This window comes from Streptomyces sp. ISL-10, from assembly GCF_018614575.1.
Classification (GTDB): domain Bacteria; phylum Actinomycetota; class Actinomycetes; order Streptomycetales; family Streptomycetaceae; genus Streptomyces.
On sequence record NZ_JAGGOJ010000043.1, the window covers coordinates 1 to 54,977 of the forward strand.

54 protein-coding genes, 2 pseudogenes and 1 riboswitch are annotated in these 54,977 nt (G+C 72.6%); of the genes and pseudogenes, 27 read left to right on the forward strand and 29 right to left on the reverse strand.

The genetic code is table 11. The features are described from left to right. Together J7E88_RS33105 and J7E88_RS33110 are read right to left on the reverse strand one after the other, a co-directional pair. Positions 1-189: pseudogene (locus J7E88_RS33105) on the reverse strand (DNA primase); the annotation flags it as partial. 322 nt (positions 190-511) lie between these two features. Further along, positions 512-1,456, reverse strand: coding sequence for a nucleoside hydrolase (locus J7E88_RS33110; RefSeq protein WP_215187166.1), 945 nt, complete (start codon positions 1,454-1,456; stop codon positions 512-514). Between the two features lie 207 nt (positions 1,457-1,663). Here J7E88_RS33110 and J7E88_RS33115 point away from each other — a divergent pair, with 207 nt between their 5' ends. Beyond that, entirely contained in the window at positions 1,664-2,389 is a 726-nt protein-coding gene (locus J7E88_RS33115; RefSeq protein WP_215187167.1) for a 1-acyl-sn-glycerol-3-phosphate acyltransferase, read from the forward strand. Positions 2,390-2,584: 195 nt separating this feature from the next. On the opposite strand, the gene J7E88_RS33120 is transcribed toward J7E88_RS33115, so the two are convergent. The 8 genes from J7E88_RS33120 to J7E88_RS33155 form a co-directional block, all read right to left on the reverse strand. After that, positions 2,585-4,162 (reverse strand): alpha/beta hydrolase, encoded by a 1,578-nt coding sequence (locus J7E88_RS33120; protein WP_215187168.1) that lies wholly within the window; start codon positions 4,160-4,162, stop codon positions 2,585-2,587. 122 nt (positions 4,163-4,284) lie between these two features. Continuing rightward, complete coding sequence (locus J7E88_RS33125) at positions 4,285-5,034, reverse strand: urease accessory protein UreD (RefSeq protein ID WP_215187169.1); 750 nt, start codon at positions 5,032-5,034, stop codon at positions 4,285-4,287. A gap of 9 nt (positions 5,035-5,043) precedes the next feature. After that, entirely contained in the window at positions 5,044-5,727 is a 684-nt protein-coding gene (gene ureG, locus J7E88_RS33130) for an urease accessory protein UreG (RefSeq protein WP_215187170.1), read from the reverse strand. Positions 5,728-5,753: 26 nt separating this feature from the next. Beyond that, positions 5,754-6,416 (reverse strand): urease accessory protein UreF, encoded by a 663-nt coding sequence (locus J7E88_RS33135; protein ID WP_215187171.1) that lies wholly within the window; start codon positions 6,414-6,416, stop codon positions 5,754-5,756. Positions 6,417-6,516: 100 nt separating this feature from the next. Continuing rightward, a complete protein-coding gene (locus J7E88_RS33140) occupies positions 6,517-8,238 on the reverse strand; it encodes an urease subunit alpha (RefSeq protein WP_215187172.1) in 1,722 nt (573 codons plus the stop codon). Beyond that, positions 8,231-8,542 (reverse strand): urease subunit beta, encoded by a 312-nt coding sequence (locus tag J7E88_RS33145; protein ID WP_215187173.1) that lies wholly within the window; start codon positions 8,540-8,542, stop codon positions 8,231-8,233. Before J7E88_RS33145 ends, J7E88_RS33140 begins: the two co-directional genes overlap by 8 nt. Before the next feature lie 10 nt (positions 8,543-8,552). Next, positions 8,553-8,855 (reverse strand): urease subunit gamma, encoded by a 303-nt coding sequence (locus J7E88_RS33150; protein ID WP_215187174.1) that lies wholly within the window; start codon positions 8,853-8,855, stop codon positions 8,553-8,555. A 127-nt stretch (positions 8,856-8,982) separates the two neighbouring features. Further along, positions 8,983-9,603, reverse strand: coding sequence for a TetR/AcrR family transcriptional regulator (locus tag J7E88_RS33155; protein WP_215187175.1), 621 nt, complete (start codon positions 9,601-9,603; stop codon positions 8,983-8,985). A 105-nt stretch (positions 9,604-9,708) separates the two neighbouring features. Here J7E88_RS33155 and J7E88_RS33160 point away from each other — a divergent pair, with 105 nt between their 5' ends. Continuing rightward, on the forward strand, positions 9,709-10,668 hold the full coding sequence (locus J7E88_RS33160; RefSeq protein WP_215187176.1) for an ABC transporter permease: 960 nt from the start codon (positions 9,709-9,711) through the stop codon (positions 10,666-10,668). A gap of 303 nt (positions 10,669-10,971) precedes the next feature. Here the strand turns inward: J7E88_RS33160 and J7E88_RS36590 are convergent. Both J7E88_RS36590 and J7E88_RS33165 read right to left on the reverse strand, forming a co-directional pair. After that, positions 10,972-11,120: pseudogene (locus J7E88_RS36590) on the reverse strand (deferrochelatase/peroxidase EfeB); the annotation flags it as partial. 181 nt (positions 11,121-11,301) lie between these two features. Continuing rightward, positions 11,302-11,589: a type II toxin-antitoxin system Phd/YefM family antitoxin gene (locus J7E88_RS33165; protein WP_215187177.1), complete on the reverse strand. Its 288-nt coding sequence runs from the start codon at positions 11,587-11,589 to the stop codon at positions 11,302-11,304. Between the two features lie 78 nt (positions 11,590-11,667). On the opposite strand from J7E88_RS33165, the gene J7E88_RS33170 reads away from it, so the two are divergent. From J7E88_RS33170 to J7E88_RS33180, 3 genes are all read left to right on the forward strand, one after another. Beyond that, the gene (locus J7E88_RS33170; RefSeq protein ID WP_215187178.1) at positions 11,668-12,303 is read left to right on the forward strand and encodes an ATP-dependent Clp protease proteolytic subunit; all 636 of its coding nucleotides are present in this window, start codon (positions 11,668-11,670) and stop codon (positions 12,301-12,303) included. 7 nt (positions 12,304-12,310) lie between these two features. Next, positions 12,311-12,619 carry a hypothetical protein gene (locus J7E88_RS33175; protein ID WP_215187179.1) on the forward strand — a complete coding sequence of 103 codons (309 nt, stop codon included), beginning with the start codon at positions 12,311-12,313 and terminating at the stop codon, positions 12,617-12,619. Between the two features lie 314 nt (positions 12,620-12,933). Further along, positions 12,934-13,119, forward strand: a riboswitch (cyclic di-AMP (ydaO/yuaA leader). A 3-nt stretch (positions 13,120-13,122) separates the two neighbouring features. Continuing rightward, positions 13,123-13,599, forward strand: coding sequence for a C40 family peptidase (locus tag J7E88_RS33180; protein WP_215187180.1), 477 nt, complete (start codon positions 13,123-13,125; stop codon positions 13,597-13,599). 87 nt (positions 13,600-13,686) lie between these two features. On the opposite strand, the gene J7E88_RS33185 is transcribed toward J7E88_RS33180, so the two are convergent. Next, positions 13,687-14,319, reverse strand: coding sequence for a LysE family translocator (locus J7E88_RS33185; protein ID WP_215187181.1), 633 nt, complete (start codon positions 14,317-14,319; stop codon positions 13,687-13,689). A gap of 106 nt (positions 14,320-14,425) precedes the next feature. On the opposite strand from J7E88_RS33185, the gene J7E88_RS33190 reads away from it, so the two are divergent. Continuing rightward, positions 14,426-15,361: a LysR family transcriptional regulator gene (locus tag J7E88_RS33190; RefSeq protein WP_215187182.1), complete on the forward strand. Its 936-nt coding sequence runs from the start codon at positions 14,426-14,428 to the stop codon at positions 15,359-15,361. Positions 15,362-15,526: 165 nt separating this feature from the next. Here J7E88_RS33190 and J7E88_RS33195 read toward each other — a convergent pair whose 3' ends face one another. After that, a complete protein-coding gene (locus tag J7E88_RS33195) occupies positions 15,527-15,958 on the reverse strand; it encodes an ATP-binding protein (protein ID WP_215187183.1) in 432 nt (143 codons plus the stop codon). A gap of 218 nt (positions 15,959-16,176) precedes the next feature. Next, positions 16,177-17,331: an 8-amino-7-oxononanoate synthase gene (locus tag J7E88_RS33200; protein WP_215187184.1), complete on the reverse strand. Its 1,155-nt coding sequence runs from the start codon at positions 17,329-17,331 to the stop codon at positions 16,177-16,179. Between the two features lie 146 nt (positions 17,332-17,477). Here J7E88_RS33200 and bioB point away from each other — a divergent pair, with 146 nt between their 5' ends. From bioB to J7E88_RS33225, 5 genes are all read left to right on the forward strand, one after another. Further along, a complete protein-coding gene (gene bioB / locus J7E88_RS33205) occupies positions 17,478-18,647 on the forward strand; it encodes a biotin synthase BioB (protein ID WP_215187185.1) in 1,170 nt (389 codons plus the stop codon). Further along, positions 18,640-19,929 (forward strand): adenosylmethionine--8-amino-7-oxononanoate transaminase, encoded by a 1,290-nt coding sequence (locus J7E88_RS33210; RefSeq protein ID WP_215187186.1) that lies wholly within the window; start codon positions 18,640-18,642, stop codon positions 19,927-19,929. Before bioB ends, J7E88_RS33210 begins: the two co-directional genes overlap by 8 nt. A gap of 451 nt (positions 19,930-20,380) precedes the next feature. After that, on the forward strand, positions 20,381-21,094 hold the full coding sequence (gene bioD / locus J7E88_RS33215) for a dethiobiotin synthase (protein WP_215187187.1): 714 nt from the start codon (positions 20,381-20,383) through the stop codon (positions 21,092-21,094). A gap of 5 nt (positions 21,095-21,099) precedes the next feature. Further along, complete coding sequence (locus J7E88_RS33220) at positions 21,100-21,453, forward strand: VOC family protein (RefSeq protein WP_215187188.1); 354 nt, start codon at positions 21,100-21,102, stop codon at positions 21,451-21,453. Positions 21,454-21,513: 60 nt separating this feature from the next. Beyond that, complete coding sequence (locus tag J7E88_RS33225; protein WP_215187189.1) at positions 21,514-22,188, forward strand: class I SAM-dependent methyltransferase; 675 nt, start codon at positions 21,514-21,516, stop codon at positions 22,186-22,188. Positions 22,189-22,255: 67 nt separating this feature from the next. On the opposite strand, the gene J7E88_RS33230 is transcribed toward J7E88_RS33225, so the two are convergent. Continuing rightward, the gene (locus J7E88_RS33230; protein ID WP_215187190.1) at positions 22,256-22,627 is read right to left on the reverse strand and encodes a fic family toxin-antitoxin system, toxin component; all 372 of its coding nucleotides are present in this window, start codon (positions 22,625-22,627) and stop codon (positions 22,256-22,258) included. Beyond that, positions 22,624-22,839 (reverse strand): antitoxin, encoded by a 216-nt coding sequence (locus J7E88_RS33235; RefSeq protein WP_215187191.1) that lies wholly within the window; start codon positions 22,837-22,839, stop codon positions 22,624-22,626. The genes J7E88_RS33230 and J7E88_RS33235 overlap by 4 nt, the downstream gene beginning before the upstream one ends. Before the next feature lie 120 nt (positions 22,840-22,959). Here J7E88_RS33235 and J7E88_RS33240 point away from each other — a divergent pair, with 120 nt between their 5' ends. From J7E88_RS33240 to J7E88_RS33250, 3 genes are all read left to right on the forward strand, one after another. After that, positions 22,960-23,382 carry a GNAT family N-acetyltransferase gene (locus tag J7E88_RS33240; protein WP_215187192.1) on the forward strand — a complete coding sequence of 141 codons (423 nt, stop codon included), beginning with the start codon at positions 22,960-22,962 and terminating at the stop codon, positions 23,380-23,382. Between the two features lie 199 nt (positions 23,383-23,581). Beyond that, complete coding sequence (locus J7E88_RS33245; protein ID WP_215187193.1) at positions 23,582-24,925, forward strand: hemolysin family protein; 1,344 nt, start codon at positions 23,582-23,584, stop codon at positions 24,923-24,925. After that, entirely contained in the window at positions 24,922-25,935 is a 1,014-nt protein-coding gene (locus J7E88_RS33250; RefSeq protein ID WP_215187194.1) for a hemolysin family protein, read from the forward strand. The genes J7E88_RS33245 and J7E88_RS33250 overlap by 4 nt, the downstream gene beginning before the upstream one ends. A gap of 311 nt (positions 25,936-26,246) precedes the next feature. Here J7E88_RS33250 and J7E88_RS33255 read toward each other — a convergent pair whose 3' ends face one another. After that, on the reverse strand, positions 26,247-27,254 hold the full coding sequence (locus J7E88_RS33255) for a maleylpyruvate isomerase family mycothiol-dependent enzyme (protein ID WP_215187195.1): 1,008 nt from the start codon (positions 27,252-27,254) through the stop codon (positions 26,247-26,249). Between the two features lie 60 nt (positions 27,255-27,314). Between J7E88_RS33255 and J7E88_RS33260 the strand changes: the two genes are divergently transcribed. The 3 genes from J7E88_RS33260 to mug all read left to right on the forward strand — a co-directional run bounded on the left by J7E88_RS33260 (position 27,315) and on the right by mug (position 30,296). After that, positions 27,315-28,094, forward strand: a complete 780-nt coding sequence (locus J7E88_RS33260) for an SGNH/GDSL hydrolase family protein (RefSeq protein WP_215187196.1) — start codon at positions 27,315-27,317, stop codon at positions 28,092-28,094. A 202-nt stretch (positions 28,095-28,296) separates the two neighbouring features. Continuing rightward, positions 28,297-29,739: an adenylosuccinate lyase gene (gene purB / locus J7E88_RS33265; protein WP_215187197.1), complete on the forward strand. Its 1,443-nt coding sequence runs from the start codon at positions 28,297-28,299 to the stop codon at positions 29,737-29,739. Continuing rightward, entirely contained in the window at positions 29,736-30,296 is a 561-nt protein-coding gene (gene mug / locus J7E88_RS33270; RefSeq protein ID WP_215187244.1) for a G/U mismatch-specific DNA glycosylase, read from the forward strand. The genes purB and mug overlap by 4 nt, the downstream gene beginning before the upstream one ends. Before the next feature lie 249 nt (positions 30,297-30,545). Here mug and J7E88_RS33275 read toward each other — a convergent pair whose 3' ends face one another. Then, complete coding sequence (locus tag J7E88_RS33275) at positions 30,546-30,980, reverse strand: hypothetical protein (protein ID WP_215187198.1); 435 nt, start codon at positions 30,978-30,980, stop codon at positions 30,546-30,548. A 197-nt stretch (positions 30,981-31,177) separates the two neighbouring features. Here J7E88_RS33275 and J7E88_RS33280 point away from each other — a divergent pair, with 197 nt between their 5' ends. After that, on the forward strand, positions 31,178-32,335 hold the full coding sequence (locus J7E88_RS33280) for an ROK family transcriptional regulator (RefSeq protein WP_215187199.1): 1,158 nt from the start codon (positions 31,178-31,180) through the stop codon (positions 32,333-32,335). Positions 32,336-32,372: 37 nt separating this feature from the next. On the opposite strand, the gene J7E88_RS33285 is transcribed toward J7E88_RS33280, so the two are convergent. Both J7E88_RS33285 and J7E88_RS33290 read right to left on the reverse strand, forming a co-directional pair. Further along, positions 32,373-33,140, reverse strand: coding sequence for a GntR family transcriptional regulator (locus tag J7E88_RS33285; RefSeq protein ID WP_215187200.1), 768 nt, complete (start codon positions 33,138-33,140; stop codon positions 32,373-32,375). Positions 33,141-33,389: 249 nt separating this feature from the next. Continuing rightward, positions 33,390-34,283 carry an RNA polymerase sigma-70 factor gene (locus tag J7E88_RS33290; protein ID WP_215187201.1) on the reverse strand — a complete coding sequence of 298 codons (894 nt, stop codon included), beginning with the start codon at positions 34,281-34,283 and terminating at the stop codon, positions 33,390-33,392. A 227-nt stretch (positions 34,284-34,510) separates the two neighbouring features. Between J7E88_RS33290 and J7E88_RS33295 the strand changes: the two genes are divergently transcribed. From J7E88_RS33295 to J7E88_RS33310, 4 genes are all read left to right on the forward strand, one after another. Beyond that, on the forward strand, positions 34,511-35,341 hold the full coding sequence (locus J7E88_RS33295; protein ID WP_215187202.1) for an alpha/beta fold hydrolase: 831 nt from the start codon (positions 34,511-34,513) through the stop codon (positions 35,339-35,341). Positions 35,342-35,501: 160 nt separating this feature from the next. Further along, on the forward strand, positions 35,502-36,725 hold the full coding sequence (locus tag J7E88_RS33300) for an SWIM zinc finger family protein (protein WP_251023578.1): 1,224 nt from the start codon (positions 35,502-35,504) through the stop codon (positions 36,723-36,725). Next, positions 36,722-39,445, forward strand: coding sequence for a DUF6493 family protein (locus J7E88_RS33305; RefSeq protein WP_215187203.1), 2,724 nt, complete (start codon positions 36,722-36,724; stop codon positions 39,443-39,445). Before J7E88_RS33300 ends, J7E88_RS33305 begins: the two co-directional genes overlap by 4 nt. Before the next feature lie 76 nt (positions 39,446-39,521). Beyond that, positions 39,522-40,904 carry a GNAT family N-acetyltransferase gene (locus J7E88_RS33310; RefSeq protein ID WP_215187204.1) on the forward strand — a complete coding sequence of 461 codons (1,383 nt, stop codon included), beginning with the start codon at positions 39,522-39,524 and terminating at the stop codon, positions 40,902-40,904. 73 nt (positions 40,905-40,977) lie between these two features. Here J7E88_RS33310 and J7E88_RS33315 read toward each other — a convergent pair whose 3' ends face one another. Further along, positions 40,978-42,180, reverse strand: a complete 1,203-nt coding sequence (locus J7E88_RS33315) for a PLP-dependent aspartate aminotransferase family protein (RefSeq protein ID WP_215187205.1) — start codon at positions 42,178-42,180, stop codon at positions 40,978-40,980. A 60-nt stretch (positions 42,181-42,240) separates the two neighbouring features. On the opposite strand from J7E88_RS33315, the gene J7E88_RS33320 reads away from it, so the two are divergent. Both J7E88_RS33320 and J7E88_RS33325 read left to right on the forward strand, forming a co-directional pair. Next, positions 42,241-42,741: an Lrp/AsnC family transcriptional regulator gene (locus J7E88_RS33320; protein WP_215187206.1), complete on the forward strand. Its 501-nt coding sequence runs from the start codon at positions 42,241-42,243 to the stop codon at positions 42,739-42,741. 38 nt (positions 42,742-42,779) lie between these two features. Then, entirely contained in the window at positions 42,780-44,462 is a 1,683-nt protein-coding gene (locus J7E88_RS33325) for a DUF885 domain-containing protein (protein ID WP_215187207.1), read from the forward strand. 301 nt (positions 44,463-44,763) lie between these two features. On the opposite strand, the gene J7E88_RS33330 is transcribed toward J7E88_RS33325, so the two are convergent. Beyond that, positions 44,764-45,264, reverse strand: coding sequence for a rhodanese-like domain-containing protein (locus tag J7E88_RS33330; protein ID WP_215187208.1), 501 nt, complete (start codon positions 45,262-45,264; stop codon positions 44,764-44,766). Between the two features lie 94 nt (positions 45,265-45,358). On the opposite strand from J7E88_RS33330, the gene J7E88_RS33335 reads away from it, so the two are divergent. Then, positions 45,359-45,805, forward strand: a complete 447-nt coding sequence (locus tag J7E88_RS33335; RefSeq protein ID WP_215187209.1) for an Lrp/AsnC family transcriptional regulator — start codon at positions 45,359-45,361, stop codon at positions 45,803-45,805. Between the two features lie 20 nt (positions 45,806-45,825). Here J7E88_RS33335 and J7E88_RS33340 read toward each other — a convergent pair whose 3' ends face one another. Genes J7E88_RS33340 through J7E88_RS33350 form a run of 3 tightly spaced genes read right to left on the reverse strand, consistent with a single transcriptional unit; the run spans position 45,826 to position 51,023 of the window. After that, positions 45,826-49,191, reverse strand: a complete 3,366-nt coding sequence (locus J7E88_RS33340; RefSeq protein ID WP_215187210.1) for an AAA family ATPase — start codon at positions 49,189-49,191, stop codon at positions 45,826-45,828. Then, positions 49,188-50,354: an exonuclease SbcCD subunit D gene (locus tag J7E88_RS33345; protein WP_215187211.1), complete on the reverse strand. Its 1,167-nt coding sequence runs from the start codon at positions 50,352-50,354 to the stop codon at positions 49,188-49,190. The genes J7E88_RS33340 and J7E88_RS33345 overlap by 4 nt, the downstream gene beginning before the upstream one ends. Positions 50,355-50,396: 42 nt before the next feature. Next, positions 50,397-51,023: a YigZ family protein gene (locus J7E88_RS33350; protein WP_215187212.1), complete on the reverse strand. Its 627-nt coding sequence runs from the start codon at positions 51,021-51,023 to the stop codon at positions 50,397-50,399. A gap of 150 nt (positions 51,024-51,173) precedes the next feature. Between J7E88_RS33350 and J7E88_RS33355 the strand changes: the two genes are divergently transcribed. Further along, on the forward strand, positions 51,174-51,581 hold the full coding sequence (locus J7E88_RS33355; RefSeq protein ID WP_215187213.1) for a CoA-binding protein: 408 nt from the start codon (positions 51,174-51,176) through the stop codon (positions 51,579-51,581). A 57-nt stretch (positions 51,582-51,638) separates the two neighbouring features. On the opposite strand, the gene J7E88_RS33360 is transcribed toward J7E88_RS33355, so the two are convergent. Together J7E88_RS33360 and J7E88_RS33365 are read right to left on the reverse strand one after the other, a co-directional pair. After that, the gene (locus J7E88_RS33360) at positions 51,639-52,193 is read right to left on the reverse strand and encodes a YbaK/EbsC family protein (protein WP_215187214.1); all 555 of its coding nucleotides are present in this window, start codon (positions 52,191-52,193) and stop codon (positions 51,639-51,641) included. Between the two features lie 124 nt (positions 52,194-52,317). Next, entirely contained in the window at positions 52,318-52,890 is a 573-nt protein-coding gene (locus J7E88_RS33365) for a helix-turn-helix domain-containing protein (protein ID WP_215187215.1), read from the reverse strand. 92 nt (positions 52,891-52,982) lie between these two features. Here J7E88_RS33365 and J7E88_RS33370 point away from each other — a divergent pair, with 92 nt between their 5' ends. Beyond that, the gene (locus J7E88_RS33370; RefSeq protein WP_215187216.1) at positions 52,983-53,849 is read left to right on the forward strand and encodes a DMT family transporter; all 867 of its coding nucleotides are present in this window, start codon (positions 52,983-52,985) and stop codon (positions 53,847-53,849) included. 106 nt (positions 53,850-53,955) lie between these two features. On the opposite strand, the gene J7E88_RS33375 is transcribed toward J7E88_RS33370, so the two are convergent. Continuing rightward, positions 53,956-54,714: an acyltransferase gene (locus J7E88_RS33375; RefSeq protein ID WP_215187217.1), complete on the reverse strand. Its 759-nt coding sequence runs from the start codon at positions 54,712-54,714 to the stop codon at positions 53,956-53,958. Positions 54,715-54,977 lie beyond the last annotated feature (263 nt).

Here is a 54,977-nt window from a genome sequence, read left to right on the forward strand (position 1 = left end):
GTAGTCGTCCTTCTTGTCCGACGAGTAGTCGTCCTTCTTGTCGCTGTAGTCGTCCTTCTTGTCACTGCTCGACGAGGAGTGCTCGTCCTTGCTCCAGTCGTCGGCCGTCATCACCGCGTAGGCCGGTCCGGAGATGCTGAGGGCGGCCGTGGCGACGGCCGAGGCGAGCAGAATGCGGGCAGAGCGCATGGTGAGCCTTTCCTTCCGCCGCGACTGCGAGGGCCGACACGTCACCGGCCCGTCTGGATCGCAGTGGCGACGTGATCAACCGTCAGCCCAATCGCGAGCGCTCACCACCGGAGAGCACGGCATGCGGGCGACATCATGGGCCCGATGAGTGACGTCGGCTCGATTTTCACCCGGGGGGCCGCACGCCACGGGTGGTCCAGGTTTGACCTCCCGTCACGGCGGTCCGGCCGGTCGCCGGGCTGCTGTGCCCCCCGCCCGGACGGGCGGCCGACGGCAGCGTTCACGTCGCGCCGGGCGGGCTGGCTGGCTGCAGCGCCTGCGTTCACCTCACGCGCCGCCCCAGCGTGTCCACCGCGGCGATCACCCGGTCCCAGAACCTGGCGGCGTCCAGGGCCACCGCCACCCGCGCGTTCACGGGCCGGCCGGTGTATCCGTGCAGGTCCACCACGGTCGCCCCGCGGGTGTACCGCCCGCTCAGCTCGACGGCGACATGGGCGTCCACGCAGCGCACGGTCTCCGGGTCGATGACGCGGGCCACGGCCACGGGATCGTGCACCGGTGGGGCGGTGAAGCCCCACAGCTGCCGGTACGTGGATGCGAAGTAGGTCAGCAACTCGGCGCAGATCCGGGAGAGTTCGGTGCCGAGAGCCTCCAGGCGGGCCAGCACCTCGGGCGTGGCGAGCGCCTGGTGGGTGACATTGAGCCCGCACATGGTGACCGGCACACCGCTGCCGAGGACGATGTCCGCGGCCTCGGGGTCGACGTACACGTTGAACTCCGCTGCAGGGGTTCTGTTGCCGCGTTCGGTGGAGCCGCCCATGAACACGATCTCCCGGATGTGCGCCGCGGCGTCCGGGTACCGCGTGAGCAGCAGTGCCACGTTGGTGAGCGGTCCGGTGGGGACGAGGGTGACCGGTTCCGGATGCTCGGCCAGGATGCGGTGCATGAGCTCCACGGCGTGCTCCGGGACGATGTCCACGGCCGGGTCCGGGAACCGCGGACCGTCGAGTCCCGATTCGCCGTGCACGTCGTCAGCGACCGTCAGCGGCCGCACCAGCGGCCTGGCGCAGCCCGCCGCGACGGGAACGCCGGTGATGCCCGCGACGGTGCAGACCCTGCGGGCGTTGAGCGTCGTCTTCTCGAGGGTCTGGTTGCCGGCGACGGTGGTGATCGCGAGGAGCTCGACCGCCGGATCCCCTGCGGCGAGCATGACAGCGACGGCATCGTCGTGCCCGGGGTCGCAGTCGATGATGACGGGGACGGGCACGGCTCTCCTCGGCTTCCGGGGACGTGAAAATCCAGTCTCCTCCCGCCCTGCCGCGCTTCCCACTCTCCGGCGGCCGGGAGTTCCGCGCGGCGCGCACGCGTGGTTACGGGTGAACGGACATGCATTTACACTGACCGTCACCGAAATGTGCCATGACCTGGCAGAACGTTGCCCCGGAGACCGTCCGGGCAGTTGGGAGCGCCCCCGGTGTTCTATTACGTGCTCAAATACGTCCTTCTGGGGCCGCTGCTGCGGCTGCTGTTCCGCCCCAGGATCGAGGGACTGGAGCACATTCCCGCCGAGGGTGCGGCGATCGTCGCAGGCAACCATCTGTCGTTCTCCGACCACTTCCTGATGCCGGCGATCCTCAACCGGCGCATCACCTTCCTGGCGAAGGCGGAGTACTTCACCGGGCCTGGCGTCAGGGGCCGGCTGACCGCCGCGTTCTTCCGCAGCGCCGGGCAGATCCCGGTGGACCGCTCCGGCAAGGAGGCCGGGCAGGCGGCCATCCGGGAGGGGCTCGGGGTGCTGAACAAGGGCGAGTTGCTGGGCATCTACCCGGAGGGAACCCGTTCGCACGACGGCCGGCTCTACAAGGGCAAGGTCGGTGTCGCGGTGATGGCGCTCAGGGCCGGTGTGCCGGTGGTGCCGTGCGCGATGGTGGGCACGTTCGAGATCCAGCCGCCCGGACAGGTGCTGCCGAAGATCAAGCGGGTCACGGTCCGCTTCGGCGAGCCGCTGGACTTCTCGCGGTACGCGGGGATGGAGAACGAGAAGGCGGCGATCCGCGCGGTCACGGACGAGATCATGTACGCCATCCTGGAACTGTCGGGACAGGAGTACGTGGACCGGTACGCGGCGGAGGTCAAGGCGGAGCAGCAGGAGCTGGAGCAGCAGCGGCCGAAGAGGTTCCCGCCGCGGCGGAACTGCTAGTCCCCTCCCGGCAGGCTGTGCCCTGTCACGCCGCCTGTCCTCCCTCAGCCTTCGGCATGGCAGGTGCCCCAGCACCGGGAGACGCTCCGTGACGGGCAGACATCGCCGGTCGCGGCAGTGGGAAGCCGTCGGCCGCACCGGGCGCGGAAAAAGGGCGGCCGGTGTCCGGCCGCCCCTCTTCGTACGCCTGTGTCCTTACGGCTTCGGCGAGGCGTGCGGCGCGCACGTCACGTCGCGGCTGTCCAACGTGCCGCTGAGCAGATAGGCGTCGACGCGGTCGTTGACGCACGGGTTGGCCAGACCGGTCACACCGTGCGATCCGGCGTCCTTCTCGATGATCAGGCGCGAGCCCTTGAGCCGCCTGTGCAGCTCGACGGCGCCCTCGAACGGGGTCGCGGCGTCACGGGTGGCCTGCACGATGAGCACCGGCGGCAGGCCCTTGCGGGTGCGCACCTCGAGGGGGGTCTGCTGCTTGGTGGACCAGGTCGCGCACGGCAGGTTCATCCAGGCGTTGGCCCACGTCATGAAGGGGTGGTCGCGGTGGAGCCGGGTGTTGTCGCGGTCCCACCTCTTCCAGCTGGTGGGCCACTTGGCGTCCGCGCACTCGACGGCGGTGTAGACCGCGTTGCCGTTCTCGGAGCGGATGTTGCCCGCGGTGTCCGACAGATCGGGCGCGGCGGCGTCGACCAGCACCTGGGTGTCACCGGCAAGGTACTTGCTCCAGGTCCGGGCGACGGGCACCCAGGAGGAGTCGTAGTACGGCGCGCTCTGGAAGAAGCCGATGAGTTCGGCCGGACCGACGACCCCGCCGATCGGGCTCTCCTTCGCGGCGGCCCGCAGCTTCACCCACTGGGCCTCGACCTTCTCGGGGGTGTCGCCGATGTGGAAGGTGGCGTCGTTCTTCGCGACCCAGTTCTTCCAGTCGTCCCAGCGCATCTGGAACGCGACGTCCTGGTCCAGGTTCGCCTGGTACCAGATCTTCTCCCGCGAGGGATTGACGACGCTGTCGACGATCATCCGGCGGATGTGGCCGGGGAACAGCGTCGCGTACACCGCGCCGAGGTAGGTGCCGTAGGAGACGCCCAGGTAGTTGAGCTTCTCCTCGCCGAGTGCGGCCCGGATGACGTCCAGGTCGCGTGCGGTGTTGGGCGTGGTCATGTGCGGCAGCATCCAGCCGCTGCGCTCCGCGCAGCCGTCCGCGTACTCGGCGGCGAGCTTGCGCTGGGCGCGCTTGTCGGCCTCGCTGTCGGGCACCGGGTCGAGCTTCGGCGCCTTGACGAACTCCTGTGGGTCGACACAGGAGATGGGCGTGGAGTGGCCGACGCCGCGCGGGTCGAAGCCGACGAAGTCGTACGCCTTCGCGGTCTTGGCCCACAGCGGGTTCTTGCCGGTGACCCGGACCGGGAAGCGCATGCCCGAACCGCCGGGGCCGCCCGGGTTGTAGATGAGGGCGCCCTGGCGCTCGTCCTTGGCGCCGGTGTTGCCGATGCGGTCGACGGCGAGCTTGATCTGCTTGCCGTCGGGCCGGCTGTAGTCCAGCGGGACGGTCACCCAGCCGCACTGGATGGGCTTGGCGAGCCCCCAGTCCTCCGGGCAGTCCGCCCAGTCGATGCCCTGCTTGGCCGCCCGCTCCGCGGCGATGCGTGCGCCACGGGCCTCGGACCAGCCCTGGTCACGGCTGTCGGCGCTGGCGATCGGTGTCGCGATCGCACCCGCGATGAGTGTGCCCGCTATCAGAGTGCCGGCCGAGCCGAGCACTGCTGTGCGTATCACGTGGAGCCTCCCCCTGCTGCTTGCTGTCGTCAGGTCCCGGGGATCCTTTCGTCAACGGGGCAGCGGCGAACAGCCCGTACCGTTGTTCTTTACCGAACCAATAACCGGTGACCGGCTTCCGCTCAGCGGTGCAGGTCCGGCGCGGCCGCGGCCAGCCCTTCGTCGAGCAGTCGGCGCAGGGCACGGGCATCCGAGGCAACGGCCGTGACCAGGACGGCAGTTCCGGCCAGCGGGGTGAGGACGGCGGTCGGGCCGAGCGGCCGCGGTGCCAGCGGCCTGTCCGCGTACGCCGGGTCCACGACGAGGAGTTGGCCGACGGCCCGGTGCCCGGCGAGCACGGCGGGGCCGTCCCAGCCGCCCGGCGCGCCGGGTCCGCAGGCCAGTTCCGTGTCGAGCAGGGGGCGTCCCGCACGGCGCACGGTGAGGCGGGTCATGAGAGTGCCCGGCTGTTCGCCATGGCGGCCGAGAATCTGCTCCTCGCGCAGCACCAAGCGTGCGCCGGGGGCGAGTTCGGCGCGGGTGCGCAGGTGCAGGAGGCTGCCCCGGGCGGCGACAAGCTGCTCGGGCAGCCAGTGCAGTACGGCGTCCTCCCCCACCGTCAGGGTGACGTCGTAGCGGGCGTGCTCCGCGGTGGGCCCGGGCAGCGCGATCGTCGCGGCGGCCGAGTCCACGGTGAGCCGGGCCCCTTCGCACACCTCTGCCTCGATCGCGAGCCGGTCGCCGCCGAGCGGCGCGCTCATCGCGCCGACGACAGTGACCTTGTGGCCCGGTCCTGTCGGACGGGTGCGGCGCAGGGCGAGCGGCCCGTCGCTGACGAGGACGGGCAGACCGGTCCGGTCGGCGACGATCCGGGCCGTGGCCTCGATGCTCATCCGGCGCGCTCAGGCGGTCCAGGCGGCGAGCTGCGCCCGTACCCAGTCGGCGACCGGGCGGACGCCGTCGGCCTCGCGCAACGAGGTGAAGACGACCGGGAGTTCGCCGCGCTGCTGCTCGGCGTCGCGGGCCATGCGGGCGAGGTCGGAGCCGACGTACGGCGCGAGGTCGGTCTTGTTGACGACGAGCAGGTCGGCCGTGGTGACTCCGGGCCCGCCCTTGCGCGGGATGTCGTCACCCCCGGCGACGTCGATCACAAAGATCTGGGCGTCGACGAGTCCCTTGGAGAAGGTGGCGGTGAGGTTGTCGCCGCCGGACTCGACGAGGACGAGGTCGAGCGGGCCGACGCCGTCCTCCAGGTCCTCCACGGCTTCGAGGTTGGCGGAGATGTCGTCACGGATCGCGGTGTGCGGGCAGGCGCCGGTCTCGACGGCCTGGATGCGTTCGGGCGGCAGCACGGCGTTGCGCAGCAGGAACTCCGCGTCCTCCCGGGTGTAGATGTCGTTGGTGACGACCGCGATGGAGAACTGGTCGCGCAGGGCGGTGCACAGCGCGGCGACGGTGGCCGTCTTGCCGGAGCCGACGGGGCCGCCGAGCCCGATGCGCAGGGCGCGCCGTGCGCCGTCGGGGCGCATGGCGTCGGCGCCGACGGCAGAGGCGCCGGCTTCGTCGTGGCGGTGGTCGAGGTGCATGGGGCGCGGCTCCTTGGTGCGGGGTTCTAGGACGCGAAGAGGCGTACGGGCCAGGCCGCGTGCTGCTCGGCGGTGATGTCGAGGAGCGGGGCCGACGCGGCCGGGAGGGCGTCCATTCCTTCCCGGGCGGCGCCGGTGGCGCGTTCGGCGACGGCGTCCATCTCGGGCGCGAGGCGGGCGAGCACCGCCGTGGCCTGGAACGGATCGAGGCTGAGCAGCCGTACGGCGGCGGTGGCCGGGCCGCTGACGGTCTCGTAGACGACGCAGTGTGCGGCGTCGTCCGGTCCGAGCCCTGCCGCGCGGGCGGCGGTGCCGAGCACGATCGGCTGATGCGTTCCCCGGGGGAACACGGCTGCCAGCGCGTCGAGTTCGGGGCCTGGCCAGGCGGCGCGTGCGGCGCGCATCATCTGCCGTCCGAGCTTGCGCGCGGCGGCCCGCAGGGCGGGCGAGGGCGTGCGCGCGTCGGCGGCGCGGTCGAGTTCGGCGGGGTCGTGGCCGAGAGCGGCGGCGGCTGCGAGCGCGGCGGAGGTGAGGCCGGTGGTGTGCAGCCGGCCCCGGCAGAAGTGTTCGAGGTCCTGTGCGTCCCGGATCCGCCCCTCCCTTACGGCCGGCTCGGCGCCTCCCGAGTGCGCGTGCCCGCCGGCGGGGAAACGCCCGTCGGCCAGCACGAGCAGCGCGGCGCGGCTCATGGGCCACCCGCCCCGGCGGCACCGAAGCCCTCGGCCGACGGGCTCGCGGCGCCGGGCGGCGCCGGGCGCCGTGACGCCTGTGTTGTCGTCGGTGCGCGCATCAGAAGAGGAAGTACCGCTGGGCCATGGGAAGTTCGGCGGCGGGCGCGGGTTCGATCCGCTCGCCGTCGACGGTCACCGTGAACGTGTCCGCGTCGACCTCCACCCGCGGCAGCGCGTCGTTCTCCCGCATGTCCGCCTTGGTGACCCGCCGGGTGCTCGTGATGGGTACGAACTTCTTGGCCACCCCGAGCCGTTCCGGCAGGTCGTCCTCGATCGCCGCCCGGGCGACGAAGTTGAACGATCCGTGCGCGGCCGCGCGCCCCAGTGCGCCGAACATCGGCCGTGGCAGCACCGGCTGCGGCGTGGGGATGGAGGCGTTGGCGTCGCCCATCTGCGCGTAGGCGATCTGGCCGCCCTTGAGGACGAGCTGGGGCTTCACCCCGAAGAACGCCGGGTCCCACAGCACCAGATCGGCAAGCTTTCCGGTCTCGACCGACCCGACCTCGTGGCCGATGCCCTGTGCGACCGCCGGGTTGATCGTGTATTTGGCGACATAGCGACGCACCCGGTGGTTGTCGGCACGCCCGTCACCGGGCAGCGCGCCGCGCCGCTTCTTCATCACGTGCGCGGTCTGCCAGGTCCGCAGGATCACCTCGCCGATGCGTCCCATGGCCTGCGAGTCCGAGGAGACGATCGAGATGGCGCCGAGGTCGTGCAGGACGTCCTCGGCCGCGATGGTGGAGGGCCGGATGCGGGACTCGGCGAAGGCCAGATCCTCCGGCACGGCGGGGTTGAGGTGATGGCAGACCATCAGCATGTCGAGGTGTTCCTCGATGGTGTTGACGGTGTGCGGCCGGGTCGGATTGGTGGAGCTGGGCAGCACATGCGGTTCGGACACCACGGTGATGATGTCGGGCGCGTGGCCACCGCCCGCACCTTCGGTGTGGTACGCGTGGACGGTGCGGCCCGCGATCGCCGCGAGCGTGTCCCCGACGAATCCGGCCTCGTTCAAGGTGTCCGTGTGCAGGGCGAGCTGGGCACCGGTCTCGTCGCAGACGTTCAGGCAGGCGTCGATGACGGCCGGGGTTGCACCCCAGTCCTCGTGGATCTTGAACCCGAGCGCCCCGCCGCGCAGCTGGGAGTGCAGGGCCTCGCGCGACATCGTGTTGCCCTTGCCGAGCAGGCCGATGTTGACGGGGTAGGTGTCCAGCGCCTCGAACATCCGGGCGAGATGCCACGGTCCGGGCGTGATGGTGGTGGCCTTGGTGCCCTCGGCCGGCCCGGTGCCGCCGCCGACCAGGGTGGTGACGCCCGTCGCGAGGGCCTGGTCGACGAGCGTCGGCGAGATGAAGTGGACATGGGCGTCGACCGCCCCCGCCGTCACGATCTTGCCGTTGCCCGCGATGACCTCGGTCTCCGGCCCGATGACGAGATCGGGGTGGACGCCGTCCATGGTGTCCGGGTTGCCGGCCTTGCCGATGCCGGTGACACGGCCCTCCCTGATGCCGATGTCGGCCTTGACGATGCCCCAGTGGTCGATGACGACGGCGCCGGTGATCACAGTGTCGGGCGCTCCGTCGGCCCGTGTCGCACGGGACTGCCCCATCGACTCCCGGATCACCTTGCCGCCGCCGAACACGGCCTCGTCGCCTGATCGTCCGGGGCCGCCGGAGCGGTCCTCCTCGATCTCGACGAGCAGATCGGTGTCGGCGAGCCGGATGCGGTCGCCGGTGGTGGGCCCGAAGAGATCCGCGTACACGGCGCGGTCCAGCTCAGCCATCGAGGTGACCTCCGGTCTCGCCGCGCAGTCCGGCGACGACACGGCGGCCGGCCAGCGCGACGAGCTCGACGTCGACGGGGATGCCGGGCTCGAACCGTACGGCCGTGCCCGCTGCGATGGCGAGGCGCTTGCCGCGGGCTGCCGCGCGGTCGAACTCAAGGCCCGGGTTGGCCTCGGCGAAGTGGTAGTGCGAGCCGACCTGGACAGGCCGGTCGGCGGCGTTGACGACGGTGACACGGGTGGTCTCGCGACCCTCGTTGAGGGCGACGGGCTCGTCGGCGAAGAGGATCTCTCCGGGAATCATCGGCTCTCCCTCAGACGATCGGGTCGTGGACGGTGACGAGCTTGGTGCCGTCCGGGAAAGTGGCCTCGACCTGCACGTCGTGGATCATCTCGGGGACGCCGTCCATGACGTCGGCACGGGTGAGCACCTTGCGCCCGGAGACCATCAGCTCGCCCACGGTGCGCCCGTCGCGGGCGCCTTCGAGGATGTGGGAGGTGATGAGCGCGACGGATTCGGGGTGATTCAGCTTCACGCCGCGCGCCCTGCGCTTCTCGGCCACGTCGGCGGCCACATGGATGAGAAGTCGTTCCTGCTCGTGCGGGGAGAGTTGCACGCGTCCACCTCACTGTCGTACCGGCCCGGGGGCGTGTGGGCCCTTGCCCACGTCAACACTCTGTTGACCTGCGCCCGGGATCTCACGACCAGGGGTTGAACGTTAGGACGCGAGTTTTTCCGGCGCGTTAACTGATCTCGGGTTCCCGCATGGACATCAGGGCGCGCAGCCCCTCCTCCAGGATCTCGACGCGCACGTCGCCGAAGAGCGCCTGCTGGGCGATGAAGCCCTGGGCGGTCGCGATGAGCGTGCGCGCGACGTGGTCGGCGTCCACGTCCGACGACAACTGACCGTTCGCACGGTAGGCGTGGACGAGCTCGGCCCAGGCGAGCCGCATCCCGCCGTACCCCTCGGCGAGCGTGGCGGCCAGCGTGTCGTTGCGCAGGGTCTCCGTCCACACCTGGACGACGAGGCGGGCGAAGGCACGGGCGTCTCCGCCGGGCACCTCGTCGATCAGCAGCCGCCGCAGCACCCGCCCGAGGAGGACGTCCGGCGTCGGCGGCGGGGTCGTGCGGGCGGCGTCGTCGAAGGCGGCGCGGATCCAGGAGAACGCCTCGCCGGCGATGGCTTCGATCAGCTCGTCCTTGCTGCGGAAATAGCGGTAGACCGCGCCTGCCGACAGGCCCGCCTCCCCGAGGACGTCCTGCATCGATGTCGCATGGAAGCCGTTGCGGGCGAAGCAGCGGGCGGCGCCGTCGAGGATCTGCCGGCGGCGGGCGTCGAGGTGCTCCTGGGATACGCGTGCCATGGGCAAAATCTAAAACGAACGTTCCTTCTTGACAAGAAGCGCCCCCGGGGAGACAGTGGCGACGAAATGTAAAACGAACGATCCTTCTCTTTAATAGGAGTGGTCATGGCCGCTACGCCCACACGCCGCATGGCCGCGGTGACGGTCCTGGTCCCGGTCGTGGTCGCGCTTGCCCTGTGGGCCTTCGCCTGGCCCGCGGCACGCATCGCGCCGCGAGACGTTCCCCTCGGCGTCGCCGGTCCCGCCGCCGCGGCGGAGCAGGTCGAGCGCCGCTTCGAAGAACGCGCCGGCGCGTTCGAGGTCCACCGGTACGAGGACGAGCCGGCCGCCCGGGCCGCCGTCGAGGACCGGGTCGTATACGGAGCGGTCGTCCTGCAGCCTGAAGGTCCGACCCTGCTGACCGCTCCCGCGGCGAGTCCGGTCGTCGCGCAGCTGCTCGAGGAGGCCGTGGCCGGATCGGCGCCGGACGGCGCGCAGGTCCAGGTGGAGGACGTGGTCCCGCTCCCCTCCCGCGACCCGCGCGGCAGCGCCCTCGCGGCGAGCGTGCTGCCCCTCGGGCTGGCCGGGGTCGCGGCCGGGGCCCTCGTGACTCTGCTCCACCTGCGCGGCATGCGGAGCGCCGCCGCCCTGATGGGAGCGTCACTGCTGGTCGGCATCACCGCGACGGCGATCGCACACAGCTGGCTCGGGGTGCTGGACGGCAACTGGTGGGCGGAGGCAGGGGCCCTGGGACTGACGGTCCTCGCCATCGGGGCCTCGGTCGCCGGCCTCGCGGCGCTGGTGGGGACGGCGGGTATCGGCCTGGGGGCGCTGCTGATGATCCTGATCGGCAACCCGTTCTCGGGCGCGGCGAGCGCGCCGGAACTGCTGCCCGAACCGGCCGGCACCATCGGACAGTGGCTCCCGCCGGGCGCGGGGACGTGGCTGCTGCGCTCGGTGGCGTACTTCGACGGACACGCGACGGGATCGGCGCTGCTGACGCTGTCGCTCTGGGCGGGTCTGGGCCTGACCGCGATCCTGCTCGGCGGGCAGCTCCGCCGCGCGCCGGCACCGGCAAAGGCCTGAGGCCCTGCGGCCGGCCGCGTGCCCTCGCCTTAGCGGACGGGGGCACGCGGCTTCGCATGCGCGGTACGTGCCGGGCGCGGTTGTTCGCCGGCCGACGGGGCAGGCGGCTGGGCCGCACCCGCCCTGTGCGGCACCACCGGGGCGGGTCCCGACGAGCCGCCGAGGCGACACCGGCCGCGCCCCGGAAAAGTCGCCTCGACGCGCGATCCCGGGCGACGGGGCAGACGCCATGCGGCGGCGGACGACGGCGCGACCACACCGAAGCTCACCGGCCGGATGGCGGGCCCGCCGCGCGGCCCAGCTCTCCAGCAGCCGCTGCCCCACGTACTCGCCCTCCGCCGGACCGCCCGGCACCGCGAACAGCCCACTCGCCTCGTGCCGGATGAATGCCGACAGCGCGTCGCCCGGTCGAGCTTGCGCTGCACCGGCACGAAGCCGCGCAGCGGATCGGCCGAACGCCACAGCCGCGCCCGCGAGGTGGCGTGGGACGGGCGCGGGACCGCGACCGCGACCGCACAGAACCGCTGCCGGGCGGGCCAGGCGCAGCGGTCGCCCCAGCCCCCTCACCCGGCGCTGCGCGCTCCTGGGCGTCGCGGCGCGGGCCGCGAACGCCGCAGGGCGTTCTTCGCCGCGTCAGGCGCGGCGGTCGTCGCCCGGGCGGTGGTGTTCGGCCGCGAGGCCGAAGCGGCCTCGTTCGCCCGGAGCGGACGCTGCCGAGCCGAGCGACGACACGGACCTGATCACCTGTTCCTCCGCCGCCTCCCGGTCGTGCTCCAGTCGCTCCAGGTCAGCAGCGGAAACCAGCGCCACGAGCGGCTTTCCATGACGGGTCACCACGACGCGCTCCCCGCCGTAGACGACGCGATTGATCAGTTCGGCGAGCTCCGCACGGGCTTGCGTCACCGGAATCTCATAGGCCATGCTCCCCATCATAACGGCCTGTACGTCCTGTACATTTTTTACAGACAGCGAAGGCCCAGCTCCGAGGAGACGCACGTCATGAACCGCCTTGACGCCCGCCACGTCCTGCCCGAGTTCACCGAGCGCACGAGCTCGGGGACCCGCACCCTCGACCCGTACTCCAAGCTGTTCGAGGAGCGGATCGTCTTCCTCGGCTCCGCCGTCGACGACACCGCCGCCAACGACGTCATCGCCCAACTGCTGCACCTCGAATACGCGGCCCCCGACCAGGACATCTGCCTGTACATCAACTCGCCCGGCGGCCCCATCAGCGCCATGACGGCGATCTACGACACGCTGCAGGTCATCACCTGCGACATCGCCACCACCTGCATCGGCCAGGCGACTTCCACCGCCGCCGTGCTGCTCGCGGCCGGGGCTCCCGGCAAACGCATGGCTCTTCCGGGCGCACGGATCGTCGTCCAGCAGCCCGCCGTCGAGGAGCCGTTGCGGGGCCAGCCGTCCGATCTGGAGATCCACGCGGCCGAGTTGCTGCGCCTGCGGGAGCAGCTCGCGACCATGCTGGTGCGCCACACCGGGCAGGACGCCGAGCGCATCGCGGCCGATCTGGAACGGGACAAGATCTTCGACGCCGACGCGGCGATGGCCTACGGCCTGGTGGATCACGTCGTCCGGAGCCGCAAGGCGTCTCCCGTCGCCACAAGGGCGAGGTGAGCGCGCGATGCTGCCTCCGAAGGTGCCGCCGCTGCCCGCACTGACGGGCGCGGAGGCGGAGTTCGTGGACAGCTATCTCGAAGTGGTCGATCTGCTGGGGCGGATCAACCCGTCCCGCGCCACGCACACCTACGGTGCGCTGCGTGCCGCGCAGGCGCTGGTCGGACGGGCCAACGCACTCAAGGACGCCCTGACACTGATGCATACGCGTGGCGAGAGCGAGGTCTACGCGGACACGCTGGCCGAGGCGCTGCGGATCCTCGGCGGGGAGCGCAGGGCGAACCGCGTGACCGTGCCGCCCGCTTCGACGAGTTGACGGTCGATCGCCGCTGTCAACCGCCAACGGGGTAGCGGCTTTCCTACCCCGTTCGGTGGAGCTTCGACGAAGTTGTCGGGTGTCGTAGAAGTTGCGCCGCTCGACCACCGATTTGGCGGAGTTGACCGTTTCACTGCTGGTACGACCATGATTCCGCGTCAGGCGACTCAAGCCCCAACGCCCCTGTCCACCCGAACAGATCAGTCGTGATCAGGTTCACAAAAGCCGTTTCAACTCGGAATTCGGACATCGGTGGGTCACGATCCCTGGGACGACAAGCCCTCGCCACCTGACGGGGCGGTCCGGGCGGACGCTGAGTCCTGCCGCCGCATCGGACGTCTGGTCGACAGAAGTGCATCGGCAGGAGTGGAGGACCCGAGCAGCACGGGGTGACCGGTGATCCCGGTGGTCCCCTTGGGGTGAAGCCGCTTCGGCGGCCGGGCGTCTTCGCCGGTCCGAACCCGACAGGTCATCCTTCACAGGCGGCTGACGAAGGGTTGCGCATGACTGCGCAGATGCATGTCCCGTTCCTGCTCACGCGCGCGGGCGCCGTCTCGGCACTGACCATGGCCGCCGTTGGCGGCACACTCCTCGCTCCGGGTGCCGCCACCGAGGCCCATGCGGTCACCAGCCACGCGAGCAAAGCGCTCCAAGTGGCGGCGTCGAAGAAGGGGTCGCCGTACAGATTCGGTGCCGTCGGCCCCCATCGCTTCGACTGTTCCGGGCTGACCCTGTATTCGTACAGGAAGGCCGGCAAGAAGCTGCCGCGTACCGCGCAGCAGCAGTACAACCGTACGCGCCATGTCTCCGCCTCCCAACGGCGACGCGGTGACCTGGTCTTCTTCCATTCCGGCGGCTTCGTCTACCACGTGGGCATCTACGCCGGGAGCGGACGGATCTGGCATTCGCCGAAGACCGGCGACGTGGTGCGGCTGGCCAAGATCTGGACGAGGAGCGTCTCGTACGGCCGCGTGCGCTGACGCCCCGGCAGCTCCGGATCCCCGGCGGTCGGCACATCGTGCGAGTGTCACCGGCACCCCACGTGCCGTGGCGGCCGACGCGGGCGCTCAGTGCGCCGGCGCCTGGACCAGCAGCGTCGCGCCGAGCGCGGTGAGCGCGCCGCCCGTGACACCTTCCACGGCCCGTGTGGCGCGCGGCCTGCGCAGCCACCGGCCCAGCCGGTCCACCAGGAGTGCCACCACCGGGAACCAGATCAGCGCCAGCACGACGACGATCGTGGCGAGCAGCAGGGTGCGCGGCAGCACCGCCGTGCCGTCCGGCACGAACTGCGGCAGCAGACTGAGGAAGAGGACCGGCGCCTTCGGGTTGAGGACGTTGGTCAGAAAGCCCTGCCGCAGACCGCGTCGGACGCCGGGGGCGGCCGTGGCGCCGTCGATCGCGAGGGGCCCGCCGAGCGGGCGCAGGGCCGAGCGCACCGCGCGCAGGCCCAGCCACAGCACATAGACCCCGCCCGCGATCTGCAGGGTCCGGTACAGCACGGGCACCGCCACCAGCACCGCGGCGAGTCCCGCCACGGCCAGCGCGGTGTGCACGAGCAGTCCGCCCGCGACGCCGACCGCGCAGGCGACGCCCGCGCGGCGTGAGGCGAGCGCACTGCGCACGACCACGGTGAAATCGGCGCCCGGCATGGCGACCATGCCCGCGGCGATCCCGATGAAGGCGATCAGCTGTGCGTCCATGGCCCTCAGCCTGACCGTTTCGAGCCTTCAACAGGTACTTGCAATATCCTGGGTCTGCCCAAAGCAACGCTTAAGACAACCGCCTGACGAGCGTCCAAGAGGAGCGATGTACGACCCGACCCGGCTGGCGGCCCTGGTCGCGGTCGCGGAGGCCAGTTCGATCACCCGCGCCGCGGCCCGCCTCGGCTACACCGCACCGGCGCTCTCCCAGCAATTGTCCAAGCTGGAACGCGAGGCCGGAGCGCCGCTGCTCGTGCGCCACCACCGCGGGGCGCGGCTCACGGCTGCGGGCGAACTGCTCGCCGGGCGGGCGCGCCGGATACTGGACGAGATGGACCGGGCGCGGCACGAGCTGGCCACGATCTCAGGCCTGACGGGCGGCCGACTGCGGGTGGGGACGTTCACCACAGTCGGCATCCATCTGCTGCCTCCGGTGCTCAGCGCCTTTCGCCGCGCGCATCCGGACGTGGAGCTGACGGTCGCGGAGTACGAGCCACCCGCGGGGGTCACGGCGGTGGCGCGCGGCGAGATGGACCTCGCGCTGACGCACGCCTACGAGCCCGCCGAGCCGGTGCCGCTCCCGCCGGGAGTGGTCATGGAACCGCTGCTGGTGGAGGAGCTGGTGATCGTCACGGCCCCCGGGCACGTCCTGGCGGGCGGTTCGGGGCGGCTGCCGGTGAGCGCTCTCGCCGGACAGCCGCTGATCAGCAGCGCTCCGTCGCACCCGCCGCGCAGGGGGGTGGAGGGAGCGCTGGCCGAAGCGGGCGCGACACCGGCCGTGGTGTGCGAGTCCCCCGGTTACGCACTGGTCTGCGCGCTGGTGAGCGCGGGCATCGGCGTGGCCGTGGTGCCGGAGATGGTCGCGGCCATGTCCGCGACGCCGTTGCAGATACGCCAGTTGGAACCGGCCGCGTTCCGCCGGACGATCTCGGTCGTGCACCGGGGCGAGGAGTCGGGGCCGGCGGCGCAGTCACTGCGGGCACTGCTGCGGGGCTCGTTCGGCCGGGCGGGGCAACAGGGCACGGGCGGGCGGACGTTGTGATCCGCCCGGCACCCCGCTGGTCGTGCCTGACCGGAGAGAAGGGCCTGCCTCGACCAGGGCCTGACCGGAGAGAAGGGGTTTGACCCGACATGGGCCTGACCTGACATGGGGCCTGACCCGGCAGAGGGCCTGACCCGGCATAGGGCCTGACCCGGCAGAGGATGCCTAGCCCTGCACGGGAACGGTCCACGGCAGCGCGATCCACACCGTCTTGCCGCCCTCCCGCGTGGGGGTCACGGAAAGCCGCCCGCCGTACTGAGCGGTGAGACTGCGGATGATGACCATGCCACGCCCGTTGTCCTGCCGGACCGCGGCCGGCAGCCGGCGCGGCCAGCGCGGATGACTGTCGGTGACGCCGATGCACAGCTGCTCGTCCCGTTCGAGGCGCACGTCGACGGTGAAGGTGGGCGACTGGCCGAAGGTGTGCTGCACGGCGTTGGTGGCCAGCTCGGAGACGATCAGTCGCACGGTGTCGACGACGTCGGTCCCGTCGGACAGTCCCCAGGCGCAGACGACTTCGGTGACATATCTCCGGGCGGCGGAGACCGAGACCGGATCGCTCGGCAGAGTGACGGATGCTTCTTGACGGTCTGCCATGGCGACGCTGTCCCTTTCCCACCGGGCCGGGCTCCGACTCGTAGCGGATGACACGCGAGGACGGCCACGGATTGCGCTTCGTCGTCAGACTGCCACTTGTCGTCCATCCGGTGCGGGGATCCACCGAGATAGGGATATGTCTGTCGCTCAAAGCGGTGAACTCTGCCACGGGAGACCGTATTTGGGGGGGGTGCGTACCGCGCGCGGGACGGCTCACTTCAGGCGCGCGGCGCGGCCCCGACGATGGTCGCGACGGCCGTGTCGAGCTCCCGGTCGCTCAGGTCGGCGCGGGCGGTGAGCCGGATGCGCGAGATCCCGTCCGGTACCGAGGGGGGCCGGAAGCAGCCCACGACCAGGCCCGCCGCCCGGCAGTCCGCCGCCCAGGCGAGCGCCGCGTCCGGCGAGGGCGCCTGTACGGACACGACGGCCGCGTCCGGCCGTGCGGCGGTCAGTCCCGCGTCCGTCAGCCGCCGGTGCAGCACAGCGGCGACCTCCTGGGCGCGGCCCGCGAGCTCCGGTTCCCGGCGCAGCACCCTCAGGGCGGCGAGCGCGGCGCCGGCCGCCGCGGGTGCGAGTCCGGTGTCGAAGATGAAGGTCCTGGCCGTGTTGATCAGGTGCTCGATCACCCTGGCCGGGCCCAGGACCGCGCCGCCCTGGCTGCCGAGGGACTTGGAGAGGGTGAGGGTGGCGACGACTCCGGTCGCGCCGGCCAGTCCGGCTGCGTCGAGCGCTCCCCGGCCGCCGTCGCCGAGGACGCCGAGACCGTGGGCGTCGTCGACGAGGAGGGCCGCGCCGTGTGCGCGGCAGACCTCGGCGAGTGCGGGCAGCGGCGCGGCGTCGCCGTCCACGGAGAACACGGAGTCGGTGACGACGAGGGCCCGGTGGTCGGGGTGGGCGGCGAGGGTCTTGCGCACGGCCTCGGGGTCGGCGTGCGGGACGACCGCGGTCTCGGCGCGGGAGAGGCGGCAGCCGTCGACGATGGAGGCGTGGTTGCCCGCGTCGGAGACGACGAGGGCGTCCCGGCCGCCGAGGGCGGTGACGGCGGCGAGGTTCGCCGCGTAGCCGGAGGACAGGACGAGGGCGGCCTCGAATCCGCAGAATTCGGCGAGTTCGCGCTCCAGCTCGGTGTGGAGCGCGGTGGTGCCGGTGACCAGGCGGGAGCCGGTGGCGCCCGCGCCCCAGCGGCGAGCGGCGTCGGCGGCTGCACCTGTGACCTCGGGCCGCCGGGTCAGTCCCAGGTAGTCGTTGCTCGCCAGATCGAGCAGGACCGAGTCGGCGGTGCGCGGCCGGAGCGTGCGGACGAGTCCCGCGCGCTCGCGGCGGCGCGCCTCGTCGTCGATCCAGTCGAAAGGATCCTGAGTGGCCTGCGGCATGAGGTGTCCGGTCCTTTTGTAGGCAGCGCACAGACCCTAACCGGACGGGGGCCGGGAGCCGATGTGGCCATGCACACACCTCAAAGCGGCGCTGTTGTGGGGTTCCTCCTTGGCCGGGGGCGCTGCCGTGGGTAAGGATCAGCGCCATGGACCTGCTGAACACGCTGGTGGAGAAGGGGCTGCGGCGCGAGCTGCCGACCCGTGAAGAAGCGCTCGCCGTACTGGCGACCTCCGACGACGATCTGCTCGATGTGGTGGCCGCGGCCGGCAAGGTACGCCGCCAGTGGTTCGGACGGCGGGTGAAGCTCAACTATCTGGTCAACCTGAAGTCCGGCCTGTGCCCCGAGGACTGCTCGTACTGCTCGCAGCGGCTCGGGTCGAAGGCGGAGATCCTCAAGTACACCTGGCTGAAGCCCGACGAGGCGTCCGAGGCCGCGGCCGCCGGTGTGGCCGGCGGCGCGAAGCGGGTCTGCCTGGTGGCGAGCGGCCGCGGCCCTACGGACCGGGACGTCGACCGGGTCTCGAAGACCATCGAGGCGATCAAGTCGCGACACGAGGACGTCGAGGTGTGCGCCTGTCTCGGGCTGCTCTCCGACGGCCAGGCGGAGCGGCTGCGTGAGTCGGGCGCCGACGCCTACAACCACAATCTGAACACGTCCGAGGGGACGTACGGGGACATCACGACCACACACACCTACGCCGACCGCGTGGACACGGTGAACAAGGCGCACGCCGCGGGCCTGTCCGCCTGCTCCGGTCTGATCGCCGGCATGGGTGAGAGCGACGAGGACCTGGTGGACGTGGTCTTCTCGCTGCGCGAGCTCGACCCGGATTCGGTGCCGGTCAACTTCCTCATCCCCTTCGAGGGCACCCCCCTCGCCAAGGAGTGGAACCTGACCCCGCAGCGGGCGCTGCGCATCCTGGCGATGGTCCGGTTCGTCTGCCCCGACGTCGAGGTGCGCCTCGCGGGCGGGCGCGAGGTCCATCTGCGCACCCTTCAGCCGCTCGCGCTGCACCTGGCCAACTCGATCTTCCTGGGCGACTACCTGACCAGTGAGGGCCAGGCGGGCAAGGCCGACCTGGAGATGATCGCGGACGCCGGCTTCGAGGTGGAGGGCACGGACACGACGACGCTGCCCGAGCACCGTGTCTCCGGTGGCGGCTGCGGGTCGGTGTGCGGTGATGGCGGCGAGGGCGGCTGCGCCGGTGAGACGCCCGCCGCCGAGGCCGCTCCGGCCGAGGCGCCCGGCGCGCGCACGGACCTGGTCGCCGTACGCCGCCGTGGTGCCGGTACGGACCTCGCGCCCAATGCCTGAGTTCTCCCCCGGCGAGCTGCGCGCCCTGGACCGCGCCCATGTCTGGCATCCGTACGCTCCCATGCCGGGCCGTACGGATCCCGTGGTCGTGGAGTCCGCGTCCGGGGTACGGCTCAGGCTGGCCGAAGAGGCGCACGGCCGGCGCGAGTTGATCGACGGCATGTCGTCGTGGTGGTCGGCGGTGCACGGCTACAACCACCCCGTCCTCAACGAGGCGGCGACCGCGCAGCTGGGCCGTATGAGCCATGTGATGTTCGGCGGGCTCACCCATGAGCCGGCCGTACGGCTCGCGACCCGGCTGGTGGAGATCACTCCGGAGCCCCTGCAGCACGTCTTCCTGTGCGACTCGGGCTCGGTGTCGGTCGAGGTCGCCGTCAAGATGTGCCTCCAGCACTGGCGTTCGGTGGGTCGCCCGGCCAAGCAGCGGCTGCTGACCTGGCGCGGCGGCTACCACGGTGACACGTGGCAGCCGATGTCGGTGTGCGACCCGGAAGGGGGCATGCACGGTCTGTGGAAGGGCGTGCTGCCACGGCAGATCTTCGCGCCCGCGCCGCCGACCGAGTACGACGATTCGTACGCGGACGGGCTGCGCGAGCTGATCGGGCGGCACGCGGACGAGCTGGCCGCGGTGATCGTGGAGCCGGTGGTGCAGGGCGCGGGCGGCATGCGCTTCCACTCCCCCGCGTACCTGCGGGTGCTGCGGGAGGCGTGCGACGAGCACGACGTGCTGCTGGTCTTCGACGAGATCGCGACCGGTTTCGGCCGCACGGGCGAACTGTTCGCGGCCGGGCACGCGGGTGTCGCACCGGACGTGATGTGCCTGGGCAAGGCGCTGACCGGCGGCTATCTCTCGCTGGCGGCGACGCTGTGCACGGCGCGGGTGGCGGACGGGATCTCCCGGGGCGAGGTCCCTGTCCTGGCCCATGGCCCGACGTTCATGGGCAACCCGCTGGCCTCGGCGGTGGCCTGCGCGTCGATCGACCTGCTGCTCGGCCAGGACTGGCAGCAGGAGGTCAAGCGCCTGGAGGCGGGCCTGCGGGACGGGCTGGCCGAAGCTGCCGCGCTGCCGGGGGTGAAGGACGTCCGGGTGCTCGGCGGCATCGGTGTCGTACAGCTGGACCACGAGGTGGACATGGCGTCGGCGACGGCGGCGGCCATACGCGAGGGCGTGTGGCTGCGGCCGTTCCGCGACCTCGTGTACACGATGCCGCCGTACGTGACGAGCGACGAGGACCTGGCGCGGGTGTGCCGCGCGGTCCGCGCGGCCTCGTCCGCGACCTGACACCCCGCCGGGGGTGAGCCCCGCTCCGGGATCGTGCAGGTCTGGCGGGCCCGGGCCCGGGCAGCTCATCGGGGCGGGCTCCCTGGTAGGGCGGCGCGTCGGCAGGGTGGCAGCCGGGAAGCGCGCCGTCGGCGGAGGTCCAGCGGGCACCCGCCGCGCATGCGCCGGGTGTCTCGCGACGCCCGGCGCGATGGACTTCGTCGCACAGGGCGGACGGCTCGGGGTGGTGCCGGTTTGGCCTCCGGGCCCGGCACACTGCCGGTTCGGCTCCCGGGCCGGGACTCGGCCCGGGACGGCGCGGGTGCTGCCGGGGCCCGGCGGCCCGGCAGGGCGTCGGCCGGGGCGACGCGCCGGCAGGGTGGCAGCCGGGACGGGCGGCAAACCCCGTCGGACGGGACGGCGCGCAGGAGCGTCGGGACGCAGGAGCGAGAGCAGGAGAGGGAAGCGCAGCATGCCAGTGATCGTCGTGACAGGAACCGGGACCGAGATCGGGAAGACCGTCGTGACCGCGGCCGTCGCCGCGCTCGCCGTGGCGGAGGGCCGGTCCGTCGCCGTGGTCAAGCCCGCCCAGACCGGGGTCGGGCCCCGGGAACCTGGCGACGTCGACGAGGTGCGGCGTCTGTCGGGCGAGGTCACGGCCGTCGAACTGGCCCGGTTCCCCGAGCCGTTGGCACCCGCGACCGCCGCCCGGCGGGCCGCGCTCGCCCCGGTGACGCCAGAGGCGGTGGCCGAGGCCGCCGGGAAGCTCGCAGCCGAGCACGACCTCGTGCTGATCGAAGGAGCCGGCGGGCTTCTCGTACGGTTCGACGACGCGGGCTCGACACTCGCCGACGTGGCGGGTCTGCTCGACGCTCCCGTCCTGGTCGTCGCGCCCGCCGGGCTGGGGACCCTGAACATGACCACGCTGACCGCCGAGGCGCTGCGTGCCCGTGGGCTGGCGCAGCTGGGCGTGGTGGTCGGCAGCTGGCCCGAGCAGCCGGACCTCGCGGCGCGCTGCAATCTGGCGGACCTTCCCGAGGCGGCGGGCGCGCCGCTGCTGGGCGCGGTCCCGGAAGGCGCCGGGGCGCTCGCTCCCGCCGAGTTCCGGGCGCGGGCCGGGCGGTGGCTGGCTCCCCGGCTCGGCGGCGTATGGGCGCCGGAGGCGTTCGGCGCGGTCGTGGGCTGACGTCCATGCGCGCACGGATCGACGAGATCGTCTTCGACTGTCACGACCCCGCCCGCCTGGTCCGTTTCTGGTCGGGGCTGCTGGGCGGCGAGCCGGTGGACCGCAGCGCGGACTGGTCGTACGTCGATCCGCCGGAGTTCGTACGGGTCGCCTTCCAGCTGGTGCCCGAGGGCAAGGCGGTCAAGAACCGGCTGCATCTGGACCTGGACGCCGGCGACGTCGACACCGCGGCGGACGAAGCGGTACGGCTGGGTGCGCAGCGCGTCGGTGCCGTCGTCACCGACGACCACAGGCGTTTCCAGGTCCTGCGGGACCCCGAGGGCAACGAATTCTGCTTCGTGGCGGGCAACGACGGCTGAGCGGCGCCTTCCCGGGGGAGAATGGCCGTGACCGGTCCGTCCCGTCCGAGGAGGTCCGCGATGCCGCCGCACCGTACGAAGGCGTCCCGGGACGCCGTCCACCATCCGGTCTTCGCCCGCTTCTACGCCCGCATGAGCGTCTCGGCGGACGCGAAGGGCGGAATCGCCGCCTACCGCGCGGAGTTGCTGTCGGGGCTGTCCGGCCGGGTCATCGAGATCGGCGCGGGCAACGGGCTGAACTTCGCGCACTACCCGGCGGCCGTCTCCGAGGTCGTCGCTCTCGAACCGGAACGCACCCTGCGGAAGTTGGCGGTCGAGGCGGCGCTGCGCTCCGGAGTGCCGGTGGACGTCGTACCGGGTGCGGCGGAGGCGCTTCCGGTGAAGAGCGAGGCGTTCGACGCCGCGGTGGCCTCGCTCGTGCTGTGCACCGTACGGGACCTGCCGCGGGCGCTCGCGGAGATCAGGCGGGTGCTGCGGCCGGGCGGTGAGCTGCGGTTCTTCGAGCACGGCCTCGCCGGCAGCCCGGGCCTGGCACGGACGCAGCGCGCTCTGGACCGTACGGTGTGGCCCCGGTTGTTCGGCGGCTGCCACACGGCGAGGGACCCGCTCGCCGCGATTAAGGCGGCGGGCTTCGAGCTCGGGACGCACCGCAGGTTCAACGTGCCGGACAGCAGGCTGCGGTTGCCGACCTCACCGTGCGTCCTCGGTGTGGCGCGCCGCCCGTTCACGTCCTAGGGACGATCGCTCGGCCCCAGGGCCGATGACTCCTCCGCAAAGTCGGTCATGTGCTTCGCAAGGCCGGTCACTCGCTCCACCGGCGCAGCTCGTCGGCGACGGCGCGCACGTCCGCCTTGCCCTCCTTGACCAGGCGAGCGAGGTCGCGCACCTGCTCGGGCGAGGTGACCACCTTCAGCCCGCTGGCGACGAGGTAGCCGTAGGCGACGGCGGAGGCGAACATCGCGTTGGAGTGCTCCAGCGCGGGCACGTGCAGCAGGAGTTGGAGCAGGGCCGCGGCACGGGCGTGCGGGTCGGCGTAGACGGGCGTGCCGAATATCTCGGCGTCGTGGCGGCTGACGGCGGCGACGAGCGCGCCCCAGTCGGTGACCTGGGGGTCGCCGGGGGTCTTGTGCTCGGCGACCATGAGCAGCCAGGCGAGGTCGATCGTCAGGCTCAACGCTTCTCGCCGAACTCCTCGGCGAAGACCGTCTCGTACTGCTTCATGAAGTCGGCCGCAGCGTCCACGAAGGCGCGGCCCGCCTCGCCGGCGTCCTGTCTGACGAGCTCCTCGATGTAGCGGTTCACACTCATCCCGCGCTGGAGGGCCCGCCGGCGGGCGGCCTCGGCGGTGGTCTCGTCCACGCGTACGTTCAACTGGGTTTTCGCCACCCCTTCAAGCTAGCGCGCGGGCGCTAGCACGGCAAGGCGCTCCGCCGCCACCGGCCGCAGCCCGCACCGCCTGCCGAAGTCGGTGGCGGGACGCACGGCGGGCGTGCTTGGCTCCCCGGCATGAGCGACCTGCGCATACGTACCGCTTCCGTCGACGACGCCGACTCCGTGCTGGCCTTCTGGAGGGAGGCGGCCGAGGGCACCAGCATCACGGACGACGTGGACGGCGTCACCCGGCTCATCACCCGGGACCCCGAGGCGCTGATCCTGGCCGAGGACGGCGGGCTGCTCGTCGGCTCGGTGATCGCCGGGTACGACGGATGGCGCTGCTCCCTCTACCGTCTCGCCGTCCTCCCCTCGCACCGGCGCCGGGGCGTTTCGGCGGCGCTCCTCGCGGCGGCCGAGAAGCGGTTCCTCGCGGCGGGCGGGCGGCGCGGGGACGCGATGGTGCTGGAGGCGAACGAGCAGGCACACCGGGCCTGGGCCTCGGCCGGCTACCACCGCGAGGACCACTGGCGCCGCTGGGTCAAGCCGTTCAGCTGAGTCCCTCGCTGATCCGGGCCGCAGCCTCTCGCTGATCCGGGCCATCACCGCTCCGGCCTGCATTGCCTGACCTTTACCATGGATGGATCCGCCACTCCCCGTACGAAAGGTGTGAGCGTCCGCCCATGGACGAGCCTCCCAGTAGCCGACATCGCGCATTCCACCTCCCCCCGTCCGATCATGGGACGGAGGTGAACCGATGACCGAGGTGCTTCTGCTCGCCGTGGCGGTACTGCTCTCACTCACCTGTGGAGCCTTCGTCGCGGCCGAGTTCTCCCTCACGACGGTCGAGCGCAACGAGCTCCACCGGGCGGTGGCGCGCGGCGACCGGGGCGCGGCCGGTGCCCTCAAGGCCGTACGCAGCCTCACCTTCCAGCTCTCCGGCGCCCAGCTCGGCATCACCGTCACCAATCTGGTCGTCGGCATGCTCGCCGAGCCCTCCGTCGCCACGCTCATCCGCGGCCCGGTCGAGGCGCTGGGCCTGTCACCCTCCGTCGCGGCGTCCGCGGCGCTGGTCATCGGCACCGCGCTGTCCACGGTCGTGCTGATGGTCGTCGGTGAGCTCGTCCCCAAGAACTGGGCGATCTCCTCCCCGCTGGCCGTCGCCAAGGTGGTGGCCACACCGCAGCGGATGTTCACCGCCGCCTTCCGGCCGCTGATCGCCCACCTGAACAACACCGCGAACCGCATCGTGACCCGCCTCGGCATGGAGCCGACGGAGGAGCTCGCGTCGGCGCGCAGCCCCAAGGAACTCGTGGCCCTGGCCCGCCACTCCGCCAAGGTGGGCGCGCTGGAGGCCTACACCGCCGAGCTGTTCGTGCGCTCGCTGAACCTCGCGGAGCTGACCGCGGAGAACGTGATGACACCACGCGTCCAGGTCATCGCGCTCGACGCGTCCGCCACGGCCGAGGACGTCGCCAACGCCACCCGCGCGACCGGTCTGTCCCGCTTTCCCGTCTACCGGGGCAGCCTGGACACCGTCGTCGGTATCGCACACATCAAGGACGTCCTCACGGTGCCGGCCGAGCTCCGGGCCCGTCATCGGGTCTCGGACCTGCTGCGCGAGCCGGTGCTGGTGCCGGAGACGCTGACCGTGGACCGGCTGCTGGACCGGCTGACGGGCAAGTCCACGATGGCCGTCGTCATCGACGAGTACGGCGGCACGGCCGGTGTGGTCACGATGGAGGACATCGTCGAGGAGGTCGTCGGCGAAGTGCGCGACGAGCACGACCCGCACGAGACGCCCGACCTGGCGCGGGCCGGTGAGGACGCGGACGGCCGCGCGCTGTGGTCCGCGGACGGCGCGGCCCGCACGGACCAGCTGGAGACCATCGGGCTGCGTGTCCCGGACGGTCCCTACGAGACCCTGGCCGGTCTCGTCGCCACCGAACTGGGCCGTATCCCCGCCGAAGGCGACCGGATCGATCTGGCGGGCTGGCAGCTGGACATCGTCGACGCCTCCGGGCGCCGCGCCGCGCGTGTGCTGATGCACGCACCGCTCGACGGCCCCGACGGTGATGTGGCCGAGGAGGCAGGACGATGATCGCGATCCAGCTTTTCATCGGTCTGCTGTCCCTGGTGCTCAACGCCTTCTTCGTCGGAGCCGAGTTCGCGCTGATCTCGGTGCGGCGCAGCCAGATCGAGCCGGAGGCCCAGGCAGGCAACCGGCGGGCGCGCAGCGTGCTGTGGGGTCTGGAGCATGTGTCGGCGCTGATGGCGGCGGCCCAGCTGGGCATCACCCTGTGCACCCTGGTGCTCGGCATCGTCGCCGAGCCGGCCATCGCACATCTGCTGGAGCCGGTGTTCGACGCGGTCGGCGTGCCGCACGGCGCCGTCCACCCGGTCTCGTTCGTGATCGCGCTGGCGCTGGCCACCTATCTGCACATGCTGCTCGGCGAGATGGTGCCGAAGAACGTGGCGCTGGCCGAGCCGCTGCGCAGCGCGCTGCTGTTCGGCCCTCCGCTGGTCGCGCTGGCTCGGGCGCTGGGCCCGGTGATCATCATGATCAACGCCCTCGCGAACGGGTTGCTCAAGCTGCTCAGGGTCGAGACGAAAGACGCGGTGTCCGCCACGTTCTCGGACGACGAGCTGGCGAGCCTCGTGCAGGACTCGGGCGAGGCGGGCCTGCTCGACGACCGCTCGGCGGGACGGCTGCGCGACGCGCTGGAACTCGGGCGGCGGCCGGTGCGTGATGTCGTGCTGCCGGTCGAGCAGGTCGTGTACGCGATGGACGGGACGACGCCGGAGCAGCTGGAGCAGCTGTCGGTGGAGTCGGGGTACTCACGGTTCCCGGTCGTGGACGCGGGCCGTCGCATCCTCGGCTACCTCCATGTGAAGGACGCGCTCGACGCGGCTCCGCGGGATGTGCCGTTCCCGCTCAACGCGATGCGCCCGATCGCCCGGGTGCGGGCGACGACCCCGCTGGACGACGTGCTCACCGCGATGCGGCGCAGCCGCACCCACCTGGCGGCCGTCCTCGACGAGCAGGGCAGGCCCGAGGGCCTGGTGACGATGGAGGACATCCTGCGCGAGCTGGTCGGCCGCCCGGGCTGACGCCGCGCCGCGGCAGGCGGCCCCGCCGCCGGGAGGCCGAAGCCTCCGTGCCGCGGGGCGCGCACGTCGCACGCGCGGGCCGGGGTCGACGGGCGCAGGCCCCGGGGGCGCGGGGCGCTCCAGTCGCAGGCGCGGGGACGGCAGGCGCGGGGACGGCGGGCGCGGGGACGGCGGGCGCGGGGACGGCGGGCGCGGCGACCGGGGCCCGAGTCGCCCGGTCGCGGGGCGCTGGTGCGCGACGCCGTCCCAGGGGCCCGTGCGCCGCTGCGCGCGGAAAGGCCCCTCGCCGGCCGGCGAACCTCCTTCAGGGGTCAGAACGTCGTCGCGGCGAGCCAGGTCGTCAGCACCGCCCGGTCTCCCGTGACCTTGAAGCGAGGGTCGTCCGCGCCGCGGCGTCCGTACATCAGCAGGAGCAGGTCACCGCTCGGCCCCGCCACATGCACCGACGGTGCCGCCGCCGCCGACTTCGTCCAGGCGAAGCCCGCCTCGCCGAAGGTCACCGTCCACGAGGCTCCGGTATCCCTCGAGCTCAGGCCGATCGATCCGTCCGCGAGACGCGCCACCGGCTCGGCGAGCCAGGAGAAGTACGGCAGGTTCTCCAGGAACTCCTCGATCCCGTCCGCCGCCGTCCCCGGCGTGACACTCGGCTCGCGACCCAGCGACAGCTCGGCATCGGCGAGGTGGACGATCGCTTCGAACAGCAGCCGGCGTGGGAAGTAGCCCACCCGCTGGTCCGCGCCGTTGGACCACATCGGCGTGTCCGGGTCGACCTTGCGCAGGGTGTCGAGCGCGGTCTCGGTGCTCCGGGCGAGCCAGTCCGGATAGTCGGCCGGATCGTCCGGCAGGTGGAGGGGGACCTCGCGCAACCGGACGCGCTCGGCGGCCCCGGTCCGTACCAGGTGCTCCATCCAGCGGTGCGTGGTCCCGTGGTGGCGCACGAGGTCGGCCAAGGTCCATCCGGGGCAGGTGGTCACCGGCGTGGCCGGATCCGCCTCCCGTACGGCAGCCAGGAAGCGCCGCTCGACGTGCTCGATCGCGTCGCAGTACAGCTCGTGCTGGTCGTCGTCGAGGCCGAAGCTGTCGGGTATGCGCAGCAGCTCGTCGTGCCAGGCCCCTTCGGGGTGGCGGCCGGCCGCGCGGCGGAAGAGCCGGGCGAGCTCGCGCCGGTCGGCGGGCGGCAGCCGGTCGAGCAGGAATCCCGTGGTCTCCAGCCACTTCACCGCGGTGTCCGGGTCGAGTATGTCGTCCTCACAGGTGTCGATCGAGATCACCACATCGGCCAGCGCTTCGGCCAGCGCGTTGAGCAGTGCGTCGCTCACGAATGCTCCCCTCCCGGTACGGAACCGAGGGACCTTACCGCGCGGTAGGATCGCTGCGCCATGGAGATGAATGCCAGTTACACGAGTTTTGTCGCGGTAGGTGATTCGTTCACCGAGGGCATGTCCGATCTGCTGCCCGACGGCACCTACCGAGGCTGGGCCGATTTGCTCGCGGCGCGTCTGGCGGCCCGTACGCCGGGCTTCCGCTACGCGAACCTGGCCGTGCGCGGGAAGCTGATCGGGCAGATCGTCGACGAGCAGGTCGGCGCCGCGGCGGCGATGGGGGCCGATGTGGTCACCCTCGTCGGCGGGCTCAACGACACCCTGCGCCCCAAGTGCGACATGGTCAGGGTGCGCGATCTGCTGGAGGAGGCGGTGGAGCGTCTCGCGCCCTCCTGCAAGACGCTGGTCCTGATGCGCAGCCCGGGCCGCAGCGGCCCCGTGTTGAAACGGTTCAGCCCGCGCATGGAGGAGCTGTTCGCCCATGTCGACGCGCTGGCGGCCCGGCACGGTGCGCTGGTCGTCGACCTGTACGGCTCCTCGGTGCTGAGCGACCAGCGGATGTGGGACGTGGACCGGCTGCATCTGACGGCCGAGGGGCACGGGCGCGTCGCCGAGGCCGTGTGGCAGACGCTGGGCCTGGACGCCGAGGTCGACTGGCAGGCACTGCTGCCTCCGGCGGTGCGGACGAACTGGGCCGCACGCAGGGCGGCTGATCTGCGGTTCGCGCGCCGGCACCTGGGGCCGTGGATCGGACGACGGCTGACGGGGCGCTCGTCGGGCGACGGCCGTCCGGCGAAGCGGCCGGAGCTGCTGCCGTACGAGCCGCCCGCGTGGTGACGCCGGCTGCGTGCGCCAGGGGGTACGGCGCCGGTCGGCAGGCGACCGGCCAGTCCGCAGAGGTGCGGGGCCGGTTCGCAGACATCCGGGGCCGGTTCGCAGACATCCGAAGCGGGTCGGCAGGCGGCCTGGCCGTCTCGTAGCAAGGTACAAGCGGGGCCGTGGCGCTGGCCTGCAGAAACCGCCAGTAGAATCTGGACACGTGACTGCTGTGTCTGCGAAGCCTCGCATCCCCAATGTCCTGGCCGGCCGCTACGCCTCCACGGAGCTGGCCGTCCTCTGGTCCCCCGAGCAGAAGGTCAAGCTGGAGCGTCAGCTCTGGCTCGCGGTGCTGCGCGCTCAGAAGGACCTGGGGATCGACGTGCCGGACGCCGCGATCGCCGACTACGAGCGCGTGCTCGACCAGGTCGACCTGGCGTCCATCGCCGAGCGCGAGAAGGTCACGCGCCATGATGTGAAGGCCCGCATCGAGGAGTTCAACGCCCTCGCCGGGCACGAGCACGTCCACAAGGGCATGACCTCGCGCGACCTGACCGAGAACGTGGAGCAGCTGCAGATCCGGCTGTCCCTGGAGCTGATGCGCGACCGCACCGTGGCGGTGCTCGCGCGGCTCGGCCGGCTGTCCGGCGAGTACGCGGAGCTGGTCATGGCGGGCCGCTCGCACAACGTGGCCGCGCAGGCCACGACGCTCGGCAAGCGGTTCGCGACGGCCGCCGACGAGCTGTTGGTCGCCTACAGCCGCCTGGAGGATCTCCTCGGCCGCTACCCGCTGCGCGGCATCAAGGGCCCGGTCGGCACCGCACAGGACATGCTCGACCTGCTGGGCGGCGATGCCGCGAAGCTGGCCGAGCTGGAGCAGCGCATCGCGGCCCACCTCGGCTTCGCGCACGCCTTCACCTCGGTGGGGCAGGTCTACCCCCGCTCGCTGGACTACGACGTCACCTCGGCCCTCGTGCAGCTCGCGGCGGCGCCGTCCTCCGTGGCCAAGACCATCCGGCTGATGGCCGGCCACGAGCTGGTGACCGAGGGCTTCAAGCCGGGCCAGGTCGGCTCGTCCGCGATGCCGCACAAGATGAACACCCGCTCCTGCGAGCGCGTGAACGGACTCATGGTCATCCTGCGCGGCTACGCGTCGATGACCGGCGAGCTCGCGGGCGACCAGTGGAACGAGGGCGACGTGTCCTGCTCCGTGGTCCGCCGGGTGGCACTGCCGGACGCGTTCTTCGCCTTCGACGGCCTGGTCGAGACGTTCCTGACGGTGCTCGACGAGTTCGGCGCGTTCCCCGCCGTCGTCGCCCGTGAGCTGGACCGCTACCTGCCGTTCCTCGCCACGACCAAGGTGCTGATGGGCGCGGTGCGCGCCGGTGTCGGCCGCGAGGTCGCGCACGAGGCCATCAAGGAGAACGCGGTGGCGTCCGCGCTCGCGATGCGCGAGCAGGGCGCTGAGCGCAACGAGCTCCTCGACAAGCTGGCCGCGGACGAGCGCATCCCGCTGGACCGGGCGCAGCTGGACGAACTGATGGCGGACAAGCTGTCGTTCACCGGTGCCGCCGGGAACCAGGTCGCCGCGGTCGTCTCCCGCATCGAGGAGATCGCCAAGCAGCACCCCGAGGCTGCCGGTTACGCCCCCGGAGCGATCCTCTGACACGGCTCGGACCCGCGGACCTGGAGGCCGCCCGCGACCGGCTCGTGCCGGATGTCGTCGCGGACGGCCTCCGCGTCCTGTTCTGCGGGATCAACCCCGGTCTGATGACGGCCGCCACGGGCCATCACTTCGCGCGCCCGGGCAATCGGTTCTGGCCCGTGCTGCACCGGTCGGGGTTCACCCCCAGACTGCTGAAGCCGTCGGAGCAGCACGAACTGCCGGCGCTCGGGCTGGGGATCACGAACGTCGTCGCGCGGGCCACGGCACGCGCCGACGAGCTGAGCGCGCAGGAGTACCGCGAGGGCGGGCGGATCCTCACGGCGAAGGTGGAGCGGCTGCGGCCGCGCTGGCTCGCCGTGGTCGGTGTGACGGCGTACCGCACGGCTTTCGGCGAGCGCAGGGCCGTCATCGGGCCGCAGGAGCGGACGATCGGCGACACACGGATCTGGGTGCTGCCCAACCCGAGCGGTCTGAACGCCCATTGGACCGCGCAGACGATGGCAGCGGCGTACGCGGAGCTGCGCGCGGCCGCTCACGGGGTCGACGGTCCTTCCTGATCGCCCAGGCGCCATTCGCCCCGGCAGCGTGCTGCGGCCCGGCGCCCTACGTGCCGGCCGTCCTCCGGTCAGCGACCTCCGACGACCGACGGACCTGCGGCCCGGCGTCCTCCGGCGTGGCACATCGCGACTGCCGCCCCTCGACTCCGCCGATATCCGGCCCGGCGCATCCGGCGCGGTGCCCTACGACCCGGCAGCGCCGTGGAACGGCGTCTTCCCAGGCTGCCCGGCCCGCCCCCGGCGCGGATCTCAGGGAGGGTCCGTCTCCGTGATCACCGCGAGCAGTTCCCAGCGGAGTTCGTCCGCGCATGCCACGCCGACGGCTATCCAGTGGCCGTCCACGTGCCACAAGTGCACGTCGTCGGTGAGGTGACTGAGCTCGTCCCACGGGTCGGCAATCGCCTCCCCCGCGACGCTTCTCATGGACACCGACCACAGGCTGACCCGCTGCGGCGGCCCCCAGCGGGTGCTGAGCGCGTCCGCAAGCGCCTCGCACTCCGCACGGCACTGCTCGGCCGCGTCCTCCTCCCGTATCCCGCACGCGTGCGGGGACTCGACGGCCGGGGCGAGGCGGGCGAGGTGGTAGCCGGGGCCACTGTCGCCGAGCTCCGACCGGCCGCGCCGGGCCGGGAACGCCCGGCCCCGCAGCAGGTCGATCGCAGCAAGGTGCTGTGCAGTGGTCATGACGCCAGTAAAGCGGCCCCTACTGACAATTGGCATGCCGTCAGGCCCGTCTCGGCCATGCCGGGTGCGCTCTGCGCGGCCGTACGGCACGGGCCGATCCCGGCGGGGTGCCGACGGGGTCCCGGGCCGGGCGCGCGGCTCACGGTGGCAGCGAGTACGATCCGGCACACTACGCGCTCGAACTGGGAGGACACACAGTGGGGCGGCTGACCGGTGGAGACCCCTCGCTGCTGCGGCGCATCAACTCCGCAGTGGTACTCCATTCCCTGCGGAGCGCCGATTCCTCCACGCTCACGGACCTGACCCGGATCACGGGACTGTCCCGGCCGACGGTAGAAGGCGTGGTCGAAGGGCTGATCGGGGCCGGTCTGGTCGTCGAGAGCGTCCCCGAGGAGGGCGAGGCACGCCGGCAGGGGCGTCCGGCCCGCCGTTTCCGGTTCCGTGCCGAGGCCGGCCATCTGCTGGGCATCGAGATCGGGGCGCACCGAGTGGCGGTGCTGCTGTCGGGGCTGGACGGGCGCATCATCGGCGCCGGCTCCCGCGACGTGTCCGAGACGGCGTCGGCCGACGACCGGCTGGAGCGGGTGCGCGCGGTCGTCGCGGATGTGCTGCGCCGGGCGGGTGTGGCGCGCAGCAGTCTGCGGGCCGTGGGCGTCGGCTCGCCGGGAATCGTGGAGGCCGACGGCACGGTGCGGCTGTCGACGGCGCTGCCCGGCTGGACGGGGCTGCCTCTCGGGGACCGGCTGCGCCGGTCGTTCCGCTGCCCGGTGCTCGTGGAGAACGACGCCAACGCCGCGGCGGTCGCCGAGCACTGGAAGGGCGCGGCTACCCAGTCGGACGACATCGTGTTCGTCCTGGCCGGGTTGAGCCCGGGGGCCGGTTCCCTGATCGGCGGCAGGTTGCACCGGGGGTTCGGCGGCGCGGCGGGCGAGATCGGGGCACTGCACCTGCTGGGCCGTGACGTGACCCCGGAGAGGCTGCTCTCGACGACGGACGAGCCCCTGCATCCGCTGGACGAGCAGGCCGTGGCCGAAGTGTTCTCGCTCGCGAGGGGCGGCGACGAGCGGGCGCGCGCCGCTGTCGACCGCTTCAACCAGCGCTTGGTGCACGATGTCGCGGCGCTGGTGCTGGCGCTCGATCCGGAACTCGTGGTGATCGGTGGCTGGGCCGCGGGGCTCGACGGCGTACTGAACCCATTGCGCGACGAGTTGTCCCGTTACTGCCTGCGGCCGCCTCGGGTGACGCTGTCGCTGCTGGGCGAGGCGGCCGTGGCGACGGGTGCGCTGCGGCTGGCACTTGACCATGTGGAGGAGCAGTTGTTCGCGGTGGAGGGCACGGTGACGGCCCGCCGCTGACCGGCTTCCGGTCCGTCGTGCCGCGGCAGGTCACCTGTCAGGAGGCGCGGCGCTCCTCGGCGCCGTGGCTGATCTCCAGGTCGCCGTAGGCGCCGAAGGTGAGCCGGCAGGTGTCGGCCCGGTACGTCGCGACGGACACGGCGGCCGTGCGGCCCTCGGAGAAGTAGCGCGTGGTGACGACGAGGACGGGTGCGCCGGGCAGCCGGTCCAGTTCCTTCGCGTCGACGGCGCCGGCCGAGCCCAGCTCCACCGCGCGGTCCTCGCCCTCGAGGTCGAGGCGGGCCAGTGCGCGCAGGACGCCGCGGGCGAGCGCGGGTCCGGAACGGGCGTCGATGGCCGGCAGGTCCGGCACGGAGGAGTCGGGCACGTAGAGCAGGTCGGTGGCGACGGGCTGACCCTGGTGGGCACGCACCCGGCGCACCACATGCGCCTCTTCGTCGGTGTCCAGGTCCAGCAGCCGCGCGACGGACGGGGGCGGTACCGCGAGGCCGCACTCGGTGGCCTGCCACGCGTCGGACGTGCCGGCGCCGGGCCAGTCGTGCGGGGACGGCGAGACGTCGACGCCCATGCGCGGCGGGGCCACGGTGGTGCCGACGCCGCGGCGGCGCTGGAGGCGGCCTTCGAGCTCCAGCTGTTCGAGCGCCTGCCGGAGCGTGGCGCGGGCGACTCCGAAACGGGCGGCGAGATCACGCTCGTTGGGCAGGATCTCACCCACCGTGAAGTCCGAGTCGAGTGCTTCGCCGAGCACGGTCTTGAGGTGCCAGTACTTGGGCTCCGGCACCGAGTCCAGCTGCGTGGTCCCCACCCTGATCCTCCGCAATCGCCGTGTCCCCGGCGGCTTTTCGCGCCCTTGTTTATTAAAGGTTCCTGCACTATCCCTGCGACCATAGGACGGGCCCCACCCTTGGTCAAGACCAATGCTGCGGTCGTCACGCAGAGGAACGGAACCACTCCGAAGAGCGTTCCCCGGAAGTTCGTATCGAGGCGTGGCCGCACATCACGAGACCCCGCATCCAAAAGCGGACACGGGGCCTGACGTGCGGCGTCGGCGTTTTCAGGCCGTGCCGCCAGCGCCCAACGAGGTGAGCTTGTCGGGGTTTCGGACGATGTAGACGCAGCTGATGCGCCCGTGGAGCACCTCGAACTGGATGACGCTGTCCGGCCGCCCGCCCGACAGGACGAGCAGTGCGGGTGCTCCGTTGACTTCGGTGAATCGGATCTCCATGTCGTCGATCGGCTGCTGGGACACGGCGAAGAGGAAGCGGCCGACCTTGTCGGCGGTGTGCATGACCCGCAGCGGCGCCTTGGACTTGCCGCCGCTGTCGCCGACGAGGGTCACGTCAGGGGCGAGGAGGGACAGCAGTCCGGACAGATCGCCGCCGGCCGCGGCGGAGAGGAAGCGTTCGGTGAGGTCGCGGCATTGGCCGGGGTCGACGTCGTAGCGGTGCTTGCGCTCGTCGATGTGCTTCCGGGCTCGGCCGGCGAGCTGACGCACGGCCGCCTCGGACTTCTCCAGTGTGGCGGCGATCTCCGCGTAGGGGAAGCCGAAGGCTTCCCTCAGCACGAACACCGCGCGTTCCAGCGGGGAGAGGGATTCGAGGACCACGAGGACGGCGAGCGAGACGGAGTCGGCGAGGACGGCCCGCTCCGCGGTGTCGGGGACCGCGGGGCCGAAGTCGGTGACGATCGGTTCGGGCAGCCAGGGGCCGACGTAGGACTCGCGGCGCGACTGGACGTGGCGCAGCCGGTCGATGGCGAGCCGGGTCGTGATGCGGACAAGGAAGGCTCGCGGCTCGCGTACGTCGTCGCGCGCGTCGGCGGACCAGCGCAACCATGCCTCCTGCACCACGTCCTCGGCATCGGCGACGCGCCCGAGCATGCGGTAGGCCACGCCGGTCAGGACGGGCCGGTGGTCTTCGAAGACGTCGGTCACGGTGTCTGCTGCCACGGCACCATCCCAACCGACGGGGCCCACGGTGTCCAGGAGATATCGGTGCGGCGCGTGCCACAGTGGACCTCGCCCGCGTCCCGGCGCGTGCCAGCCGGCCTCGCCGCCTCCCGGCACATGTCACAGTCGGCCTCGCCCGCGTCCCTGCCCTTGAACTCCGGGCTACCGGGCGGTAATTGTTACTGACAAGTCGTCTACATCTTTCGGGCACCAGGGAGCTGGCGTACATGGCCGCAGAGATCTCGTTCGCCGTCGAGACCGCCGATGGCAGCCGCACGCTCTCCGTGCACTACGAACGCAGGGGCAGCGGCGAGCCTCTGCTGCTGCTTCACGGCATCGGCCACCACTGGCAGGCGTGGGAGCCGGTGATGGACATCCTCGCCACCGAACGGGACGTCGTCGCCGTGGACCTCCCCGGTTTCGGCGCGTCGCCCGCGCTGCCGGACGGGGTGCCGTACAGCCTCGGTACGGTCTGCGCCGCGCTCAGCGCGTTCTGCGCGGCGATCGGCATCGAGCGCCCCCATGTCGCGGGCAACTCGCTGGGCGGGCTGCTCGCCCTGGAGCTCGGCCGCGACAAGCTCGTCCGGTCGGTGACGGCCCTGTCCCCCGGCGGCTTCTGGTCGCGGAGCGAGCGGGTCTACGCCTTCGGGCTGCTGCGGGCGATGCGGGTGGGAGCCAGGTCGATGCCCACGCCGATGGTCGAGCGGCTGTCCCGCTCCGTCGTGGGCCGGGCGGCACTCGTGAGCACCATCTACGCCCGGCCCGCCCGCCGTTCGCCCGAGGCCGCCGTCGCCGAGACGTGCGCCCTGCGCGAGGCGGCCGGGTTCCACCGGACCCTCGCGGCCGGCCGGGAGGTGCTGTTCACCGACGACGTCCGCGGGATTCCCGTCACCATCGGGTGGGGCGCCAAGGACCGGCTCCTGCTGCGCCGCCAGGGGGTACGGGCCAAGCAGGTGGTCCCCGGCGCTCGGCTCGTACGGCTGCCGGGCTGCGGCCATGTGCCGATGAGCGACGACCCCGCGCTCGTCGCCCGGCTGCTGCTGGACGGCAGCCGCTGACGCCTCGGGTGCCCGCCGGCCCGCCCGCGATGGGCGGCCGCGGGCCGCGAGGGCCCGCCGCAACCGTGCAGCGCGCTGTTCACTTGGGGTTCTCGTCCCGGCCGTGGCCGGGCGTCAGGCATGGCGGCACACCGTCCGGACCCCGTATGGAGGCGCAGCGATGTCCCAGACCCCACGGAGATTCACCCCCGCCCGGCGTTCCGTCCCGCGGGGCACGGCCGCCGCATCGGCGGCCCTGGCCCTGCCTGCCGCGGGATCGGCGCCCGCCCTGGCGCTGTCAGGCCGGCCGCGCGCGGCGTGGGGCCCCGAGCCCGCGGGCCTGGACGGCGCAGACACGGGCCACGGCACGACGAACGTGGACGTCAACCACCCCCTGCGGGAGGCCCTTTCGCGCCTGACCGGCGATGATCCGCTCCATTTGCGCGTCGGTCCGGACGAGTTGGCGGTCACCACCGTGGAGGGCGCGCTGGTGGAGAAGAAGGTGCCGCTGCCGGACCGGTGGCTGCGCGGCTTCGCCGAGGCCCAGGTCGCGACGGTCGGCTTCGACCTGCGTGCCGAGCTGCCCGCGGCCGAGGCGGTGCGTTTCCTCCGGTCGCTGCCGCGTGGCTCGGGCAGCGCCGCGCGCGGCGCGCAGTGGGTGGTGCCCGCCGGCCGGACGCTGCGGCCCACCACCCGGCCGGGCCCGGGCGCGGTGTGCCTGCCGGGTCCCGAGCGGCTCGCCGCACTGCAGCGGGTGCTGCGCCAGGCAGCGGCGTTGCGGGTGTACGGCCCCGTGGGCGACGGGCCGCCGACGGCGAGCGCGTGGGAAGTCGTGCTGCCCGGTATGCGGCTGACCCTCACCCTGTCCCCGGACGCCTCGCGCGGCTTCTCCGGCGAGGGCGGGGTGCTGGAGGCCCTGGCCGCCGGTGAGGCCGCGCAGGACGCTGAGCTCGTCTCGGTGCTGCTGGCATGGGAACCGCGGATCGACCCCGCGGATCTCGCCGAGCAGAGCGGCCTGACGCCCGAGCGGGTCCGCGCGGCGCTGACCCGGCTCGGCACGGCGGGCCGCGTGGGCTATGACCTCGCCGACGCGGCGTACTTCCACCGCGAGCTGCCGTACGACGCCGACCGCGCGGAGCGGCACAATCCCCGGCTGACCGGTGCGCGTGAGCTCGTGTCCGCAGGCGCGGTCGACCTGTCCGGTGAGCCTGCCACCGTGCTCTCGGGTGAACGGCGCTATCAGGTGCGGGAGTCGGGCGGGGCACTGAGCTGCACCTGCCGGTGGTGGACCGGCCACCAGGGCCGGCGCGGGCCGTGCAAGCACGCCCTGGCGGTGCGGATGGCCCGGCGCGGCGCGACGGTCGCGGCGCGCGAGACCTCTTCGACGACGGGAGGGGCCCGATGACCGGCCTGGCGGTGGCGGTGGGCGAGGGCAGGTCCCACGATGTGCCGGGACTGCTCGCGACGATGACGGGCGAGGAGCGCAAGGCGGCGCTGCCCGTGCTGAAGGAGATCCGTGCCGAGGTCCGCGGCTGGGACTGGGGACGCTGGCGCGAGCGCGGTGCCGTCCAGGACGCGCTGCTGGTCGCCGGAGCGGGTTGCCTCTCCGGAGCCGCCGCGGCGGCGGCCTGGATCGGAGCCCGGGACCTGCGCAGCTTCTCGGCCGTTTCGCCCCGGGTCATCGCCGGTGTCCTCAAGGACCGGGACCCGGCCTGGCTGGCGGACGTCGCCCACCGGCTCGCCGCCCGGGCCTCCACCGCCCAGGAGGACGCTCCGCTCATCAAGGAGCTGGTCGCGTTGTCAGGCTGTGAGACACCCACGACCGACGAGTACGTCCACGGCTGGGCCCTCACGGTCACCCCGGCCAGGGTCGGCCCCGAAGCCGTGCGCGAGGACCGGCACACACGGGTCCTCGTGCCCCGCATGTTCGAGGCGACGCCGCTGCCGGCGGCCCTCACGATGTACGACGACCCGGACAATCCCCTGCACTGGCCCTCCGCTCTGGCACGGCTGGCAGCGGAAGGCGTGCTGGAGCGGGCGGCGCTCGTCGAGGGATGCGTTCGGCGACTGCTGCGCGGCGGACGTCCCGGCGAGATGCGCGCCGTCCTGCAAGTGCTGCGCGGGCTCGGCCTCACTCCGGCCGAGGAGAGCGCCCATGTCGCCGACTGGGCCGGCATGAGCGCCGACGGCCTCTCCACCGTGGCCGCGCACGCCCAGGAGGTGCTGGGGCGTGTGGCCGAGCGGGGTGAGCTGTCCACGCGGGCGCTGGCCGAGGCCTCGGCGGGCGTGCTGTTCCGTACGGAGAAGAAGCTGGTGCGCGCCCAGTTGTCGCTGCTGGGCAAGGAGCTGCGCCGGGACCCGGCGGCGGCACCGGAGCTGCTGCCCGTGATCGCCGAGGCGTTCGGGCACGAGGACACCGGTGTCCAGGACCGTGCGCTGAAGCTCGTGGCGCGGTACGTCCCGCGGGTGGATGCGGGGCTGCGGGAGGAGCTGGCCGCCTCGGCAGCACTGCTCGGGCCGGTGCACCGGGCCCGGGCGGAAGCGGTGTTCGGTGTGCTCGCGGACGGCGCAGGCGGAGCCGCGTACGAGGAGATCCTGCCACCCGTGCCGGTGCCCCGGCGGCTGGAGGCGGCGCCCGAGTCGGCTGCGGAGGTGGTCGAGCAACTGCTCGTGCTGGTGCGCGGCGAGGAGGATGTGGTCGCGTTCGAGCGTGTCCTGGACGGTCTGGTCCGGGTGGCCCATCGGGAACGCGACACGCCGGCCGAGGCGTTGCGGGCCGCGACGGCGGGACAGTGGTGGTCCGACTGGACGCCCCGGACGGCCGACGAGCGCTTCTCGCAGCATACGCACGGGCTGGAGGTGGTGGCCGCGACACTGGTGGGCCGCCTCTCGGCCGGGATGCTGGACCGGGCCCGTTCGCGCACGGTCCGGCCGGGGCTCTGCGCCCACACCGGGCTGGCCCACACCGTCAGTTCCCGGCTGTGGGAGGTCAGCTACTTCCTGCTGACGCGACCGCTGCCGTTCCTGCTGGCCACACCCACCTGGCACACCGGGGCGCTGGACGCGGGGGTCCTGGTGGAACGGCTCCGGGAGTACGGGCGGCTGGGGGCGGCGCCCGCTGCGGTGGACTTCGCGCAGGCGCTGCTGCGCGTGAGCCGGAGCGGGGACGAGGCCGCGGCGAAGGCGGCGGCCGAGCTCGGCACACGCGAGGGCGACCGGCTGGCAGCGTGGCTGAGCGAGCCGGAGGGCGTCCTCCCGGCGCTGCGCACAGCTGGTGCGGACGGCGCCGACGCGACGTGCGCCGGCGCGGCGGCAACCCCGGCGGCATCCTGGGCGGCTTCCGCGGCGGGGCCGGGGCTGGGGCTGGGGCGGCGTATCGCCGAGACACGACAAGGGCCGTCGTTCCAGTGGGAGTTCCCCCGCCCGCTCCAGTGGCTCGGCCACCCCCAGGAGGTGCCGCTTCGGGGCTGCTACCACTGGGAAGGCGGTGATCGGTACTGGACTGCGGTGCTGCCCCAGGACCGCGAGGCCCTGGCGATGTGGCTGCTGCCCGGTGTGATGGCGGCGGCTGAGCACGATGCGCGGGGCAACGCCTGGTCTCTGCCCGCGCTCGCCGAGGCGGAGGGCGTCCCGGGCCCGTATCTGCACGGAGCGCTGGCGGCCGGGCTCGGCGCGCGGTTCGGCGAGGACCGGCTGTCTGCGGTGGACGCGCTGCTGGTGCTGGCCGCCCGGGGGCAGCTCGACGCGGAGCCGGCCGGCAGGGCTATCGCGGCGCTGGTCCGGCGCGGCACCGTCAAGCTCAACCGGCTGGCGGACTCGGCCCGTACGGCCGCTGCCACCGGGGCGTACGGGACGGTCTGGTCGCTGCTCGCGGCCGCGTTGCCCGCTCTGCTGGCCACCACGCCCGCTCCGCGCGCCCTGGGCGAGATACTGGGCGTGGCCGCCGACTGCGTGGAGCGCTGCGGTGCGGGAGCGGCACTGGCGCTCGCGGGGGCTGAGGGACTCACGGACCTGGCGGGACGGCGTGGTTCGTCGCAGCTGGCCGTCCAGGCGTCCCGGCTGCTGGCCGCGCTGCGTCAGGGAAGCGAACACTCCACGCCAGAAACGGCCAAAACCAGCCGATAACAGTCCAGATCAGCGCTTAACCCATCAGTCACACAGCGTTCGTGATCACGCAACACCGTTCGGTCACAGTGATGCCATGACAGATGTGACTTCTGCGAAGAGTGCCCGCCGTCCCCACCACTGGCGGCGGGACCTTGTCGAACTGGCCGCCCTGTTCACGGCGGTCGCCGTCGCCGACGCGATCGCTCAGCTGATCGGGCACGGACCCGACGGCCCGTTCATGCTCGTGGCGTCCGCCGTCGCGCTGATCGCCACGGCGGCGTTCCACACGTGGTGGGCACGGCGCCACAGTCATGCCCCTCCCACGACCGCGCCCCGTAGCGTGGCAGAAACGCCGGCCGACGAGGAGGCCGGCGCGGATCCGCGCGAGACGGCGCTGTGGCGGATGCGCACGACGGTCAAGGACGCGCCCGGCAGCCTGGCCGCGCTCTGCAGCGCCCTGGCACACCTCGACGTCGACATCCTGACCCTGCAGACGCACCCGCTGGGCGACGGCACGGTGGACGAGTTCCTGCTGCGCGCGCCCGCCGGCCTGGAGGCCCAGCAGCTCACCCACGAGATCGCGGCAGCGGGCGGCACGAGCACCTGGACCGAACGCGCCGACGCCCACGATCTGGTCGACACCCCGACCCGCGTGCTCGGCCTCGCCACCCGCACCGCACTCGACGCGGCGGAGCTGCCGCTCGCCCTGCGCCAGTTGCTCGGACGCTGCACGATCCGGTCGCGCCCCGCGCTGTCGCTGAACGGCCGGCCCACCGGTGACATGCCGCCCGTGGAAGGCGTGCTGGAGGAGACGGTGATGCATCTGCGCGACCCGAACGGCGGCGCGATCACCGTCGAGCGGCCCTATCTCTCCTTCACACCCACCGAGTTCGCCCGCGCCCGCGCACTCGTCGAACTCGACGCCCGTCTCGGGCCGCGTATCCCGCGCAGCCAGGACGTCCTCACCCTCCCCGAGGGGAACGAGATCACCGTGCGCCGCGCGGACCAGGGCGATGTGGAAGCGGCGCTCGCCATGCACGAGCGCTGCTCGGACCGCACGCTGAGCCTGCGGTACCACGGCCCCGTCGGCGACGCCGACCGCTACCTCAACCATCTGCTCAGCCCGCGCTTCGGCCGCACGCTCGCCGTGCAGACGGCATCGGGCCGACTGGTCGCGCTGGGGCACCTGCTGTGGGACGGAGACGAGACCGAGGTGGCGCTGCTCGTCGAGGACGCGTGGCAGCGCCGCGGCATCGGCTCGGAGCTGCTGAGCCGCCTGGTGGCCCTGGCCGTGGAGGCCGGCTGCGACAGCGTCTACGCCGTGACCCAGGCGTCGAACACCGCCATGGTGGCGGCGATGCGGGGCCTCGGCCTGCCACTGGACTACCAGATCGAGGAAGGGACGCTGGTCATCACGGCACGACTGGACGCGACACCGGTACGCCCCTCGGCCCGCTACGAGCAGGCCGAGCGCTGACGACCCGACGACCTGCCCGGGACGTCGGCGCCGCGCCCCGCCCAGGCGGCGCCGACGTCCCGGGAGCCGCGGCCTAGACGCGGGCGGACGACAGGTGCTCCGGGCGGCGGGCTGCCAGGGCGTCGGCCGGGTGGGCGCTGAGTGCCTCTGTCAGGTCACGCCACAGGTCCTCGACGTCCTCCAGGCCCACCGACAGCCGCAGCAGCCGGTCACTGACCCCGTGCGCGTGCCGGTCGCCCTCGGCCACGATCCGGTGGCTGATGGAGGCCGGGTGCTGAATCAACGTGTCGACGCTCCCGAGGCTCACTGCGGGAGTGATCAGCCGGACACCGGCGATCACCCCGTGCGGGTCGCCGTACACCTCGAAGGAGACCATCGCGCCGCCGATGCTCGGGTAGTGCACCCGCGCGACCCGCGGATCGGCGTCGAGCCTGCGCGCGAGGTCCGCCGCCGTGGTGGACGCGGCCCTGACCCGTACCGGCAGAGTGGACAGTCCGCGGAGCAGCAGATAGCCGGCCAGCGGGTGCAGTACGCCACCGGTCGCGAACCGCACCTGCCGCAGCTTGCGCGCGAACTCCTCGTCGCAGGCCACGACGCCGCCCATGACGTCACCGTGACCGCCCAGGTACTTCGTCGCGCTGTGCAGCACCAGTCGGGCGCCGTCCTCGGCGGGCCGCTGGAGCACGGGAGTGGCGAAGGTGTTGTCGACGAGCAGCGGGACCGACCCGCAGGCATGCCGTACGGCACGCAGGTCGACCTCGGCGAGCGTCGGGTTCGCGGGGGTCTCCACCATCACGAGGCCGGTGTCGGGGCGCAGGGCCTCGGCGATGCCGGCCGGATCGGTCCAGGTGACCTCGGTGCCGAGCAGTCCGGCGTTCAGCAGATGGTCGCTGCAGCCGTACAACGGCCGGACGGCGACGACGTGCCGCAGGCCCATGCTCGCCCGGACCAGCAGCACGGCGGTGAGTGCCGCCATGCCGCTGGCGAACGCGACCGCTGCCTCGGTGCCCTCCAGCTTGGCGAGGGCCGTCTCGAACCGCGCGGTGGTGGGGTTGTCCAGGCGCGCATAGACAGGCGGGCCGTCGAGGCGGGCGCCGGTCTCGGCGAACGCGTCGATCCGGGCGGCCTCGGCAGCGGCGTCGTACGAGGGATAAGTGGTGGACAGATCGAGCGGCGGGGCGTGCACGCCCAGCTCCGCGAGGTCCTCGCGTCCGGCGTGCACGGCTTCGGTGGCCAGGGCCCGGGGTGCGGGCGCGGCCGCGGCTGCGTTCTCCATGAGCGGCACTGTGAACACCTACCGGGAAGTAGCGATCCTTCTCCGTGCTACGTTCGACAAATGGCTGAATCTGTCGCACTGGACCCGGTGGACCTGAAGATCCTGCGCCTGCTCCAGAACGACGCCCGGAGCACCTATCGCGAGCTGGCGGCGGAGGTCGGCGTGGCACCCTCGACCTGCCTGGACCGGGTCACCAGGCTGCGCCGGTCCGGCGTGATCCTCGGCCACCGTCTCGCCCTCGACCCCGCCCGGCTCGGGCGCGGGCTGCAGGCCCTGCTCATGGTCCAGGTGCGTCCGCATCGGCGTGAACTGATCGGGCCGTTCGTCGAGCGCATTCGTGCGCTCCCCGAGTCGCTCGCGCTGTTCCATCTCACCGGCCCGGACGACTACCTGGTGCATGTGGCTGTCACGGACATGGCCGACCTGCAACGGCTGGTTCTGGACGAATTCACCTCGCAGCGCGAAGTCGCCCGCGTGGAGACGAGGTTGATATTCCAGCAGTGGGAGTGCGGACCGCTGCTGCCGCCGGCGCCGGGACGTCAGGCGTCCGACGCCGGGTGATGATGACGCGGAGTGCACCCGCGTACGAGGATGGGCCCATGTCACCCACTTCCAGCAGCGCGCTGCCCCGCCAGGTCGCCGACGCCTACGTCGACGCCCTCGTCGAGCTCGACCCGATCGCCGGAACGTATCTGGGCGTCAAGGACGGCAACGGGCTCCTGCCCGACTTCTCACCGGCCGGCCAGGAGGAGATCGCCGACCTCGCCCGGGCGACCCTCGCCGAGCTCGATGCCGCCGAGAAGCTGCCGGGCACCGACAGCGACGCCGAGCGGCGCTGCGGCCGGCTGCTGCGCGAGCGGCTCACCGCCGAGCTCGCCGTCCACGAGGCCGACGAGGGCCTGCGGACGGTGAGCAACCTGCGCTCACCCGCGCACGCGGTGCGCGAGGTGTTCACCGTGACGCCGACGGAGACCGACGAGGACTGGGCCGCGGTCGCGGAACGGCTGCGCGCGGTGCCGCGTGCGCTGGAGGGGTACCGCGCCTCGCTCGCGCTCGGACTGGACCGGAAACTGTTCGGCGGGCCACGGGCCGCCCATACCTTCATCGGACAGATGACGGATTGGATCGGCGGCGGACGCGGCTGGTTCGAGGACTTCGTCGCGGACGGCCCCGCGTCCCTGCGGGTCGAACTGGAGGTGGCGGCCCGCAACGCGACCGAGTCCCTGGTGGCGCTGCGTGACTGGGTGCGCGATGTGTACGCCCCCGCTGTCGCCGAAGCGCCGGACACCGTCGGCCGTGAGCGCTACGCCCGCTGGTCGCGCTACTTCAACGGGACGGACCTGGACCTCGACGAGGCGTACGCCTACGGCTGGTCCGAATACCACCGTCTGCTGGGCGAGATGAAGACGGAGGCGGACAAGATCCTGCCCGGCGCGGGTCCGTGGGAGGCACTTGCCCATCTCGATGTGCACGGTGAGCACATCGAGGGCGTGGAGGAGGTCCGTGTCTGGCTGCAGAAGCTGATGGACGAGGCGATCGAGGCGCTGGACGGCACACACTTCGAACTCGCCGAGCGGGTACGGAAGGTGGAGTCCCGCATCGCTCCGCCGGGCGGCGCTGCGGCACCGTACTACACCGTGCCGTCGGAGGACTTCTCCCGCCCGGGCCGGACATGGCTGCCGACGATGGGCGAGACCCGCTTCGCCGTCTACGACCTGGTGTCGACGTGGTACCACGAGGGAGTGCCGGGCCATCATCTCCAGCTCGCGCAGTGGGTGAACGTCGCCGACCGCCTCTCCCGCTACCAGGCGACGATCGGCATGGTCAGCGCCAATGCCGAGGGCTGGGCGCTGTACGCGGAGCGGCTGATGGACGAACTGGGCTTCCTGACCGACCCGGAGCGCAGGCTCGGCTACCTGGATGCGCAGATGATGAGGGCGTGCCGGGTCGTCGTGGACATCGGCATGCACCTGGAACTGCGGATCCCGGCGGACTCGCCGTTCCACCCGGGAGAGCGGTGGACGCCGGATCTGGCACAGGAGTTCTTCGGCGCCCACAGCGGCCGCCCGGCGGAGTTCGTGGCGAGCGAACTGGTCCGCTATCTGTCCATGCCGGGTCAGGCGATCGGCTACAAGCTGGGCGAGCGGGCCTGGCTGGTGGGCCGTGAGAACGCGCGCCGCGCGCACGGCGAGGCGTTCGACGCCAAGGCGTGGCACATGGCGGCGCTGTCCCAGGGACCGCTGGGCCTGGACGACCTGGTGGAGGAGCTGTCCAAGCTGTGACGGGATGAGCGGGCCGCGGGCGTGGGGGGCATGGTCCCGACCACGCCCGCGGCGGCTTCCGGCCGGCCATCGCGTACGCCTGGATCAGCAGGATCACCGAACGCGTGTCGACGGGCCCAATGGGCACCGAGCATCCCGGCGTCGAGCGGCCGACGAGGCCGCTCAGCGCGTGGTTGGCGACGAGGACGTCGAGCCGGCCGCCGAGGGCCTCGGCCGCGGGTGGCCACGAGCCGTGCGGGCGCCTCGGGACGGGGAGAGGTCCTGGGCCGCATGGACCTCTTCGGCGCGGCCGGGCCGTTGGTCAGCAGCCGCAGGCGTCCGTGCCGACGGGGGCCGTGAGCGGGTCGGCGTCGCGGGTGGTACTGCCTTCCCGGGTCTCGTACGCAAAGCCCTCCCTCGCCCAGTACTCGAAGCCACCGAGCATCTCCTTGACCGGGAAGCCGAGTTCGGCGAGGGCCAGCGCGGCGCGGGTGGCGCCGTTGCAGCCGGGGCCCCAGCAGTAGGTGACGACGGGAACGGACGTGTCCAGCAGGGTCCCGGCCTGCTCGGGGATCCGGGCGGTCGGCAGGTGGATCGCGCCGGGGACGCGGCCCTGGTCCCAGGAGTCGGTCGAACGGCAGTCGAGCACCACGAATCCCGGGTCGCCGCCCGCGGCCAGCGCGGTGGCCACGTCGGAGACGTCGGCGTGGAAGGCGAGGCTCGCGCGGAAGTACGCCGCGGCGGCGGCCGGTGCGGCGGGCGGCACCCGCAGGACGGGGTTGGCGGCGGGCGTCTCGGGAGCGTGGGTCTGCGTCGTTGTCATGCCCAGGAATCTAGGGGCGCCGATCACTTCCCTGAAGAAGAAATCCCCGGCACATCTCTTGATCTGCGGGGGATTCCCCTGTTAGCTCTCGAGGATGACGGGATATTCACCGGACGCCACCGACTGGCGCATCTTGCAGGCCCTCCAGACCCAGGGACGGGCCAGCTTCGCCGAGCTGGCCAGGTCCGTGTCCATGTCGGCGAGTGCCGTCACCGAGCGCGTGCGCAGGCTGGAGGAGGCCGGCGTCATCAAGGGGTACGCAGCGGTGGTCGACCAGGACCGGCTGGGGCTGCCGATCCTCGCGTTCGTACGCCTGCGGTACCCGAACGGGAACTACAAGCCGTTCCACGACCTGCTGGACACCACCCCCGAGATCCTCGAGGCGCACCATGTCACGGGCGACGACTGCTTCGTGCTGAAGGTCGCGGCCCGTTCGATGCGCCACCTCGAAGAGGTCTCCGGGAAGGTCGGCGCGCTGGGGTCGGTGACGACGAGCATCGTGTACTCGTCGCCCCTGCCGAGCCGGCCGATCAGCCGCTGAGCGGCCGGCCGGCGCCCCGCTCAGTCGCCGGACCCGCCGGTCCGCAGTCTCACCGCCGAGCCGTGGCGCTCCTTGACGACCTCCAGCTGAGCCGGGATGCGCCGCCGCAGATCGCCGACATGGCTGACGATGCCGACGCTGCGGTCCCGCTCGCGCAGTGAGTCCAGGACGTCGAGCACCTCGTCGAGGGTCTGGTCGTCGAGACTGCCGAAGCCCTCGTCGATGAAGAGCGTGTCGAGCCGCATGCCGCCGGCCTCGTCGGTGACGACATCGGCGAGACCGAGTGCGAGGGCGAGCGAGGCGAAGAACGTCTCGCCGCCCGAGAGCGTCGCCGTGTCCCGTTCCCTGCCGGTCCATGCGTCGACCACATGCAGCCCCAGCCCGGCCCGCTTCCCGCCCGTGCGGGCGTCGGAGTGGACGAGCGTGTACCGCTCCGACGACATGCGCTGCAACCGTACGGTCGCTGCCGCCGCCACCTGCTCCAGCCGTGCCGCGAGGACGTACGACTCCAGGCGCATCTTGCGCTCGTTGTCGGCGGACGTGCCCGCGGTCAGCCCGGCGAGGCGGGCCACGCGGTCGTACCGCTCGCGCAGCGGGCCGAGCCGCAGGACCTCCTGCTCGGACTGGCGGGAAAGCCGGTCCAGCTCGGCACAGCACTGCCGGGCGGCGGCGAGCCGGGACGCGGCGTCACGCAGGGCCCGGTCGGCCGCCAGGGCGTCGGCCTCGGCTCCCTCGGCGTCGGCGGCGGACCGCGCGGCCGCGCTCCTCGCGTCCTCCTCGGCGAGCCGTTCGGCGACCGCTGCCTCCTCGGTGCGCCAGGCGTCGATCCGCCGCTGCATGTCGCGCTGCGCGGCGTCGGCGACGACGGCCGCCGCCGCGTCGGCCGGCGTGTCGAACCCGGCCTGGAACGCGGCATCGGCCAGCCGGTCGTCGGCCTCCTTCAACCGCTGCTCGGCGGCGTCGAGTGCCCGTACCGCTTCGGCGGCGGCCGCCAGCAGTCCGGCACGGCGCTCAAGGAGCTCGGCACGTTCGGCCACGCTCGCGGCGTCGCCGCGTGCTCGTGCCAACTCGTCGTCCAGGCCGGCCTGTTCTCCGTCAAGCGCCTCACGCCGCGACATCCGGGCGGAGACACGGCGCTCCGCCTGCTGCCGTGCGTCGACACGCTCACGGTGCTCGCGCTCGGCCCGTTCGAGCGCTTCCCTGGCGGCGTGCAGGCCGGAGGCGGTGCGACGCGCCTCGGCGTGCTCGCGCTCCAACTCCTGGACGGCGACGCGCAGATCGTCGACGGACGGGGCGTCCTGCGCCTCCCGGGGCGCGGGAACACCGTGAGCGCCGCTGCGGGGGGCGGCGCCCCCGAGCATGCCGTCGACGCTGTGCGCGCGGCTGCCGGGCAGGGTCCCGTGTCCGGCGGGGCCCGCCGCCGGGACGTCCGGTTCAGCGCCGTCACCGGGCTGCGGGGCCGGACCCGCACGCCAGGACGGGGCGCCGGCCGGACCGTCGCCCGGCAGCCCGCTCTCGGCTCCTGTGGCCGTATCGCCCGCAACGGTCGCGCCGCGGGCACCCGAGGGGATCACGCGGACGCCGGCCGTCGATACGACCGCCTCCGGATCACCGGACGCGCCACTCCCCCCAGCCGTCGCCGTACCGCCCGTCCGTGCGCGGGAGGCCGCGCTGGCGCGGGCCTCGTGAAGGACCGCCAGGTCGCGTTCGGCCTCGGTCTTCGCCGCCTCGGCCCGCGTGCTCGCCGCGTACGCCTCCTCCTCCGCGGCGCGGTCCACATGGTCGGCGGCCACGCGGGCCGGTGCCGGATGGGCCGCCGAGCCGCAGACGGCGCACGGCTGTCCGGGCGTCAGCTGGGACGCCAGCTCCGCGGCGATGCCGCGCAATCGGCGCTCCTTGAGGTCCAGCCAGGCCGCCTTCGCACGGTTGGCGCCGTCGTGCAGGGTGCGCAGGCGAGCCTCGGCGCGTCCGGCGCGGGCGGTCAGCTCGTCGCGCTCACGTGCCGCGCTCAGCCGCTCGCGGGCTGGTTCAAGACGGCCCGCCAGCTGTTCGGCACGGGTCGCCGCCTCCTGTGCGGCCGCGATCCGGTCCTGGTGGGAGCGGCGCAGGCCCTCCCATTCGGCCAGCCACGCGGTCGCCTCCTGGAGCACGTCGTCGTCCGCGCGGGCCTGCCGGTCCAGGTCGGCGCGCTCGCGGGCGATGTCCGTGCTGCGCTGCTCCGCCCGGCGCGCCGACTCCAGGCCGCCCAGTTCCTGGCGGAGCGTCCGTTCGCGCCCCAGGAGCTGTTCGGCGCCTGCCTCGGCCAGGTCGGCGGGCAGGCCGGCCTGTGTCCGCTCCCGTTCCACGCCGGCGGCGCTTCGCTCGTGCTCGGCCTCGTCGCGCAGCCGCAGTGCGGGCCCGACCAGATCCGCTTTGCGGGCCCGCTCCAGCTCGGCGACGAGCGCCTCGTGTCCGGGGCGCGCGGCCTCCAGGGCGTCGGCCCGGCACCGGGCGTCGGCGTGGCGCCGCTGGAGCCGGGCGAGATCCCTCTCGCCGTCGAGTGCGTGCCGGGCCGCGGCCTGCCGGCTCTCCGCGGCGGCGGCGGCCTGTGCGGCGATGTCCAGCCGTTCCCGCGCGCCGGAGCGGGCCACGGCCGCCCACTGCAGGACGGCGGCGGCGAGACCGGGATCGCCCGGCTGCTGGTCCGGCGGCGGCCAGTCGCCCGCCGCGTCGCCCGCGGCCTGTTCCATCCGGTGGACCAGGGCGAGCAGGCGCTCGTCACCGGCGCGCACCCGGGCTTCGGCAGCGCGGCGCAGGTCGGCGAGGCGCTCCTCCACCGCGGCGAAGCGGCGGGTGTCGAAGAGGCGCCCGAGGAGTTTGCCGCGCGCCTCGGCGTCGGCGCGCAGGAAGCGGGCGAAGTCACCCTGCGGCAACAGGACGACCTGGCAGAACTGGTCCCGGCTCATGCCGAGCAGCTGCGTGATCTCCTCGCCGATCTCCTGGTGCGATTTGCTGAGCGGGCGCCATTGCCGGGTGTCGGCGTCGTATTCGCGCAGCAGGCTCTGCGCCCGCTCGGTGACGAAGCCGGCGCCGCGCGCCTTCGGGCGGGGTTGCGCGGGCCGGCGGGTGACCTCCAGCCTGCGTCCGGCGACGGTGAGTTCGAGGCAGACCTCGGTGGGAGTGCGCACCTCGGCGTGGTCGCTGCGCAGCGAGGTACCCGGGCTCTGGCGTGCGCCGGGCACTGCTCCGTAGAGGGCGAAGCAGACCGCGTCGAGGACAGAGGTCTTGCCCGCGCCCGTGGGGCCGTGCAGCAGGAACAGGCCCGCCGATGAGAGCGTGTCGAAGTCGACTTCCTGGGTGGCGCCGAACGGTCCGAAGGCCGTGACGGTCAACCGGTGCAGCCTCACCCGGCCACCTCGCGCACACCGGCGTCCACGCGGACGTCGTCGAACGCCCCGTGGAGCACGGCGCGTTCCTCATCGTCAGGGGCACTGCCGCCGCGCACATGGGCCACGAAGTCCTCCGCGATCTGCTGGTCGGTGCGGCCCCGGAGCCGCTGGGCGTAGGAGGTGGTGCCGTGCTCCTCGGCGCGCTCCGGCTCGAAGGCAAGGCTGAGGGTGTGCGGGAAGCGTTCGGTGAGTCGGGCCATCGGATCGGCGGGCCGCACCGCGTCGGTGAGCGTCGCCTCGACGAAGGAGTCCTCGTGGCGGGTGAGTGCGGGATCGCCGAGGAGTTCGTCGAGGGCGCCGCGCAGGCGTGCGAGGGGCCGGGGCGCGGGGCAGTCGACACGCTCGGCACGCACGTCGCCCCGGGCGTCGAGGTCGATGAGCCACATGGTCTTGCGATGGGCGGCCTCGGAGAACGAATAGGCCAGCGGGGAGCCGGAGTAACGCACGCGCTCGGTGATGGTCTGGCAGCCGTGCAGGTGGCCGAGGGCGACGTAGTCGACGCCGTGGAAGACGGCCGAAGGCACGGCCGCGACGCCGCCGACGGTGATGTCCCGCTCGCTGTCGCTCTCCTCGCCCCCGGCGACGAAGGCGTGCGCGAGGACGACGGAGCGGGTGCCGGGCTCCCGGGCGGCGAGATCGTCGCGCACCCGCTGCATGGCCGCGGCCAGGACCGGCTCGTGACCGGATTTCGCGACCCCGAACCGGTCCTTGACCAGGGCCGGTTCGAGATAGGGCAGTCCGTAGCAGGCCACCGGCCCGTGGGCGTCGGCGAGCAGGACGGGGGTGCCGCAGCCCTCCGGGTCGGTGCGCAGGTGCACGCCGGCGCGCTCGATGAGCCCGGCGCCGACGCCGAGCCGGCGGGCCGAGTCGTGGTTGCCGGAGATCATCACGGTCGGCACCCCGGCCGCCGCGAGCCGGTGCAGCGCGTCGTCGAAGAGCTCCACGGCCGCGAGCGGCGGCACCGCCCGGTCGTACACGTCCCCCGCGACGAGCACCGCGTCGACCCCGCGCTCGCGGACCGTCGCCACAAGGTGGTCGAGGAAGGCGGCCTGGGCGTCGAGCATGCTCACCCGGTGCAGCGACCGGCCCAGGTGCCAGTCGGACGTATGGAGGAGTCTCATGATCCGTGAGCGTATCGGCGGGGTCGGACATCACGGGCGGGTTCAGGCATCCCCGTACGCTTCCCCGCCCAGTTCCAGGGTCGCGGTGCCCGCGGTGGCGTCGGCGAGCCAGGCCCGGAAGATGTCGACGTCGGAGTCCGGCAGGCCGATCCCGATCGTGACGGCGTCCGCGTAGGTCACCTCGCGCACGGCGCGGCCGGTGGCGCGCAGGTCGTTCTCGAGCTTGCCCGCGCGCTGGTGGTCGACCGTGACGGTGGCCAGCCGGAAGCGCTGCCTGGTGAGGGTGCCGAGCGCGTCGAGAGCCTCGCCCACCACTCCCCCGTACGCCCTGATCAGACCACCGGCGCCGAGCTTGACGCCGCCGTAGTACCGGGTGACGACCGCGACGACGTACCGCATGTCGCGCCGCGTCAGCATCTGGAGCATGGGCAGACCCGCGGTGCCGCCCGGCTCGCCGTCGTCGCTCGCCTTCTGCACGGCGGCGTCGGCGCCGATGACGTAGGCGTAGCAGTTGTGGGTGGCGGTCGGATGCTCCTTGCGGATGCGCGCGATGAACGCCTGCGCCTCCTCCTCGGTCGCGGCGGGAGCGAGCGCGCAGAGGAAACGGGAGCGGTTGATCTCACTCTCGTGGACGCCCTCGCGGGCGACCGTCCGGTACTGGTCCTGCATCCAGCCACCCTATGCGGCGCCCGTCGGCGCCCGCTCCACCGGGAACACCGGGAATGACCGGGGCCGCCCCGTCCGCTCCACCGGGGAATGACCGGGACCGCTCCCCCGGCACCGGGAATGCTCGGGACTGTTCCGCCCGTTGTCCCGGGCATGGACGCAACGGCTGAGACGATCCGCAGAATCCTGACCTCTACGGGCGACACCTGGGCGCTGGTGGGTCTGTCGACCAACCAGTCGCGCGCGGCGTGGGGGGTGGCGCGTGTGCTGCAGCGCTTCGGCAAGCGCATCGTGCCGGTGCATCCGAAGGCGGAGACGGTTCACGGGGAGCGGGGGTACGCCTCGCTGGCCGAGATCCCGTTTCCCGTCGACGTCGTGGACGTGTTCGTGAACTCCGGCCTCGCCGGCAAGGTCGCCGACGAGGCGGTGGCGATCGGCGCGAAGGCGGTCTGGTTCCAGCTGGGCGTGGTCGACACGCAGGCGTACGCCCGCACCCGCGAGGCCGGTCTCGACATGGTGATGGACCGCTGCCCGGCGATCGAGATCCCGCTGCTGGACTGATTCCCGCTGCTGGACCGATGCGGCCGGGGCCGGCCGGCCCGAGCCGGGAGAACCGCCCTAGACCGCGAGTCCCTCGATGACCACCGCGCCCGGCAGTCCGGCGAGCGCCTTGCCCGGCACGATCAGCTTGCCGCGCCTGCGGCCGCTGCCGATGAGGACCCACTCGGTGTCGACGACACGGGAGTCCACGAGCAGCGGCCAGTCGGCGGGCAGCCCGATCGCGGTGATACCGCCGTACTCCATGCCGCTCTCGCCGGTCGCCGTGTCCATGGACGCGAACGAGGCCTTGCGTACGCCGAGTTGTCTGCGTACGGCTCCGTTCACGTCGACGCGGTTGCCGGAGAGGACGACGCATGCGGCGAGACTCGTCCCGCCCGACCGCTTCCCGGCGACGATGACGCAGTTCGCCGACTCGTCCAGCAGTTGCCGGCCGTAGTGCTCGACGAACGCGGCGGTGTCGGCGACACCGGGGTCGGTGTCGACATAGATCAGCTGCTCGGCCGGAACGTCCCCGTGCCAGGCGCGCACGGCCTCGGCGACCGGTGCGATGAGCTGGTCGAGGCAGTCGGGGGCGGGCCTGGCGTCGTCGAAGTCTCCGATGGGTGCACGCATACAGCGCACGCTAACAGCGCGGCACGGGGCGGAGTCCAGGTGTCTTTGGGAGACGGGGGTTTCGGGAGACGGGGTTTCGGGAGACGGGTGTCTCAACGCCCGATGTCTCGGGGGACGCGGCGTCTCAGCGGACGGGCGGCACGGAGACGGCCATGGTCAGTTCGACGGTCTCGTCCCCTTCGTTGCGGTAGGCGTGCGGAACGTTCGCCTCGAAGGTGGCGGAGGTGCCCGCGGGGACCGTGTGGGGCTTTCCGTCGACGACCAGGGTGAGTTCGCCGGCGGAGACGTGCAGGAGCTCGGTCGTCCCGTCGGGGTGCGGATCGGAGACGCTCTCGTCGCCCGGCACCAGCCGCCAGGCCCACAGCTCCAGCGGGCCGCCGCGCTCGTTCCCGACGAGGAGGGTGGTGGAACTGCCCGCGGGGGTGGACCACATGCGCACGGCCTGCTCCGGCGGGACGAGCCGCACCTGCGGGCCCTGCCCGTAGTCGAGGAGCGTGGTGATGCTGACCCCGAGAGCGTCGGCGAGTTTCACCGTGGTGCCGATGCTCGGGTTGGTGCGCGCCTGCTCGATCTGGATGATCATTCCCCGGCTCACACCGGAGCGGGCGGCGAGCGCGTCCAGCGTGAATCCTCGCTCTCCCCGCCAGTGCTTGAGGTTGCGGGCGAGCGACTGGGTGAGCTGGTCGAGATCCGACACGTTCCGTCCAATATATTCAATGGCAGAGTTCAATAGAATGAACTACCGTGTGATGTACCCCTTCGTTCACCACACTGTACTGCGAGGCCGTCATGACCGCACTGTTCGCCCTGGCCACCAGCCTTTTGTGGGGGCTGGCCGACTTCGGCGGCGGACTGCTGACCCGACGTACGCCCGCCCTCACCGTGGTGGTCGCCTCACAGTCGATCGCGGTCGTGGTGCTCGGCGCGATCGTGGTCGCCACCGGCGGATTCGCCGAGGCGGGGCCCAAGTTGTGGTACGCGGCGGCGGCCGGAGTGGTCGGGCCGGTCGCGATGCTCTCGTTCTACAAGGCCCTGGCCCTCGGGCCGATGGGCGTGGTCTCGCCCCTGGGCTCGCTGGGCGTGGCCGTGCCCGTCGGAGTCGGGCTCGTGCTGGGCGAGCGGCCCGGGCTGCTGCAGTTCGCGGGCATCGGCGTGGCCGTCGCCGGCATCGTCCTCGCGGGCGGTCCGGAGCTGCGCGGTGCACCTGTGCGGCGGCAGGCGATCCTGCTGACGCTGACGGCGGCGTTCGGCTTCGGCGCCGTGATGGCGCTGATCGCCGAGGCGTCCACCACGATCACCGGGCTCTTCCTCGCCCTGTTCGTGCAGCGGGTCACCAATGTGGCGGTGGGCGGGGCCGCACTCCTCGTCTCGGTCAGTCGCGGCGGCCGGGCCCTGCCGGAGGACGGCGGCATGCGCGTCATCTGGGCGTCGCTGCCGGCGCTCGCGTTCGTGGGGCTGGCCGATGTGGCGGCCAACGGCACGTACTCGATCGCGGCGCAGACGGGGCCGGTCACCGTCGCGGCCGTCCTGGCGAACCTCTATCCGGTGGTGACCGTGCTCGCCGCCCTCGCCGTACTGAAGGAACGGCTGCGTGTGGTGCAGGCCGCGGGCGCGGGGCTGGCGCTCGTCGGCACGGTGCTTCTCGCCACCGGCTGAGCACCGGGCACTTCTGGCCATGAGCCGAGCAGACCACAGGCCGAGGCGGCCGAGACGGCGGCGTTGCCGGTCCAACCACAGGCCGAGCAGGGCTCGGGGGGGGCGATCAGCCGTCCCCGAGGTCCGCGAGGTCGTCCTCCAGCTCCGCAAGCGCGAGCAGTTGCTCGGGGGTGACGCCTTCGGGGATCGGCACAGGGGCGGGCGTCCGCAGGGGCGGCTGCCAGCCGTCCACCGGATCGAAGCGGCGCACGACGCGTGCGGGCGCCCCCGCCACCACGGCGTGGTCGGGCACCTCTCCGCGTACGACCGCACCCGCCGCGACCACCACGTTGCGGCCGAGGCGGGCGCCGGGCAGGATCACCGCCCCGGTGCCGAGCCAGCAGCCCGGACCTATCTCGACGGGCTCCGTACGCGGCCACTGCCTGCCGACCGGCTGGCCGGGGTCGTCGTAGCTGTGATTGGTCGACGTGATGTAGACGTACGGCCCGCAGTACGTGTCCGAGCCGATGGTCACGCGTGTATCGGCGATGACATGGCTGCCGCGCCCCAGGACCACGCCGTCGCCCAGGGTCAGGACCGGGTCGGGCCCGAGGTCCAGATCCGGCATCATGCCCGCGGTGAGCGTGACCTGCTCGGCGATGACGCAGTGGTCGCCGAGTTCGATCCAGCGCTCACCGAAGACGGTCCCCTGCGGGAAGGCCAGCCGGGTGCCGACGCCCAGCCGCCGGAAGCGCAGCCGGCCCGGGTGCTGCGCGGTGACGGATCCGGCCTCCTGAACCCACCGCCAGCCGCGGTGGACGGCACGCGCGAGAACGCGCCGACGCCAGGCGGTCAGCGATGAGAACGTGTTTCTGTTCTTCGGCACCCGCACACGGTAGTCGGCCGCTCGGCACCCGATCCGCGGGCAACGCTGTGACGTTCACCCCAACTGGGCGCTTCAGCAAAGCGCCTCTGCCGGGGGCCGCAGCCGCGCGCCTCCGCGGGAGCGCGCCTTTGCCGCCACTCGTACCACGACGGCCCGCCGACGCACGGGACTTCCGGCACAACTCCACCGATCTATGGACAGTGCGCGCGCTTCGGACCGCATCTCGCGCCCCGTGACTAGCATGAGCACCGCATGCACACGAA

Bases quoted from the DNA above. Each gene is read 5' to 3' on its own strand.
- J7E88_RS33125 (WP_215187169.1), bottom strand. From the start codon at position 5,034: ATGAGCATCGAGGCCACGGCCCGGATCGTCGCCGACCGGACCGGTCTG.
- ureG (WP_215187170.1), bottom strand. From the start codon at position 5,727: ATGCACCTCGACCACCGCCACGACGAAGCCGGCGCCTCTGCCGTCGGC.
- J7E88_RS33135 (WP_215187171.1), bottom strand. From the start codon at position 6,416: ATGAGCCGCGCCGCGCTGCTCGTGCTGGCCGACGGGCGTTTCCCCGCC.
- J7E88_RS33140 (WP_215187172.1), bottom strand. From the start codon at position 8,238: ATGGCTGAGCTGGACCGCGCCGTGTACGCGGATCTCTTCGGGCCCACC.
- J7E88_RS33145 (WP_215187173.1), bottom strand. From the start codon at position 8,542: ATGATTCCCGGAGAGATCCTCTTCGCCGACGAGCCCGTCGCCCTCAAC.
- J7E88_RS33155 (WP_215187175.1), bottom strand. From the start codon at position 9,603: ATGGCACGCGTATCCCAGGAGCACCTCGACGCCCGCCGCCGGCAGATC.
- J7E88_RS33160 (WP_215187176.1), top strand. From the start codon at position 9,709: ATGGCCGCTACGCCCACACGCCGCATGGCCGCGGTGACGGTCCTGGTC.
- J7E88_RS33165 (WP_215187177.1), bottom strand. From the start codon at position 11,589: ATGGCCTATGAGATTCCGGTGACGCAAGCCCGTGCGGAGCTCGCCGAA.
- J7E88_RS33170 (WP_215187178.1), top strand. From the start codon at position 11,668: ATGAACCGCCTTGACGCCCGCCACGTCCTGCCCGAGTTCACCGAGCGC.
- J7E88_RS33175 (WP_215187179.1), top strand. From the start codon at position 12,311: ATGCTGCCTCCGAAGGTGCCGCCGCTGCCCGCACTGACGGGCGCGGAG.
- J7E88_RS33180 (WP_215187180.1), top strand. From the start codon at position 13,123: ATGACTGCGCAGATGCATGTCCCGTTCCTGCTCACGCGCGCGGGCGCC.
- J7E88_RS33185 (WP_215187181.1), bottom strand. From the start codon at position 14,319: ATGGACGCACAGCTGATCGCCTTCATCGGGATCGCCGCGGGCATGGTC.
- J7E88_RS33190 (WP_215187182.1), top strand. From the start codon at position 14,426: ATGTACGACCCGACCCGGCTGGCGGCCCTGGTCGCGGTCGCGGAGGCC.
- J7E88_RS33195 (WP_215187183.1), bottom strand. From the start codon at position 15,958: ATGGCAGACCGTCAAGAAGCATCCGTCACTCTGCCGAGCGATCCGGTC.
- J7E88_RS33200 (WP_215187184.1), bottom strand. From the start codon at position 17,331: ATGCCGCAGGCCACTCAGGATCCTTTCGACTGGATCGACGACGAGGCG.
- bioB (WP_215187185.1), top strand. From the start codon at position 17,478: ATGGACCTGCTGAACACGCTGGTGGAGAAGGGGCTGCGGCGCGAGCTG.
- J7E88_RS33210 (WP_215187186.1), top strand. From the start codon at position 18,640: ATGCCTGAGTTCTCCCCCGGCGAGCTGCGCGCCCTGGACCGCGCCCAT.
- bioD (WP_215187187.1), top strand. From the start codon at position 20,381: ATGCCAGTGATCGTCGTGACAGGAACCGGGACCGAGATCGGGAAGACC.
- J7E88_RS33220 (WP_215187188.1), top strand. From the start codon at position 21,100: ATGCGCGCACGGATCGACGAGATCGTCTTCGACTGTCACGACCCCGCC.
- J7E88_RS33225 (WP_215187189.1), top strand. From the start codon at position 21,514: ATGCCGCCGCACCGTACGAAGGCGTCCCGGGACGCCGTCCACCATCCG.
- J7E88_RS33240 (WP_215187192.1), top strand. From the start codon at position 22,960: ATGAGCGACCTGCGCATACGTACCGCTTCCGTCGACGACGCCGACTCC.
- J7E88_RS33245 (WP_215187193.1), top strand. From the start codon at position 23,582: ATGACCGAGGTGCTTCTGCTCGCCGTGGCGGTACTGCTCTCACTCACC.
- J7E88_RS33250 (WP_215187194.1), top strand. From the start codon at position 24,922: ATGATCGCGATCCAGCTTTTCATCGGTCTGCTGTCCCTGGTGCTCAAC.
- J7E88_RS33260 (WP_215187196.1), top strand. From the start codon at position 27,315: ATGGAGATGAATGCCAGTTACACGAGTTTTGTCGCGGTAGGTGATTCG.
- J7E88_RS33275 (WP_215187198.1), bottom strand. From the start codon at position 30,980: ATGACCACTGCACAGCACCTTGCTGCGATCGACCTGCTGCGGGGCCGG.
- J7E88_RS33295 (WP_215187202.1), top strand. From the start codon at position 34,511: ATGGCCGCAGAGATCTCGTTCGCCGTCGAGACCGCCGATGGCAGCCGC.
- J7E88_RS33300 (WP_251023578.1), top strand. From the start codon at position 35,502: ATGTCCCAGACCCCACGGAGATTCACCCCCGCCCGGCGTTCCGTCCCG.
- J7E88_RS33305 (WP_215187203.1), top strand. From the start codon at position 36,722: ATGACCGGCCTGGCGGTGGCGGTGGGCGAGGGCAGGTCCCACGATGTG.
- J7E88_RS33310 (WP_215187204.1), top strand. From the start codon at position 39,522: ATGACAGATGTGACTTCTGCGAAGAGTGCCCGCCGTCCCCACCACTGG.
- J7E88_RS33315 (WP_215187205.1), bottom strand. From the start codon at position 42,180: ATGGAGAACGCAGCCGCGGCCGCGCCCGCACCCCGGGCCCTGGCCACC.
- J7E88_RS33320 (WP_215187206.1), top strand. From the start codon at position 42,241: ATGGCTGAATCTGTCGCACTGGACCCGGTGGACCTGAAGATCCTGCGC.
- J7E88_RS33325 (WP_215187207.1), top strand. From the start codon at position 42,780: ATGTCACCCACTTCCAGCAGCGCGCTGCCCCGCCAGGTCGCCGACGCC.
- J7E88_RS33330 (WP_215187208.1), bottom strand. From the start codon at position 45,264: ATGACAACGACGCAGACCCACGCTCCCGAGACGCCCGCCGCCAACCCC.
- J7E88_RS33335 (WP_215187209.1), top strand. From the start codon at position 45,359: ATGACGGGATATTCACCGGACGCCACCGACTGGCGCATCTTGCAGGCC.
- J7E88_RS33345 (WP_215187211.1), bottom strand. From the start codon at position 50,354: ATGAGACTCCTCCATACGTCCGACTGGCACCTGGGCCGGTCGCTGCAC.
- J7E88_RS33350 (WP_215187212.1), bottom strand. From the start codon at position 51,023: ATGCAGGACCAGTACCGGACGGTCGCCCGCGAGGGCGTCCACGAGAGT.
- J7E88_RS33355 (WP_215187213.1), top strand. From the start codon at position 51,174: ATGGACGCAACGGCTGAGACGATCCGCAGAATCCTGACCTCTACGGGC.
- J7E88_RS33360 (WP_215187214.1), bottom strand. From the start codon at position 52,193: ATGCGTGCACCCATCGGAGACTTCGACGACGCCAGGCCCGCCCCCGAC.
- J7E88_RS33370 (WP_215187216.1), top strand. From the start codon at position 52,983: ATGACCGCACTGTTCGCCCTGGCCACCAGCCTTTTGTGGGGGCTGGCC.